The following is a 57671-nucleotide window of genomic DNA, read 5'->3' as shown; positions in this document are numbered from 1 at the left end:
GCGAGACCAGGTCGACCACGCAGTGTCCCGGCGAGTGGCCGCCGGTGCGGCGCGCGGTCACGCCCGGCGCGATCTCGCATTTGTCGTCGAACAGTTGCAGATGGTCGCGGTACTCGTTCATGAAGTGCGTCGCGGTCGAGCGCAGCACGTCCGGCACCGCCGTCGGCATCGAGGTGTGGCTGAAGTCGGGCGACGCCCAGAACCTGACCTCTTCGGCGCACAGGTGGATGCGCAGATCGGGACGCAGCTGTTCCTTGATGCCCTCGACCAGCAGGCCGCCGACGTGGTCCATATGCAGGTGGGTGATCACCACGTCGGTCACCGACGCCAGGTCGATGCCGGCGGCCTGCAGCCGCATCGGGAAGCGGCCGGCGCGCGGGAAGCCGGGGAACTCGCCGCCGAGGCCGGCGTCCACCAGGATGGTCCGGTCGCCGCTGCGGGCCACCATCACGTTCAGCGACCAGTCGAAGGCCTCGGGCGGCATGCCCATATGCTCCAGCCAGGTCGCCAGCTCGGCCGGATCGGCGTTGGTGGCCAGCGTTCTCGTCGGCAGCGGCAACACGCCGTCGCTGACCAGCAGCACATCGATATCGCCGACCTGCAGCGCGTAACGCGACGGCACCAGTTCCTCATGCGGCACGCCGGATGCGTGCATGCTTTGTTGTGCGGAAAACATAATACGATCTCCCAAAAAGACGGCCCGCTGTTCCGGGCTTAACCAGTCGGGCGACTGGCAGCAAGTCGCCGATGGCGACTAAAGCTCGCATGTCTTCATAGTAGATGCTAAGCGCGCGCGGCGATAGCTCCGCAAGAGGCCGCTCAGGAGATTCCGTACTCCTGCAACCTCGGCCGGATGTATTCGACGAAGGCTTTCGCCGAGGGCTTGGCGGCGCGGCCGGCGGAGAAGACGGCGTTGACTTCGATCGCGCCCATGTCCCAGTCCGGCAGCAGACGCAGCAGCGTGCCGTCGCGCAGTTCTTGTAGGCAGCCCGACAGGCTCAGCGACGCGATCCCCAGGCCGGCGACCACGGCGGCGGTCGAAACTTCGTTGACACTGGTGATCAGTTGTTCGCCGATCTTCACTTGCACCGTTTCACCGTCCTTGCTGAAGGTCCACGAACTGCCCGGTCCGATGCGGGTGCTGATCATGCGGTATTTATGCAAGTCCTTCGGCGTGACCGGCGCGCCCATCCGCGCCACGTACGACGGCGCCGCCACCAGCAGCCGCTGCGTGGCGCCGAGCCGGCGCGCCATCGCGGTCGAATCGCTCAGCGGGCCGTAGCGCACCGCGACGTCGACGCCGTCGGCGATCAGGTTCTGGCGCTGGTCGTTCATCAGCAGCTCCACGTGCAGCGCCGGATGCAGCTCGGCGAACCCGGGCAGCAGCGGCACGACGACGCGCAGCGCGAAGCTGGTGGTCACGCCCAGCCGCAGCACGCCGCGCAATTCGCCGGTGCCGCGCGCCGCCTGCTCCGCTTCCTCCAGCGCGCCGAGGATGCCTTCGACCCGCGCCAGGAAATCCGCCCCGGCCTCGGTCAGCGCCACCGCGCGCGTGGTGCGGGTCAGCAGTTGCGTGCCGACTTCCTGCTCCAGGCTGGAGATCATGCGCGACACCGATGGCTGCGTCAGGTTCAGCTCGCGCCCGGCCGCCGAAAAATTGCCGGTGCGGGCGACGCGGACAAACAGCTTCAGGGCGAACAGGTAATCGTGCATGGCAACTCCGGCGGGACGGGAACGGCGATTGTAACCGCAACCTCCCAGCCATGGCCGCCGGGCCGGGGCTGTGCGCTGTTATGCGCTGTAGCCGGCGTCGGCGCTGAGCACGGCGCCGTTGACGAAGCTGGCGGCCGGGCTGACCAGGAAGGCCGCCAATGCCGCGATCTCATCGGCGCGGGCGAAGCGGCCCAGCGCGTTGGCGCCTTTCTGCCACGCCGAGAACGGGCCGTCCTCCGGATTCATGTCGGTGTTGACCGAGCCGACGCGGATCACGTTGACGGTGATGCCGCGCGGACCCAGTTCGCGCGCGGCGCCCTTGGTGTAGCCTTCGACCGCGCTCTTGGTGGCGATGTAGTCGGCCATGCCGGGACCACCGGCCAGTGCCGCCAGGCCGGACGACATCGACACGATGCGGCCGCCCTCGCCCATGATGCGCGACGCGGCGCGGATGCCGGCCACCACGCCGCCGTAGTTGATCGCGATCTGGCGGTCGAAACGGCTGGTGTCGACGCTGTCGATGATGGAGCCGGTCTCGAACACGCCGGCGTTGTTGACCAGGATGTCGAGCTTGCCGAACTTCGCGGCGACGCCGTCGATCAGTTTGGCCACCTGCGCCTCGTCCGCCTGATCGGCCTGGAACGCGGCGGCTTTTCCGCCCGCCGCCACGATGGCGTCGACAACTTGCTGTGCCTTGTCGGCGCTGGCGGTATAGCTGATCGCCACGGTCGCGCCCAGTTCCGCCAGTTGCCTGGCGACCGCCGCGCCGATGCCGCGCGAGGCGCCTGTGACCAATGCGATTTTGCCTTCGAGTGAAAAGATATGCTGTGCCATGTTGATGCTCCCTTTGAGGTTGATGGTGCGTCGGATGACGCCTGGGAGACACTGTAGCGGCCAGCCAGCCGCGGATAAATGGGCTGAACCCGCATGCTTTGTCCAAGCGTATGCACAATCGATCAAAGCGCGATGGCGACCTCGTCGAGGCCGGCGAAGACTTCGCTGAGCCAGTCGATCACCACCCGGACCCGCTGGTTGCGGTAACGGTTCGGCGGATAGACGATGTAGAAGGGGTAGACGCCCGCCTGCCAGTCCGCCAGGATGGGAACCAGGCGGCCATCGTCGACGTAAGGGCGCAACTTCCATTCAAAGCTGTTGAGCACGCCCATGCCGGCCAGCCCGGCCGCGAGGTGGGCGTTGCTCTCGTTGACGCTGACCTGCCAGGCGCCGGCGATCTCGATGTCCCGGTCAGGCGCGTGAAAGCGGAACGGCATCGGCCGCCCGCTGCTGGCGAACTGGTAGCTGATCAGGTAGTGGCCCTGTTCCAGCTGCTGCGGGTCGGCGGGCGTGCCGTGCAAAGCCAGGTAGGACGGCGCCGCAGCCGTCACCAAGCGCGACTGCCCGATCAACCGGCCCACCATGGCGGTGTCGGCCAGCGCGCCGCCGCGCACCGCGCAATCGGAGTTGGCGCGCAGCAGATGCGTCGGTTGGTCGCTGATATTGAGTTCGATCTTGATACCGGGATGGCGCGCGTGAAACGCCGGCAGGCGCGGAATCACCACCGCGCTGGCGACCCAGCCACTGAGGTCGACCTGCACCCGGCCGCGCAGGTTGACATGGTCGGCCTCGAAGGCGCTGTCGATGTCGTCCAGCTCGCGCAGCCAGCGCGAGGTCTGGGCGTAATACGCCGCGCCTTCGGCGGTCGCCACCACGCTGCGGGTGGTGCGGCTGAGCAGCTTGGCGCGCAGCGTACCCTCCAGGTCGGCGATCATCTTGCTGACGGTGGTCTTGGGCATGTCCAGTGAATCGGCCGCCTTGGTGAAGCTTTTCAGCTCCACCACGCGGCAAAACACCCTGATCGCTGTGAACCGGTCCATGCAGCCGATGCCTCCGGTGACGGGTTGAAGTGCCTAGCGCACCTGTGCGAAACCTTTGCGCAATTCCTGCGCGAACAAGGCCGGCTGTTCCCAGGCGGCGAAGTGACCGCCCTTGTCCAGCTCGTTGAAGTATATCAGCTTGGTGTACTTGGCCTGCACCCAGTTCCTGGGCGCGCGGAAGATCTCGTGCGGGAAGATGCTGACCGCGACCGGGATGTGGATCTGTCCCTGGCCCACCGATTCGCCCTGGTTCTCGCGGTAGAAGCGCGCCGACGACGCGCCGCTGTCGGTGAACCAGTACAGCGAGATATCGTCCAGCATGGCGGTGCGGCCGAGCGCATCCTCCGGCTTGCCGTGGTTGTCGGTCCAGGTGTGGAACTTCTCGTAGATGAACATCGCCTGCGCCATCGGCGAATCGGACACCAGGTAGCCGACCGTCTGCGGTCGCGTAACCTGCATCTGGAAGTAGCCGAAGCCGTCGCCGGTGAAACGGGTGGCGCCGTCCACCGCGCGCTGTTCCTCCGCGCTGAGCTTTTCCGGCAGCTTGTCGGGGAATACGAATTGCCAGTTCAAATGGACGGCGGCCAGGCCGGGCGGTTGCTGGATGCCCAGGCGGGTGGTGACGGTGGCGCCCCAGTCGCCGCCCTGCGCCACCCATTTGCCGTAGTTCAGCCGCTGCATCAACACGGCCCAGGCGCGCGCGGTGCGCTCGGCGGTCCAGCCGGCGCCGCTGGGCTTGCCGGAGAAGCCGAAGCCCGGCAAGGAAGGAATCACCACGTGGAAGGCGTCCTCGGCGCGGCCGCCGTGGGCGGTCGGATCGGTCAGCGGGCCGATCAACTCCAGGAACTCGGCGAAGGAGCCGGGCCAGCCGTGCGTCAGCAACAGCGGCAGCGCCTCCGGGTGTTTGGACTTGACGTGGATGAAGTGGAAGTCCAGCCCGTCGATCCTGGTGAGGAATTGCGGGTGCTGATTGACGCGGCGCTCGAAAACGCGCCAATCGTAGCTGTCGCGCCATTCGGCGATCAGCGACTGCGCCGCCGCCAGCGGTACGCCTTGCACCCAGCCGGCCTGGGTCGCCTGTTCCGGCCAGCGCGTACGGCGCAGGCGCAGCTTCAGGTCGTCGATCGCCGCCTGCGGCACCCGGATCTTGAACGGCACGATGGCGTCGCCTTCCGGTTTGACCTGCGCCGCGCTGCTGGCGGCGCCGGCCAGTGTCGGCGCCGCGAGCAAGGCTGAAGCGAGCGCGCCCAGTTGCAGCAGATGGCGGCGCGAGGTGGAGGCGATGTCTTGAGGTTTTGTGGAGTCCATGAATTTTCCTGCTGTGTGATGAGGGAGGGAGCGATGCTAGGCCACATCGGCGCCCGGATAAACCGGCTGCGGCGGGATGCTTTGTGCATGGCGATGCACAATCGCGCAGGCTGGCGCGGCACTCATGTCCAGCAGACATAATTGAAATGTGCCCGCCGCGTCTAGTGGCGCAGGCCGCGCGGCGCTATCTTGGCTCCTGTAACCCAACCAACACTCACAGGAGCCTCACATGCGCGCAGTCCATCTCCCAGCCTTCGGCGATCCCAGCGTGGTCCCCGCCTACGTCGAGATACCCGAACCGGCGGCGCCGGCCGTCGGCCAGGTGTTGATCGAGGTGCTGTACGCGCCGGTCAACCACAACGACCTGCTGGTCATGGGCGGCAAGTTCCCCTATCACCCGGAACTGCCGGCGGTGCTGGGCAACGAGGCGGTCGGCCGCGTCATCGCGCTCGGCGCCGGCGTCCATCACGTCAAGCTCGGCGACCTGGTCACGCCGCCGCTGTACAGCGGCACCTGGCGCGAACGCATGCTGCTGGAGGCCGAAGGATTGTTCGCGCTGCCGCCGGACGCCGATCCGCAGCAGTTGTCGATGATCCGCATTAATCCGCTGACCGCCGGCCTGATGCTGAGCGAATACGTCGACCTGCAAGCGGGCGACTGGATCGTGCAGAACGCCGCGAACTCCGGCGTCGGCCGCGCCGCGATCGCGCTGGCCAAGGCGCGCGGCCTGCGCTCGATCAACCTGGTGCGGCGCGCGGAACTGGTGCAGGAATTGCAGGCGGCCGGTGGCGACATCGTGCTGGTCGATGAACCCGGCGCCGCCGCCAAGGCCGCCGCGCTGGTCGGCGACGGCAAGGTGCGCCTGGCTCTGGACGGCGTCTCCGGCGCGGCCACCGCGCGGCTGCTGGAATTCCTCTCGCCCGGCGCCGCCATCGTCGGCTACGCCAACATGGGCGGCCACAAGACCGCGCCCGGCGACCTGATGCAGCTGATGTACAAATCGGTCAGCAGCTATTTCTTCTATCAGAACCGTCCCCAGTTCCGCGCCAGGGTCCCGGCGCTGCTGCGCGAAGCGGCGCGGATGGTGGCGGCCGGCCGGCTGCACACCCCGGTGGCGCGCACCTATCGCCTGTCCGAAGTGGCCGAAGCCATCGCCCATACGCTGGCCGGCGGCAAGGTGCTGCTCGACGTGGCGGAGCGGCGCGGCTACTGAGCTGCGCCGATGCCATAGCGCGTCTTCGCCAACTGTTCTTCGACAAAGGCGATGAAGGCGCGCGCCTTCGGCCCGGCGTGCCGTCCGCCGGGCAGCACCGCCCACAGGTCGAGGCGCGGCAGTTCCCAATCGGTCAGCGCTTCGACCACCCGCCCGTCATCGAGTTCCTCGGTGAAGATCCATTCGCTGGCCACCGCCACGCCGAGCCCGGCCAACACGGCCGACCGCACGCCCTCCAATGCGCTGATGCGCAACCTCGGCTTGAGCCCGATCTCGCGCGCGACGCCGTCCTTGATGAACGCCATCTGCTCGCCGCCCTCGCCGCGCGACAGCACGATGGCGGCATGGTCGCCCAGGTCTTCAGGTTGTCGCGGCGTGCCGTGCCGCGCGAAATAGTCGGGCTTCGCGACCACCACGCGGCGGCACTGGCCGATGCGGCGCGCCACCAGATTCGAGCTGGGCAGCTTGCCCATCCGCAGCGCGACTTCGGCGCCCTCCTCGATCAGCCCGACGTTGCCGTCGTCGAGCAGCAGGTCGATATCCAGCCCCGGATGCTTGTCAAGAAAGCCCGGCAAGCGCGGAATAATATGCCGGCGCACGAAGGTGATGGTGCCGCTGACGCGCAGCCTGCCGGTCAACGAGGCGGGCTCGCCGCGCACCGCCTTCAGCGCCAGCTCGGCCTCGTCCAGCGTCCGCACCGCATGCTCATAAAAGGTGCGCGCGGCGTCGGTCGGCGTCAAGCCGCGCGTCGAGCGAAGGAACAGCTTGGTCGCCAGCTTCTCCTCCAGCTGGGCGATGGACTTGGACACCGCAGGTTGCCCCAGCGCCAAATGGGTCGCGGCCACGCTGAACGAACCGCTCTCGTAGACGCGGACAAACGATCTCATGGCGCTGATCAGATCCACATATATTCCCATCACGAATAAAAGATATGCCAGTCCCGATCATACCCTTTCATCCGGGAATAAACCATACTGCCCTTCTTCACATTGAAAGGAATAAAGTAATGAAACTCTATGGTGATCCTGGCTCCGGCAGCACCCGTCGCGTATTCGCGGCGCTGTACCACATTGGCGTCGAATTCGACTTCGAACTGATCGACCTGTTCAAGGGCGACAACCGCACGCCGGCCTTCCTCGCGCTGAACCCGAACGGCATGATTCCGGTGCTGGTAGACGGCGACGTGGTGCTGTGGGAAGCGTCGGCGATCAATCTGCACCTGGCCGAGAAATTCGGTTCCGACCTGCTGCCGCCCGGCGCCGAACGCGCGCTGACGCTGCAGTGGATGTTCTGGGCCGCCGAGCATTGGCGCCAGGGCCCGCCGGCTTTGTTCGGCGAGCGCATCGCCAAGGTGGTGATGGGCGTGGCGCAGGACCCGCGCGTCATCGCCGACGCCGAGGCGTCGATCCGCAAGTTCGCCGCGATCCTGGATGCGCACCTGGAAGACCGTCGCTACGTGATCGGCAACAAGGTCTCGCTGGCCGATTTCGACCTGGCCGCCACCTTCACCCACTTGACACGCACCCATCCGCCCTACGCCGAATTCCCCAACGTGATGGCCTGGCACCAGCGTTTGCTGGATGAAGTGCCGGCCTGGGCGCGCACCCGCGACGAGGTCGAGGTGCGCATGGCGGCCTTGCTGGCGCCGCCCGGCGGCGCGCAATGAGCGCGGCGCACAAGCCGTTAAGCGGCAAGGTCGCACTGGTGACCGGCGGCGCGCGTGGCCTCGGCGCCGCCACCGCGCTGGCGCTGGCCGAACAGGGCGCTGATGTGGCGTTCACCTTTGTCTCCTCCGACTCGATCCCGAAGGCGGCCGCCGTGGTGGCGCGGATTGAACAGCTTGGGGTGCGCGGCCTGTCGGTTCAGGCCGATCAGGCTGATGCCGGCAAGGCGCCGCAGTTGATCGAATCCATCATCGGGCGCTTCGGACGGCTGGACATCGTGGTCAACAGCGCCTCCATTGATCGCTTCGGCACGGCCGACGATGCGCAGCGCGACGAGGCGGTGTTCGAGCATTATTGGGCGGTGGCGAACGGCGGCTTCCGCGCCATCGTGCGCGCGGCGTCGAAGGTGATGGGCGATGGCGGACGCTTCGTGTTCGTCGGATCCAATCTGGGCGTGCGGCCGGGCGCGCCGGGCATGTCGGACATGGCGTCGATCAAGGCCGCCATCGACGGCTATGCGCGCGGCGCGGCGCGCGACCTGGCCGACCGGGGCATCACCGTCAACGTGGTGCACGCCGGCTTCATGGAGACCGACATCAACGCCCACATGCGCGACGCCATCGCGCCGATGCTGCAGAATCTGTGCATCAAGCGCTTCGCCCGCCTGGAGGAAGTGATCGCCCCGATCCTGTTCCTGGCCAGCCCCGCCGCGTCCTACATCACCGGCACCATCATCGACGCCGACGGCGGCTACAACGTGTAGGCGACCACCCCGGCACCCACGTGCCGGGGTCTCTTTTTTTTCGGGTTTTTCTAAAACCTGCGATCCGATTCTGCCTTGCGATAACCGCCGATATTTCATCAGAGTGGCCACTATTTGGGGAACTAAACGGCGATAATTTGCTGGTGGAATTCGGGAAATTCACCGGCCTTCATTGGAATGATACGTTCAGCATGGCGCCCTTCGTCTGCGAAGCGCTCCGCAACTACATGAATCCCGCGCCGGCCGCGCAGGAGCAAGCGGTGGCGCCGTCCGAATCCGGCTATCAATGGAAGGAAGTGTTTCTGCCCGAAGGGACAAGGCTGCGCGCGAGCTTCGACCGCAAGCAGTACTTCGCCGTGGTGGCGGGTACGGAAATCAAATACGGCGAGCACGCGATCTCGCCATCGTGCTTTGCCAATTTGTTCGGCTGCGGCAACCGCAATGCATGGAAAGCGGTGTGGCTGCGCCTCCCAGGAAGCACCGAATGGCTGCTGGCCGATGTCTGCCGCTCGGCGCGGAAGGCCGCGATAGCGCGCCTGATGACAGGCGCGGCCGACAAGGACGGCCAGCCATCGCCAGCCGCGCAACCGGCGCCATCCTCACCGACCACGCCGCAGGACAAGCGCAAACAGCCGGCCGAGCAGCCGCCGTCACGGCTCACAAGCGCAGCTCCCCGGCCGGCGGAGCGCCAACCGGCGCCGCGCGCGGCGCACGGCAATGAGGTAGCGCGAAAAAAAAGCGCGGGACGAAATGCCCGTCGCAAGCGCCGCGCGGCGAGGCTAGCCGCGACGGGCTAGCCTGCGGCAACAATTACAGGTGGAACGGCACCCACATCATCTTCACTTCAACGTTCAGCATGCCGGACTTCACGGTCGGATCGTCCGAGCCGATCTTGATCGCCTCGGCCAGATCGGCCGCCTTGAAGATCGTCATGCCGCCGTCGGCCAGCACGCCGTTCAAGCCGCCGGCCTTCTTCATGAACGGGCCGCTGAGCACGGTCAGACCCTGCTCCTGCATTTTCAGCATGTAGCCGACATGGTCCATGAACTCCGGCTGCTCGTTGTATTGCACGCCTTGCACCCATTTAGGGCCAGGGGTTTGAAACGCTACGAAATAGTGTGGGCCGTTTTCGTCAATCATGTTAACTCTCCAGTAGATATGCTATTTACGATATGAATTCAGTCGCCTCGAAGATTTGTTTCCGTTGCCGACCGTCTGAAATCAAGTATAGGCGCCCGCTTGCGAGAGAGTGAGAGGCGGCACGGCATTTGACTTATACGTCTGAGGAATGAATGCGCAGCCATTCCGCGCAATTCATCCCGGATTGGTGAATTTCGCAATTGCGAAGTGATGGTGTTCATTGCACAATGTTGAAATGAGACAATCACCACTCCTGCTGCTGGCCTGTATGCTCGCCGCCGCGCGCGCGGCGGGTGCGGCCGACGGCGCGCAGCCCCAGTCGTACAGTCCGGACTACTTCACGCAATTCCAGGCCGCGACAGCGATGGACATGGTGAGCCGGCTGCCCGGCTTCGTCTTCGACGGCGGCAACGCCTCGCGCGGCGTGGCCGGTAACGTGCTCATGAACGGCAAGCGCCCCACCTCCAAGACCGACTCGCTCGGCGACGTGCTGGGCCGCATCCCGGCGGCGGCGATCGAGCGCATCGATGTGATCAACGGCGGCGCCGGCGGCATCGACATGCAAGGCTATCCCACCGTGGCGAACGTGCTGATCAAGGAGATGGACCTGGTCTCCGCCAGCGCCACCGCCTCCAGTTCCATCATGCCGGACGGCGGCATGCAGCCTTCGCTGACCGGCAACTACAGCCTGAAGCGCCAGGACAAGAACATCAACCTGACACTGGGCTGGACCCGGTCGCCGGACACGTCGCAGGGACAAGGCCACCGGACCACCGTGTACGCCAGCGCCACGCCCGCCGCCGAAACGGCGATCGAAGGCTCCGGCATCAACGAGAACAAGACGGTCAAGCTGAACTACGGGCAGGATGTGCTGGACGGCCAGCTGACCTGGAACGGCGCCTACAACCCGTGGACCTACCAGTCGCAGGCGCGCTTCGACAGCGATACCCGCTCGCTGAACAGCAACGACAACGCCGGACGCACCATGGAACAAGGCCTCGCCTACACCCGCGACCTGGCGCCAGGGGCCAGCATCGACCTGCGGGCGCTGTATCGCAGCGCCGACGTGGCCGCCGAATCGACCTCGGCTTCAGGCGGCAACACCTCGCATTCGCTGGCGAACACCACCGCCAGCGAGCACATTCTCGCCGGCCAGCTGACCTGGCAAGCGCTGGAAGGCGTGGTGATACGCGGCGGTTTCGAGCGCGCGGTCAACACCAACGACAACAGCAATACCTATCAAGCCAACGCCGGCGCCGCCGCGTCGCCGTTGGGCAGCGCCTGGGTGCAGGAAGAGCGCGTCGAAGGCCAGCTGTCGTCGGCCTGGCAGGTCGACAGCGCGCTCAGCGCCGAAGCCGGCCTGAAGATCGAACATTCCAGCCTGAGCATCGGCGCCGACCAGCCGCAGGCCAGGGCCTACGTCTATCCCAAGCCCAGGCTGCGGCTGGCGTTGTCGCCGACGCCGGCGCTGCAACTGCGCCTGCGCATGGAGCGCGAAGTCAGCCAGCTGAACTTCGGCGAAGCCGCCGCGTACTTCGGCGGCGCCGACAAATCGCTGCGCGCCGGCTACGCCGACCTCGTCCCGGCCAAGACCTGGCTATGCGAAGGCGCGCTCGAATACCGCTTCTGGGAACGGGGCGCGGCGGTGTTGAGCTACACGCAGTCGCACATCAGCGACGTCATCGACCGCATGCCGATCCGCGCCGCGAACGCCACCTACGACGCCGCCGGCAATATCGGCGACGCCAGCGCCGACAGCGTCACCGGCATGCTGAACTTGCCCACCGACGGTTGGTCGCTGCCGCAGGGACTGCTCAAGCTGTCGACCACCTGGCGCTCCTCGTCGGTGACCGATCCCACCACGCAGGAGACGCGCCGGCTGTCCGGCGAAAACCCGCTGGCGTGGCGCATCGAGTTCTCGCAGGATTTGCCGCGCCAGCGCACGGCCTGGGGTTTTTCGGTCGACAACGGCTGGAGCAACGACAGCTGGCAGGTGGCCGAGCGCGACACCAGCAGCGGCTCCGGCTGGGCGCGCGCCTTCGTCAACTACCGCCCGGCGAGCAATATGATGGTGACGCTGGAGCTGAACAACCTGGCCGGACGCGTCATCAGCTACGACCGCACGCATTACGCCGGCGACCGGCTGGCCGGCGGCGTCGACTTCGTCGAGCACAACGTCACCCGCACGCAGCCGTTCGCGATGCTGCGCGTGCGCCGCGATTGGTAGCTGTTAATTCCAGGCCCGCGCCGCCGAACGGTAGGCGGTCCAGGTGAAGCCGGCGCCGACCGACAGCCCGCTGTTTCGCCGCATCAACGGACTATCGCTGTTGGCCGCATGGCTGTAGTTGTCGTAGCGCGCGAAACCGAACACCCGCCAATCCGGCGACACGCGCCGCGACAGGCTCGCACCGAGCCGCGTCATCATCAAACCGCCGCCGGCCTGGTAAGCCGGCCGCGCCGCCGTCGCGTATTGCGGCGCAACTTCGTAGAAATAGCTGTTCAGGCGCGCATTGCCGAACACCGCGCCGAGGTTGGCGTCGGCCTGCCACTTGCCGCCCTGGTCGGCGGTCTCGAACACCAGGCGCGGCTCGAACACCAGGCCCTGCCGCTTGAAACCATTCCTCAGTTCCAGCGGCGCCCGCAGCGGCAACTCCAGCCGCACGCGGCTGGTGGCGCTCGGCTCGGCCAACAACACCTTCAGGCGCGGCCCGAATTCCAGCAGCGAATTCAAGTCCGGCATGCCGGCGCGCGCCGCCACATCGTCCGAACGCGCCGGCAGCGACAAGGCGAACCCGAGATCGAGCTCGACCCGTTCGGTGTTGATCAAGCGCGCGCCGATGCCGGAGCGGTCGGCGCGCAGCACCTTGCCGCGATAAACCACCAGCGGCAGCACCAGCCCGCGCGTGGAGCGGTCGTCGGCGCCGGGATAGGCCGGCGTCGAAGCGGCGCCGCCGAACAGGCCGAGCTCCCACAACGGCAAATCCGGCGTCGGCGTCGGCGCCTGTTGCTGCGCGTCGGCGCGCGCCATCGATACCAGCATGGCCAGCGCCACCACGGTGGCCGGAACGGCCGATGATCTCTGCATGAATAATCCTTCTCGTTTTCGCAAGATTGCAGTCTAGAGCATATACAAATAGCACCATTGAATCCAAAAAACATCGGATTTTGCGCACTTTGTAAGACCCGTCCTACAAGCCTACAAATTAATGGGAATTAAGTTTGCCACATGGAAATTATGACTATATAGTTGCCTCCACTACAAGCGACCCCTGCGGTCAGGCCAACGAGCGAACCAGAAAGCATTCATGAAAAACACCCGCTTCGGCCTGACCGTGCTGATCTCGGCACTCATCGTCATTTCCCTCGTCATGCTGATGCTGGTCAAGCGCCAACACACCCAGCACGAAAGCCAGCTGCGGATACAGGGCCTCGGCGTGGTGCACGCCATGAGCGCCCTGCCGATGAGCGTGCTGGTCCCGGCCAGCGGCCGCTCGACCGTGCTGAGTTCCCTGTTCCTCTCGCATGAAACACCGGATTTCGCCTACGCCGCCGTATCCGCGCTGGACGGCGCGATCGTCGCCGAGACCACCGCACCGGGCGTGCTGGTCGGCGCACTGGCGCTGCCCAGCGGCGGCGCCTCGCTGTTCGGCGAGCGCGACGTGCCGGCCCGCGCGCAGGCGCGCGCCGTGCGCGAGTTCTACGGACCGGTGCTGGAGCAGGACGTGCTGAAGGGCTACGTGCGGGTCGCCTTCTTCGAACCGCGCCACGCGCTCGCGCTCGGCGACCTGCCGTTCTACGCCTCGCTGACGCTGGCGCTGTTCCTGCTGGTGCCGCTGGTGATCTTCCTGGTGCGGCGCGAAATGGCGCCGCTGCGCAAGATCAACGAGCAGCTGCAGCGCATGGCCCTCGGCGGCGGCGCCGCGCTCCCCGCCCATGGCGATGTCGGCGAGTTCGCCGCTGGCTTGCAGCAGCACCTCGACACCACCGCCGGCCGCATCGCGGCGCTGGAACAGGACAAGGCCAAAGCCACGGCCAACGGCCGGCTGGTCGAGTACAACAACAGCAAGATGAGCGCCGTGTTGCAATGCATGCCGGACGGCCTGATGATCCTCGACATGTCCGGCGAGGTCACCTTCGCCAGCAGCAAGATCGAACCGCTGCTGGGCGTGCGCATGGATCAGGTGTTGTCCGAGCCGGTCGCGGCATGGTGCCAGGACGCCGAGTTGTCCGCCCTGCTGAACGGCTATCGCGGCGACGGCGGCGAGCGCGCGCGCCAGAGCACGGTCGAATTCGCGCCCGCGCGCCTGCCCGGCAAACGGCTGCGCGCCACCGCCCAGCCGCTGACGGGCGGCCTCGGCCTGATGGCCTTCGGCACCCTGATCGTGGTGCGCGACGCCACCCGCGAACACCTGACGCGCCAGGCCGGCAGCGATTTCGTCGCCCACGTCTCGCACGAACTGAAGTCGCCGCTGAACGTCATCGCCATGTACACCGAAGTGCTGCAGGACACCGGTCCCGACGCCAGGGAACTGCGGGTCGAAGCGCTGAACGTGATCCAGGACGAAGTCGAGCGCATGAACTCGCTGGTCAACAACCTGCTCAACGTCAGCAAGCTTGAAACCGGCAGCATGAACCCGGAACGCAACCGGGTGCGCCTCGACGACCTGCTGCGCGACGCCTACGACCAGGCGCTGCCGCGCGCGCAGATGAAAGCGATCGACATGCAGCTCAACCTGCCGCGCGAACTGGCGGCGGTGGCGATCGACAAGGACATGTTCCGCGTCGCGCTCAACAACCTGCTGACCAACGCGGTCAAGTACAACATCGAAGGCGGCACCGTGGTGCTCAGCGCGCAGGAAGGCGAGCACGAAGTCGTCATCACCGTGCGCGACAGCGGCATCGGCATCGCGCCGGCCGACCAGGCCCAGGTCTTCGAGAAGTTCTACCGCGCCAAGGACGACGACGCCAGCGGACGCGGCGGCCACGGCCTCGGACTGTACCTGGCCGGACAAATCATCGAACTGCACCACGGCCGCATCACGCTGGAAAGCTCGCCCGGCCGGGGCAGCGCATTCTCGATCCACCTGAAAAAAATGCCGGCGATGCTGGAAGGAATGACCAATTTATGAAGCAACGCAATGTGATGATCGTCGACGACGAACCGCATGTGATCCGCATCCTGCGCCTGATGCTGGAACGCGAAGGCTATCTGGTCACCACCGCCAACGACGGCCACGAAGCGTTGCGCCTGATGGAGGCGCGCGTGCCCGACGTGATGGTGACCGACATCCAGATGGCCGGCATGGACGGCCGCGCCCTGTGCCACGAGGCGCGCGCGCGCTATCCGCAGCACCGCTTCCCGATCCTGGTCATGACCTCGATGACGGCGCTGTCGGAGCGCGCCTGGGCGCGCGAACTGGCCGACACCGAATTCCTGGAAAAGCCGCTCAGCCCGCGCCAGCTGGTGGCGCGCCTGGCGCGCCATTTCGCCACGCTGTCCAACTCCGAGGCCACCAATGTCGCATAATCCACTGCAGGAAATCGACTGCGCCAAATACCGGCGCTGGGTCCAGCGCACCACCAGCCTGGGCGACGACATGGCGGTGTGCGACGCCGCCGGCGCGCCATGCTGGAGCAGCGCCCCCGCCGGTCCGCTGGCGACGCTGCTGGCCGCGCTGCAAGCGGAAGCGTACGCCTGGCCCTGCAGCGGCGACGGCATGCAGCGCCTCGACCGCGACGGCGCCACCCTGCTCTACCAGCCGCTGCACGGCAAGACCGGCCCGCTCGGCTACGTCGCCGTGCTGGCCGCCGACACCGGCGGCGACGCGGCCTCGGCGCCGTTCGGCTGGGACGCGCTGGCCGAAACGCTGGAGGACGTGGCCGCCGCCATCGCCGACGAATGCAAGCTGCTGAGCGAACTCAACACCATGGCCGGCGAACTGTCCGAGCGCTACGAGGAACTGCACCTGGTCTACGCCATCGACCGCCAGGTGCGCGACATGCCGGACGGCGCCGACATCTTCGCCGGCCTGCTGCAGAACTGGGCCGAGCACATGGACGCCGACGTCGCCGCCTTCGTCCGCCCGGACGACGGCCTGTGCGTGTCGGCCACCAATTTGAGCGCGCCGATCCACAACCTGGACCTGGTGCTGGTCGAGATGCGCGGCGACCTGTACCGCTTCGCCCATTCGTCGCGCCAGCCGATCATCATGAACGAGGCGTCCGATCCGCGCCGCGCCTACATCTTCACCGACATGCCGTTCAAGATCCTGTGCTGCCCGGTGTTCCAGGGCAAATCGGTGGTGGCGGTGCTGGTGCTGCTGAATCACGCCACCAAGCCGGACTTCAGCAACAGCGACCGCAAGCTGGGCGAAGTGCTGGCCAACCACCTGTCGAGCATGTCGCGCATGCATTCGATGCTGACCGAAACCAGCAAGTTCAACGCGCAGATGGCGGCCGCGCTGATCGAAGCGGTCGAGGCCAAGGATCCGTACACGCGCGGCCACTCGGAGCGGGTGCACCACATCGCGATGGAGATCGGCCGCGCCATGCACCTGCCGCCGCGCGAGCTGGACAACCTGTTCTGGGGCTCGCTGCTGCACGACGTCGGCAAGATCGGCATCCCCGACGCGGTGCTGTGCAAGCCGGGCCGCCTGACGCGCGACGAATTCACCTTCATCATGGTGCATCCGGAACGCAGCTACGAAATCCTGCGCCATATCGACCGCCTGCAAGGCGCCGTGCCGGGCGCGCGCCACCACCAGGAAAAGTTCGACGGCAGCGGCTATCCGCACGGCCTGGCCGGCCACGACATCCCGCACAACGCGCGCATCATCGCGGTGGCCGACACCTACGACTCGATCACCAGCTCGCGCGCCTACCGCGCCGGCCGCAGCCACGAGGTGGCGCTGGCCGAGATCGCCCGCTGCGCCGGCAGCCAGCTCGACCCGGCCATCATCGCCGTGTTCGAGCGGGTCTGCCTGGCCGAGCCGGAATGGATCGCCCGCTTCCACATCCAGCGCGACGCCACCCGTCCGGAAGCACTGCCCGCATGAGTTCGCAGGAGGTGATGCGCAGCCGCATCGGCGCCATGACGTATCTGGCGCCGACGATGGCGCTGGTGGCGGCCGAAGCCGTCGCCGCGCTGGAGGAGGCGATCGCGTCCAGCATCGCCGCGCACCAGATCGCGCTGGTGCTGGACCTGTCCAAGGTGCCGCTGCTGTCCGGCCGCGCGTTGGAGCTGATGGCGCTGAGCGCGACCCGGCTGGCGGCGCTGGGCGGCTGGCTGCGCCTCGCCTATCCTAACCCGCTGCTGCTGGAGATCCTGGCGGTGACCGGCCTGGCCAACGAGATCGCGCTGTATGACGCGCCGGCCAAGCCGGCCAGGCCGGAGTCCGTCGTCGGCGGCAAGCTGGGCGACATCCTGGTGGCGCGCGGCGCCGCCACGGCGGCCCACGTGGCCGAGGCGGCCGCGCTGCAGGAGCAGACCGGCAAGCGCATGGGCCTGATCATGGTGGAAAAGAAGTGGGTGGCCGAAGGCGCGCTGTACCAATGCCTGGCCGAGCAGCTGGGCCTGCATTATGTCGCGCTGCGCGCCGGCCTGTACGACCCGGCCGCCGCCGCGCTGCTGGAACGCGACGTCGCGCGCCGGCTCAACGTGCTGCCGCTGTTCCTGGTGCAGAACACGCTGACCCTGGTCACCGGCGAACCGCAGGCCATCCACAGCATCGATGAAATCAAGGCCCGCACCGGCTGCAAGATCCGCGTGGTGCTGGCCCTGCCGGGCGAGATCCGCCGCCTGCGCGACGACGTCTACGGCGGCGCCATGCCGGACTTCGTGCACAGCGAGGCCAACGACCTGGAACTGCTGGACGACCAGATCCCCGACGACTACACCCAGATCGACGAGATGGCCGGCGCCAGCCCGATCATCAACATGGTCAACGCGGTGATCCAGCGCGCCATCCACGACAGCGCCAGCGACATCCACATCGAGATCTCGCGCAACCGCGCCCGGATCCGCCTGCGCATCGACGGCATCCTGTACGAGATCATGGCACCCAAGGTGGACCAGCATCCGGCCATCGTCTCGCGGCTGAAGGTGATGGCCAACCTCGACATCGCCGAACGCCGCCTGCCGCAGGACGGCCGGATCCAGGTCGCCACCCAGGGCCGCACGGTCGACCTGCGTTTCAGCTCCCTGCCCGGCATCTACGGCGAGAAGGTGGTGCTGCGGGTGTTGGACAAGAACCAGTCCATCCTCGACGTCGACAAACTGGGCCTGAACGCCGGCGCGGTGGCCGGCTTCAAGCGCCTGCTGGGCCGCAGCCACGGCCTGATCCTGGTCACCGGTCCCACCGGCAGCGGCAAGACCACCAGCCTGTACGCCGCCATCAGCCACCTGAAGAGCATCGAAAAGAACATCGTCACGATCGAGGACCCGGTCGAATACCAGCTCGACATCATCAACCAGAACCAGGTCAACGACGCCATCGGCCTGACCTTCCCAAAAATTCTCAAGCACGTGCTGCGGCAGGACCCGGACATCATCATGGTCGGCGAGATCCGCGACCGCCAGACCGCCGAGATCGCGGTGCAGGCGGCGCTGACCGGCCACCTGGTGCTGACCACGCTGCACACCAACGACACGCTGGGCGCGGTATCGCGGCTGGTGGAGATGGGCGTCGAGCCCTACCTGCTGTCGTCGGCGCTGGTGGGCGTGATGGCGCAGCGCCTGGTGCGCCGCGTCTGCCAGGCGTGCAAGACCAGCTACCTGGCCGAACCCGGGGCGGCCGCCGCCTACCGCTGGACCGGCAGCGGCGACTTGCGCCTGACGCGCGGTCGCGGCTGCGCCGCCTGCTACGACTCCGGCTACAAGGGACGCATGGGCATCTATGAACTGCTGGAGGTGGGCCCCGACCTGCAACGCATGATCGTCGCCGGCGCCAGCAAGGAGGACATGACCGCCCACGTGGCGCGCAGCGGCCACCACGACCTGTACAGCGACGGCATGGCGCGCGCCTTCAACGGCGACACCACGCCGGAGGAAATCGCGCGCGTGGTGCATTCGCTATGACCACGACACTGTTGACCACCCGGAGCCGCCATGGCGCTTGAATTCGACCCCGAGCGCGATGCGCCGGCCGGCCTTGCCGCCGCACAGGGCACACAGGGCGCACAGGCGCCGACCGCCATGCGCACCATCGGCGGCCTACAGGTGCGCGCCGGCGTGCGCGCCGCCGACCGCATCTCGTTCACCGAGCGCCTGGCGCTGCTGCTGGAGACCGGCGTGCCGCTGCACGCGGCGCTGCGCTCCCTGCAGGAGCAGACCGAGCACCCGCAGTTGCGCGCGATGATCGCGCGCATGGCCGACGACATCGTCGGCGGTTGCCGCTTCTCCGAGGCGCTGGCGCCGCACCCGGCATTGTTCCCGCCGACCTTCGTCAACCTGGTCGCCGCCAGCGAGGCCGGCGGCTTCCTGCCGGAAGTGCTGAACCAGCTGGTGGACATGGACGAGAAACAGGAAAAGCTGCGCGCGACGCTGGTTTCGGCGCTGTCGTATCCGGCGTTCCTGATCGTGTTCTCGCTGCTGGTGGTGGTGTTTATCCTGATGTTCGTATTTCCCAAGTTCGCGGTGATGTTCACCTCGATCTACGACGAACTGCCGGCGACCACCAAGGTGCTGATCGCCGTCAGCGCCGCGCTGACCGAGCACACGGCGCTGATCGGCGGCGCGTTGCTGGCGCTGATCGCGGCGCTGACGCTGGCGCTGCGGCGCCCGGCCGCGCAGGCGTGGCTGGACCGGCTCAAGCTGCGCCTGCCGCTGGTGCGCGACATCTACATCAAGATCTACCTGGGCCGGTTGATGCGGGTGATGGGCATTTCGCTGCAACGCGGCGTCACCATCGTCGCCACGCTGCAGGCCTGCCGCGAGGTGGTGCCGAACCGCGAGTTCCAGCATTTCATCGCCGAACTCGAGGTGCAGGTCAACGAGGGCCGCGGCATCGCCGCCGGCTTCCAGGGCAGCGCGCTGATTCCGGTCAGCGTGCGGCAGATGATCGCCACCGGCGAGCAGTCCGGCGCGCTGGGCCACGTCATGGGCCGCATCGCCGATTTCTACGACCGCGAGTTGAGCAAGCAGCTCAATACGCTGTCGAAGCTGGCCGAGCCGGTGATGCTGATGGTGATGGGTGTGCTGGTCGGCACCATCGTCAGTTCGCTGATTTTGCCGATCTTCAAACTGTCGCGGGCGGCTCACTAAGTGCGGTAGCGCACTGTTTGTTATACACCACACCACGACTATTATCCGTAATTTAACTGCTCTGAGGCAATAATCATGCTAACCTCGCGGCTCTTCAGCAGTCACTAACCAAAAGAGAGAAAAATATGTCTACATCCTTCAAGCGCGCCGTATCCAAAGGCTTTACGCTGATCGAGCTGCTGATCGTTGTCATCATCCTGGCCATCCTCGCGGCCATCGTCATTCCACAATTTTCCAATTCGACCTCGGACGCCAAGGAAGCCACGCTGGACGCCAACCTGGCCGCGATGCGCTCGGCGATCGAGCAGTACAAGATCCAGCATGGCGTCTATCCCGGCGCCGTGACCGCCGTCGGTACCTGTCCAACCGGCGCGACCCCGGGCACCGGCGCCATCAACACCAGCCAGGCGGTGATCGACCAGCTGACCATGGCGACCAACGCCGCCGGCGTGGCATGCTCGGTGGCCGACGCCACCTTCCGCTTCGGTCCCTATGTGCGCCAGGCGATTCCGAACGAGCCTATCAACAACATCGGCTCGCTGCCGGCCGGTATCGTCGTCTCCACCGCTGGTACGCCGCTGGCACCAAGCGTCACCACTGGCGGCTGGGCCTACGACACCAAGTCCGGTCAGATCGTCATGAATAGCAGTGCGACCGACTCCAGCAAGAACTCCCGCGTCTACTCGACCCACTAATCCGGCTTTCGCGCAGGCGTAGCCATGCCCGGGGTGGCCCGTACCGAGGGTCGGCGCGAGCGCGGCGCCTCGCTGGCGGAGATGCTGCTGGCGGTGTCGGTGCTGGCGGTGATCGGCGGCCTGGCGCTGCCGCGCGCCGACGTCACGGCGGAATTCACCCGCAACGCCGCCGTCGGCGAAGTGGTGCAAGCGCTCCGCTATGCCCAGTCGGAAGCGCAGCGCACCGGCCAGTACCGCGTCTTCAGCTGCGACACCGCCAAGCAGCAGTTGCGCATCTTTGCCCTGCTGGCGGGATCCAGCAATGAGAACACGGCCGCGCCGGTGTTCAACGCGATCGATAAAGCACCCTACGTGGTCAACCTGGGAAACAACAACGCCATGCCCAACGCCACACTCGGTCCATGCAGCTTCGCCTTCGCCAAAGGCAGCGGCGCGAGCCAGCTGATGTTCGGCGCCGACGGCGCACCGGTGAACCTGACCGATCCCAAGGGCGTCGACCCGATCGCGCTCACCAGCGGCAGCGTCAGCGTCTCCGTGATGGGCCGCACCACCACCATCAGCGTCGACCCGCTGACCGGCCGCATCACGCGGACGCCATGACCCGCGCCACCTCCACACCGCCGCACCGCCCCGGCCGGCCCAGCCATCCCGCCGCGACGCCCGCATCGCCGCCCCGCCGCGCCGACCGGCCGAGCCACGCCGCCGCGACACCCGCATCGCCGACCAGCCGCGCCGACCGGCCGAGCCGCGCCGACGCGACGACGCCACCGCCGCGCCGCCGCACGCGCGCCGTGCGCCATGCGCGCAACGCCGGCCTGGCCTACGTCGAAGTGGTGATGGCGACCCTTTTGATGATGCTATGCCTGATCCCGGCGGTGAACGCGATGCGCGCCAGCATCGGCGCGCCGGCGGTGGCGGCGCTGTCGGCCAACGGCCTGCAATGCGTCAAAAGCCAGATGGAAACCGTGCTGGCCGAACCCTACCTGAAGCTGCTGGCAGCCGCCGGCAACGTCGGCACGCCGTCCGCCACCTACTCGCTGCCGGCCGACGCCAGCTGCCCCGCGCGCAACGTCTACATCGCCCGCTACAACGGCGACAACCCAGCCACCTACAGCAGCAGCAACACCAACCTGCTGTACATCAGCGTCCGCCTGGCCGACCCGACCCTGGCGCCGATGCCGCTCACCACGCTGGTGGCGCGATGAGCCACACCCCGCGCCAAACCGGCCTGAGCCTGGTCGAGCTGCTGATCGCCGTGGCGCTCACCGCCATGCTGCTGGCGCCGCTGACGGCGATACTGCGCGGCGGCGCCGCCGCCAGCGCATCGGTCGGCGAGCAGACCGAACTACAAAGCCAAGCCCAATTCGCGATGCAGCGCATGATTGCGCGGGTGCAGGCCACGCCACCCGCGCTGCTGCCCGCCAAGGCCGACGACACCAGCTCGGGCACCTGGCTCGCCCCCGCGCTGTACGACCTGCGCGCCAACGCCGACGGCACGCTGGCGCTGAACGAAACCATCGGCGGCGTCAGCCGCGTGATCGCCGAGCCGGCGACCAGCCTGAGCATCACCTCGCCGTCGGTCAGCACCGGCCGCACGCTGGTGGTCATCGCGCTGACACTGGGCGGCAACAACGGCAGCGTCTCGCTGCGCGAAACCGCCCGCCTCGGCGGCTACCAATGACGCGCCGGCACCAGTCCGGCGCCGCGCTGCTGGCGATCTCGATCCTGCTGACGATCATGGCCGCGCTGGCGTTCGCGCTGAACCGGCAAACCGGCATGACCACACTATCGGTGGAAGCGCAGTACGACCTCGCATCCGCGCGCTACCTGGCCGAAGCCGGCGCCAACATGGCGCGCTGGGCCAACCAGAACCAAGGCTGCAAGACATCGTCGACCACGGTCCCCGGGGTACTGAGCGGCGTCGGCACCTATTCGATCGTCGTCACCAAGTCGCCGCCGAAGAACATCAACGTGGTCTCGACCGGCGCGACGGCCGGCAGCGCCACCATCCCCGGCGCGACGGCCGTACTGACCCGTACCGCCCTGCCGCTGTACCAATTGCAGGACGCGCCCGAGAGCAAGACGCTGGGCGGCCCCACCTCCGACACCTACATCAATACGCCGTTCACGGCGGGCGTGTTCAACAACACCGGCAAGATCCTGTATCTGGCGCAGGGCCAGTCGCAGGCGCTGCTGCAATTCGCGCTGACCGACATCCCGCCCAACTCGCTGATCGACAGCGCCACGCTGTCCATGGTGCAGACCGCCGGATCGTCGGTGCAGCGCGCGGTCAACTTGTACCGCGTCACCGCCCAATGGGACGCGCCCGCCGCGAACTGGACCAACGCCCGCCCGGCGTCCCTGTGGACCGCGCCGGGCGGCGACTACGCCACCGATTACGTCGCCCAGGCCAGCGCCGGCCTCGGCCTGACCGTCTCCTGGGATATCACCACGCTGGTCGACGCCTGGCTCAGCGGCAAGGCGGCCAACTACGGCATCCTGCTCAAGATGGCCAACACCGGGCAGGCCGCCAATTTCTACAGCTTTGAAGCGAGCGGCACGCTTGCACCCGTGATCAGCGTGAAGTTCTACAAAGCATGCTGACCACCTTACCTCACCCGATCGCGCCACAGAGATGAAAACACTCCTACCTGACCGCATCGCGCTGCGCGCAGCCATGGCCAACTGGTGGTCCGCCACCCGCTTCGCCAGCCGCGAACTGTCGGACTACGCCACGCCGCACCTGGTGCAGGAGACGCGTCGCGGCGTAGCGCTGATGAGCATGGTGACCCTGGTGTTCCTGCTGATGTCGGCGTTGTTCTCGACGGTGCTCAAGCTCGGCGGCGGCTACGCCCACACCTATCTGCTGCTGGCCGCGCTGGCCTTGCACGTGCACCTGTCCAGCTACCGCATCTCGCAGGTGCCGGCACTCAACCTGCTGGGCATGGTGCTGCTGATCGTCTGCGGATCCTCGCTGGTGCTGCTGGCACGCGACATCGGCCAGCTGCACGAACTGTTGTTGCTCAACGTCGCGGTGCTGTTGATGCTGGTGCCGCTGGTGCCATGGGGCTTGCGCGAGGCCGCCACCACCGCCGGCGCCATCTACCTGATGTTCACCTCGCTGAGCTTTTTCTCGCGCAGCAGTTTCGCGCCGCTGCAGCTATGGGTGCTGCAATTCATGATGGTGGCGACCGGGCTGGTGACGATGATCCTGGTGATCCGCGCGCTGGCGTTGCGCAAGCACGACCTGAACATGCGCTTCAACCTGGAGCGGGCGCACCGCGACATGGCCACGCTGGCGCACCGCGATCCGCTGACCGGCGCCTGGAACCGGCGTCACCTCGAACAAGACTACGCCCGCGCCGCCGGCGCCCACCAGCGCGCCGGCCGCGCCAGCCATTTCGGCCTATTCGACATCGACGCCTTCAAACTGCTCAACGACAGCCAGGGCCACGCCGGCGGCGACGCGGTGCTGCGCGCGATCGCGCGCGCCTTCGACGCCCTGACCGGCGACGACGACTACCTGGTCCGCCTAGGCGGCGACGAATTCGCCTTCCTGATCAGCGGCGACGCGGTGCCGGCACGGCTGACGGCGATGCTGCGCGTCATGGCCAACCAGCTCGCCGACGACGCCACGCTGGCGCTGCCGGCCGCACCCACCGTCAGCATCGGCCTGATCGCGCTGCCGCCCGGCGTCACGCTGACGCTGGCGCAGGCCTACAGCCAGGCCGACGCCCTGCTCTATCAGGCCAAGCGCGCCGGCGGCGACTTGATCAAGGCCGGCGTCGCCAGCAGCGAAGCGGCGCGCGGCCACGCCAGGACGGGCGGACGATGAACTGGACCACCGCACTCCGCCGCCGCCTGGCACGCACGCCGCAGGCCGGCCCGATCGGCATCGACTTCGCCGCCGAGCGCTTGAACCTGGCGCAGGTCGAAGGCCCGCCCGGCGCGCGCCGGCTGCGCGCGGCCGCTTCGGTCGCCTATCCCGGCGGACGCGAACAACTGCTGGCCGATCCGCCGGCGTTGCGCCGCTTCGTCAAGGAGGTACTGGGCGGCGCGCCGTTCGACGGCCGCCGGGTGGTGGCCGCGATGCCGGCGCCGGACCTGCGCATCCTGCCGATGACGGTGGTGGTGGGCCCCGGCGCGCGCGAGGAACAAGTGGTGGCCAAGGCAGCCCGCGAACAACTGGGTGACGCGTTCGACGGCGCGGTCATCGACTACTACCAGGTGCGCAGCGCCGACGGCGCCGCCGCCGAGCGCCAGGTGCTGGTGGCGGTGGCGCAGAAGCCGGCGGTATTAAATTTCCTGACGATGCTGGAGTCGGCGCGGCTACGGCCGGTCGCGCTCGACATCGGGCCGGCGGCGATCGCGCGCCTGCTGGCCGCGCTGCATCAGGACGACTACGCGCAATCGGTCATGCTGATCAACTTCGGTGTGGTCAAGAGCTTCCTCACCGTGATCTGGGGCCGCCGTCTGATGCTGGATCGCGAGATCGATTTCGGCGAGGAGCAGCTGGCCGGCAAGCTGGCCACAGCGCTGAACCTGGCGCCGGACGCCGCGCTGGCTATGCTGCGCGAGTACGGCATCGGCACCCGCGTCAACGGCGCCACGCCGGTGCAGGCGGACGTCGCGCGCGCGATCCGCGAAATCGTGTATCCGGAATGCGTGCTGCTGGCGGAGGAACTGGCGCGCACCCAGGTCTACGTCGCCTCGCGCACGCGCGGCAGCACCGTCAGCTGCGTCTATCTCAACGGCAGCCTGGCGCGCTATCCGAACATCCAGCAACGCATCGGCGAACTGGTGGCGCTGCCGGTGCGGGTGCTGAACCCGTTGGAGGTGTTCGGCGCCGCCACCGATCCGTGCCTGGAGTTGCAGCCGTCGATCGCGCTGGCCACCGGCCTGGCGTTGCGCGGAGGTCGCGATGTCTGACATCGACATGATCCCGCGCAGCTATCGCGAACAGGCGCGGGTGCGGCGGCAACTGGCGCGTTACGGCGTCGCGCTGGCGGTGCTGGTGGCGCTGGCCGCCGGCGGCGCCGGCCTGCTGCGCTGGCGCCTCGCCACACTCGACGCCGACCTGCTGCGGCTGCGCGGCGAGACCGCGCACGCCCAGGCGGCGGCGGTGCTGGCCGATGCCGCCGCCGTTCGCGCCACGCTGCTGGAGCAGAGCGCGACGGCGCTGGCGGCCTTGCGCGGCGCCGGCGACCTGGAGCGCATCGCCGACGCCTTCGACGCGGCCATGCCGCGCGAGGTGTGGCTGCGACAACTGCGCCTGACGCGCGACGCGCAACCGCTGGCGGCGCCGTTCACGGCGTTGCCGGACGATCTGCAGGCGCCTGCCACCGCCGCCATGCCGGCGCAACCCTGGCGCGCCGCCGCCACGCTGCAGCTGCACGGCCAGGCCACCGACTACGCCGCCCTCGCCGCCTTCCTGCGCGCGCTGGCGCTGCAGCCGGCCTTCAGCCAGGTCAACCTGACCGGCAGCACCGCCACGGCGGGCGCCGACACCATCGATTTCGACGCCGTCGCCACCGTGCGCCGCGCGGGAGGCAAGACACCATGACATCCCCACTCATCGCTAGACTGGGCGCGTTGCCGCCACGGCAGTTCCATCTGCTGGGCGCCGCGATCATGTTGGCGGTCGCCGCCCTGCTGTGGAGCGCGCTGTTGCGGGCGCCTATGGCGCAGTGGCGCCAGGCCCAGACCGAGCGCGCCAGGCTGGCCGCGCTGCCCAACGACGCGCGGCCTCTGGACCGGCGCTACGTGGAGCTCAACGCCCACGTACGTGCGCTGGAGGCCGGACTTGGGATGTCGGCCGACGCCGGCAGCGCCGACCGGCGGCAGCTGGAACTGATCGGCATGGTCAACCGCAGCGCGCAGGCGCATGGTGTGAGGGTGCTGGGCGCCGCGCCAACGCCGGCGCGCGTGGTGGCTTCGTTCAACGAAATGGCGTTCGAGGTCAGCGCGGCGGGCAGCTACCAGCAGGTCGCCGACTGGCTGGCGGACCTGGAGCGGGCGGCGCCCAACCTTGCCGTGGCCCAGCTGGAGCTGTCGCACAATCCGGTGTCGGAGACGCGCGACATCAAGCTGCGCATCGCCGCCTACTTCCCGCAAGAGGCCACGCGATGACGCCGCGCGCGCCGGTCGGCACACCAGTCCGCACACCAGTCCGTACACCGCTCCGCAAATCGCTCCGCGCGGCGGCCGTGCTGGCGATCGCGCTCGGCTGCGGCGGCACGGCGCTTGGCGCGTCGCCGCATGCGCGCGACCCGTTTCAGGCGCCACCCGCCGCGTCGTCCCGCGCGTCGAACGGCGTCGCGGCGGCGCTGGGCGTGCCGGGCATGCCGGGCGCGAGCGGTTTGCCCGCCACGCCCGGCGCAAGCGGCGCCGCCTCAGGCGCCCTCACCGGCGTAGGCGGCCCCGCAACAGGCGCCGGCCTCGGAGGCCCCGCTAGCGGCGGCAGCGTCCCCGCTATCGGCGGCGGAGGCTCTATCGGCGGCGGCGGCCCCGCTGCCGGCAGCGGCGGCCCCGCAAGCAGCGGCGGCCGCATCGGCGGCAATGGCGGCGGCGGCAATGGCGGCAACGGCAATGGCGGCGCCAGCGGCAATGGCATTGGCGGCAGCGGCGATGGCATTGGCGGCAGCGGCGGCAACGGCTCAGGCAACGGCTCCCCTGCCACATCTGAACTACAGCTGCTCGCCGTGATCTACGACGGCGCCCATTCGCTGGCCAACATCGGCGGCCGCATCGTCGCCGTGGGCGACGCGGTGGACGACTACCAGGTCGCCGCCATTGGCGCCCGCAGCGTACTGCTGCGCCAGGGCGCACGCCGCGTGACACTCACCATGAACCAGAAAGCACCCCGATGACACCCAGCAAACGACTCCTGGCGTTAGCGGCACTGGCGCTCGCCCTGCCCGCCTGCGCGCACGCGCAAACGGCAGTCCCCGCGCCAACCGGTCCGTCGCCGCGCGCCGAGATACAGCGGGTCGGCGAACACGTCTCGCTGGTCTTCCGCGACACCCCGATCGCCCAGCTGTTCGAAATGATCTCGCGCAAGGAACGCATCAACATCGTGCTGGGCCGGGGCGTCAGCGGCAACGTCAGCATCGACCTGTACGACCTGCCGCTGCGCCGCGCCATCTACGCCATCGCCGAAGCCGGCGGCTACCTGGTCTCCGAGCGCGAAGGCGGCTACTACATCTCCGACCCGAAGGCCGCCTCCACCGCCGGCATGGCGCTGGCCCCGATGCAGGTCAAGACCATGAAAGTGGTGTACTCCGACCCGAAGATCGCCGGCGACATCCTGTCCAAGTATGTATCGGTCGGCGGCACCATCACCGTGCTCGAATCGCGCCGCACGCTGGTGGTCGAGGACACCGCGCAAGGCCTGCTGCGCATCGCCGCGCTGCTGCGCGACATCGACACCCAGCCGCAGCAGATCCTGATCGAAGCGAAGATCCTGCAGATCACGCTGGACCGCACCGAAGCCTTCGGCATCGACTGGACCCGCGTCTTCAACGCCTCGACCGGCAGCACCGGCGGCACCACCGGCCTCGCCACCAAGGGCAGCGCCGGCCTGTTCCTGAATGTGGTCAACCGCAACGTCGAAGTGTATCTGAGCGCGCTCAGTAACAAAGGCCGGGTCCATACGCTGGCCACGCCCAAGCTGCTGGCGTTGGAAAACCAGGAAGCCACCACCACCATCGGCGATGAACTGGGCTACCGCCTGACCACCACCATCAACAACGTCACGGCCGAATCGATCAAGTTCCTGGAGACCGGCGTGATCCTGCGCGTCACGCCCTCGGTCGACAACAACGGCCACATCCTGATGAAGATCCGTCCCGAGGTCAGCACCGGCACCGTGTCGGCCGGTATCCCGTCGAAAAGCACCACGCAGGTTGACACCCAGCTGGTGGCCGAGGACGGCCAGGCGGTGCTGATCGGTGGCCTGATCAAGAGCGGCAACGGCTACCGCCGGCTTGGCGTGCCTGGCCTGGCCGACCTGCCGCTGGTGGGCCGGCTGTTCTCAAGCGTCGAGGACACCACCACCGCCACCGAAACCATCGTAGTTATAACGCCGCGCATCGTGCCGCTGAACCAGGACGCGGCGGCGCGCGCCATGGTCGACAAGGTACGCGAAGCGGAGGACTTCCTCTCCGGCAGGGCAAAGAGCGTCGAGCAGAAAATCGACACCCAGTCGCCCGGCGTGGCGGAAAAGCCCTGAGTCCGGCGTCGCTCACATATCCGACGCGACGCCACCGGCTCGATCGACACTGAGCACGTGATCGCGGAACAGTTCCGGCAGCATCTCCAGCACCAGCTCGCGCCCGAGCATATCGGTCTCGCGCAAAACCCGCGCCAGCAGATCGACGCCATGCCGACGATACGCCGCCAGCGCCGCCTCGCCGGAGGCGATATGGCTCAGGTGCCACGGCTCCGGATACATGCCACCATAGTAAACCCGGTACGGGCGGAAAAACCCGAAGCGCTCGATGTGTTCATCGAGCCAGGCATGCAGACGCTCGAACACGCCGCCCGGTGCCACCTCTTCCGGCAACAGCTTGGTGTGATAGCCGGGCGGCATGGCGGCGCGGTCGAAGACATCGATATCGGTGCCCCAGTGGCGGCGCGTCGCCCCCGGCAGTCCCGACCAGCCGAGCACCGCGCGCACCAGATCCGGCGGCGACAGGCTGGCGTAATCGCGCGGCTTGCCCTCCTGGTCGAACAGCGTCTTCTCCCCGGAGAACTTGCGGTTCCAGATGCCCAACTGATTTTCCAACGGCCGGAAGGACGCGATCGGCAGCAGGTCGATGCCGTCCCGCGCCGCCGCCTCGCGCAGCAGCAGGAACGCGGCCGCGACTTCGGGCCGCGCCGCGAAGCGCGGCTGCGCATACTGCGTCACATGCGTGCGCGTGCGGCCGGTCAACTCCCACTCGTCGAACGTCTCCATCGCTCCTCCCGGCAAAGCAAGGAAAACCCCTGCATCGCCGTCACTTTATACCAAGCCGCGCCGGCGCTCAGAAATCCCAGATCACCGGCACATAACGGAAGGCGTCGCCCTCGGCCGCGACCCGGCCGACCGACGGGAACGGCAAATGGGTGGCCACCAGCAGCGCGCCGTTCTGCGCCACTTCGCGGAACAGGGCGAGGCGGACGCGCGCCGCTTCATCCGGATCGTGCTCGAAGCCGTTGTGCCAGTCCGGGTGGTCGAAGCCGACCGGGAACACCGCGTCGCCGGCGAACGTCAAGCGCTCGCCGCCCGATGACAGATCGACCACGCAGTGACCGGGCGTATGTCCGCCGGTCAGGCGCGCCACCACGCCCGGCGCCACCTCGCAGGTGTCGTCGAAGGGGCGCAATTGTTCGCGGTACTCCTCCATGAAGCGGGTGGCGGTCGCCCGCAGCACCGGCGGCACCGGGGTCGGCATCGAAGTGTGGGTGAAGTCCGGCGCTTGCCAGAACGCGACTTCGGCGGCGGTGACGTGGATGCGCACGTCCGGGCGCAGCCGCTGCTTGATGCCGTCGACCAGCAAGCCGCCGACATGGTCCATGTGCATGTGGGTGATCACGATGTCGGTGACATCGGCCAGGTCGATGCCCGCCGCTTCGAGGCGCATCGGGAATTGCCCGGCGCGCGGGAAGTCCGGGAACTGGCCACCCAGACCGGTATCGACCAGGATGGTGCGGCCGCCGCTGCGCGCCACCAGCACATTCAGCGGCCAATCGAAGGCGTCCGGCGGCATGAACATGTGTTGCAGCCAGGTGGCCAGGTCGGCCGGGGTGGCGTTGGTGGCCATGGTCTGCGTCGGCAGCGGCAGCACGCCGTCGCTGACCACCAGCACTTCGATCTCGCCGACCTTCAGCGCGTAACGGGAAGGGACCAATTCGTCATGCGCTGGGCTGGCTGGACGCACGGGGGTATCTATGGCTGACATGATGACATCTCCTGAAAGATGGCCCGGCGGGCGGGCCTCGCCAGTCGGGCGACTGGCAGCGATTCGTACCAGCCCATGTTAGATACGAACCGCCCGCGCCGGTAGATACACAAAGGTGCTCACCATGGTGCCCGATACGCACCAAACGCCGCCATCACACAGTCACGGTACAGCTTAGGCGTCGGCCAGGGCGATCAGCGCGAACAGCCGGGCGTTGCGCGTCCACGCCAGGGCCAGCGCGGCCAGCTGGATGATGAGGAAGCCCAGTACCACGCTGACCACGCCCAGCGGCGGGCAGTTGGCGCGGACCACGCCCAGCACCGCCGCCACCAGGCATCCCGGCAACGCGACCGCCAGCCACACGCCCAGCACCGCCAACGGCCGCCTGGCCAGCAGCACCACTCCGGACCACCAGGCCTTGACCGCCGAGGTCCGCTCCGGCGCCAGCGCCAGCACCGCGCGGCCGGCGTCCAGCGTGGCGTGGGCGAGGACGAACAGCAACAGCGCCACGCCGATACCGAGCCACGAGACCAGTGCCGCGTCGGCCTCGGTGATCGCGGACTCGTTGTGGCGCGCCACCTGGTTCATGACCACGCCGCCCAACGCCAGCGCGGCGCCCAGCGGCACCACGCTCCACACCAGCATGCGCAGCATGCGTCCGTACTGCGCCAGCGCGCCGCGCGTCAATTGGCGGAATCCGGCGCGGGCGCTGTCGCCGGCGCGGGCGACCCGGGCGGCGGTGATCGCCATGCCCGACAACAGCGGCGACAACAACAAAGTGATCAGCAGCGCCAGCACGCCCGCCGTACCGACGGTGCCCACATTTTGCGCGAACACATCACGCAGGTCGAACGCGGCCAGCGCGTCGAGCTGACGGGCCAGCACCGAAGCATGCACCGAATAGTCCAGCGCACCGCTGAGCAAGCCCCACACCGGCAGCGACAGCACCGCCGTCGGCAGCAACAGGCAACCGGTCCACAAGATCAGCAAGCGCCATTGCAGCGCGGCGGCGGCGGCGCGCGCAACCGCGCCCAGGCCGGGGCGACGGGAATTCTGTTTCATACGATGCTCGCAATCAGGGTGAGGAACATTTGCCACAAGGCGCCCAGCTCCAGGCTCCAGCGTATCGACGCCGCGCGGTCGGGCACGATGGTCTTGCTGTCGTCCAGCTTGCTGATATCCATCAGGTGAGCGCGCTCCGGGTCCATTTCCGCCGACACCGCCCTGACCGGCTTGACCCAGCTGTAGCGCACCCACTGGCGCTCGTCGTCCCAAACCACCTCTTCCCGCGTGCCGTCGGCGAACTTGACCACCAGCGTTTGCCGCACCGGCGCGCCACGCCGGCGCAGCAGCACCGTGGTCTCGAACGGGAACGGGCCGCTGCCCTCCGCCGCCGCCGGATGGTCGTGCTTCCACATCGCGCGCTTGGCGGAGATGGCGGTCTCCACCTCCCCCTTGAGCCGTTCCATCCGCACGCCGTCCACCTGCGCGGTGCCGGTCAGCGGCAGCACTTCCTCGCTGTCGAATTCCTCGATGCGGTCGTCGATCCGCGCCACCTTGTAGATCTGCTGCGCAAACACCTGTTCGACGATGGCGCGCTGACCGCTGGCCTCGGCCAGCGTTTCGCGCAGGTCCGCCACGCTCGGGTGGCGGAATTTCCAGCGCCGGTAGTATTCCTTGAAGGCGCGCTCGGTGGCCTCCTTGCCGATGCGCGCCTCCAGGTCGCGCATGGTGCCCGAGGTGCGGGTGTAGATCGGCGTCATTCCCTGCAGGCGGTCGTAGGCGTTCTGTCCCGGCGCGTCGGCCGGCGCCGCGCGCGGCGCTTGCGAGCGCTCCGAGGCGAATCCCTCCCACGCCACGCCCAGGCCGAGCCGGCGCAGGAACGATGTGGTCAGGTGGATGGGACGGTCGCGCAGCATGCGGAAGTTCCAATAATTGTTCAAGCCTTCGTCGAGCATCGGCTCTTCGAATTCGTTCGACGCCAGGATGCCGTAAAAATAGCCGTGGCCGAACTCGTGGATGGTGGTGAAATCGGTCAGGTAGGCGTCCAGCGTGTTGGCGCTGACATCGGCGTGGCTTTCGGTGGTGACGAAGGTCGGGTATTCCATGCCGCCCGCCTCGTCGGCGTTATGCGGCGGCACCACCACTGTGATGGTGCGGTACGGATACGGCCCCAGCGTGTTGGAGAAATAGTTCAGGGCCTGTTTGGTCGCCCGTAGCGCCGGCTCCGCGTTCGACGCCAGCTCTTTCGGATACAGCACCGTGATCGTCACCGGCGCGCCGCCGGGCACCGTCCAGGTATCGCTCAGCGGTGTACCGGTACGGTTGTCGGCGGTCCAGGCGAAATCATGCACGTCGTCCTGCATGAAATGATGCGTCAGCATGCCGCCCTGTTCCAGCGGCGGTCCCTGCCGCTCGCCGGTGGCGCCGACCGTGTAGCCCTTGGGTACGGTCAAGCGCACGTCGTAGCTGCCGAAGTCGGCGTAAAACTCCGATTCCAGGTGCATCTCGTGCGCGTTCCAGCGCGGTGCGGTGGCGCCGCGCTCGCCGGGCAATTCCAGCACGGCGATCTTGGGAAACCACTGGCCGACCAGGTGGAAGCTGCCGAAGTAACCGGTGCGCGCCACAACGCGCGGCAACTGGTCGAAAAAGCTGATGTCCAGATTGGTCGACGCGCCGGCCGCGACCGGGATCGGCAAATCGAGGCGCACCACGGTATGGTCGGTGTCCGGCCCGCCGTCCGGATGGACGAAGCGCCACGGCACACGGGCGCCGCCCTGCGTCACGCCGCGCAGTTCGATATAGCCCCACTCGCCGTCGCCGGTGGCGACCCCGGTGCGGAAGCCGCCCTTGCGCGCCCGCCGTTCGGTGGCGAAGGTACTGTTCTCGCCTTCGAAGGCGTTCAGATACAAGTGCAGGTAGACGCTGCCGGCGCTCTGCGCGCTGCGGTTGCGCCAGGTCAGCGTCTGCTTGCCGGTGACTGTGTGCTTGACCGGATCGAGCGTGGCGGCGATGCGGTAGGACACCACCCGGTCGGACAGCGTCGCCTCGGTGCCGCTACGGATGCCGCCCCAGGCGTCGGGCGCGCTGGGCGTGGTCACCGCGGCGGCATGGGCTGGCGCCAACGGGATCTCGGGCACTGCGGGCTGGGCCGCCGCGCCGGGCTGCGCCGCCAGCGCCGCCAGCAGCAGGAAGGTCTGGAGCAGCCCCATGCCCATGGCAGCGCCGACGCGATGTCGGCGCATGGCCGGCGCGCGTGATAGTCCTTGTTGTGCGTGCACACTCATTGCGTCCCGTCCAGCTAAATTGATCAGCAGAAAGTCTAGCGCAGGCGGGATGCGGGGCGTTATCACCAAAGTGAACCGCGACTTGCACCGGCGCGCCGAATTACGCCTTCACGCCGCTGACGTATTCCGACGGCGAGACGCCGTAGCGCTGCTTGAAGCAGCGGCTGAAATGGCTGGCGCTATTGAATCCCGCGCGATAGCCGGCCTGGGCCACGCCCTGCTCCGCGTACAGCGGCCGCAGCAAGTCCTCGCGCGCGCGTTGCAGACGCTGTTCCAGCAGATATGCGCCGTAGCGCTGGCCATGTTCCTCGAACAGGCGATGCACGCGCCGGGTCGACACCCCCACCGCCTCCGCCAGGCGCCCCACATTCAGTTCCGGATCCGCCAGCATGGTGTCCACCGCCAGCACCACCATGTCCCAGCGCGATTGCAATTCGCCGGCCGCGCTGGTCGCGTGCCGCGCTTCGGTGTAGCCCGCCGCCAGCAGCGAGACGAAGGCCTGCTCCGCATGGGCGACCGTGGCCAGGGAACTGTCGGCCAGCGCCGGCAGCACCTGGCGCACGTAATGCAGCACCGCCTGCCGTAATCCCGATTCCGGCAGCGCCAACGAGGCCCGGAAATCGCTGAAGTTGCCGCGTTGCCCGCCGTTGAGTCGGCTGAAGGAAAGCCGCAGGATCACCATCCGGCAGGCCATGTCGATGCTGGTGGTGGCCGGCGCACGCGCGGGCAGATAGAGCAGGTCGCCGGCGCCGATCTGGAACCGGGCGCCGGTCACCTCGACGCTGCCGCCGCCTTCCAGGACGATCGCGACATTGATGTCGTCATGCGCCAGATCCGCCAGGTGGTGCTCCTGGTGCCGCACCACCGTCCCGGCGGCCAGGGCGGCGGCGACCATGATGCCGCCGCCCATTAAGCGGCATCCGAACACCGCGCCCGGTCCGGGATCGCCGGCGACGATCACACCGGGCGCGACCAGATTATCCAGCGCGAGTTCCAGATGGTGCGAGGTGAACACCTCGGCGCCGGGCGGTGCCGACGAGGCCGGAATTGCAGGGATGTCGGACATGGCGGCGCCTGATTTAAGGAAACAACATTGTAGCAGCCAATAATGCGCCACCGACGCCGCCGCCGACGCCGCCAATAGCGCTATCAGCACAGCTTATCCAATAAATGATTCTCCGCCGACCCTAACATTTTGCCGATTGCTGCCGATACCCAAGGAAGGCGCGTAAAACAACTATCGGCAGCGCCGGCCGCAAGGGAATCCACGCAATGAACATCCAACCGACCGCCGCACCCGCCCCGCTGCCCGGCTCCGCCGAGCCCAAGGCGCTGACACGCCCCGCCGCAACGGGCGTCAAGACGACGTCCGTCGCCGACACGGCGGCCGACCAGGCCAAGGCCGACGCGGCGGTTCATCCGGGCGATTTGAAAAACTCGGTCGACGCGATCAATCGTTTTCTGAAACCAAATAGCGAAGTGCACTTCAGCATCGACGACAGCAGCGGCCGCTCCGTTATCACCGTGATCGACACCGAATCCAAGAAAGTGCTGCGCCAGTTCCCCACGCAACAAGCGCTGGAGATCGGCAAGGACTTGCGGGGCTTGAAGGGACTGTTGGTCGATAATAAAATCTAAGCTGGCCATACGCGCGGTTCGCGCGCGCCAGCGGCAAGCAAGCGTATGCCTTACAATAGTTTATTTGTGAAGGAAACCTATGCCCGCCAACGACCAGCCTCATTACAGCGCCGAAGAGAAGCGCAAGCGCATTTTCGCCATCGTCAGCGCGTCTTCCGGCAATCTTGTCGAGTGGTTCGACTTCTACGTCTACTCCTTCGCCTCGATTTACTTCGCCAGCCAGTTCTTCCCTAGCGGCAACTCCACAGCGGAATTCCTGAAGTCGGCGGCGGTGTTCGCGGTCGGTTTCCTGATGCGCCCGATCGGCGGCTGGATGTTCGGCCGCATCGCCGACCGCGTCGGCCGCAAGAAATCGATGGTGGTCTCGGTGCTGATGATGTGCGCCGGCTCGCTGGCGATCGCGGTCCTGCCGACCTACGCCACCATCGGCGTCGCCGCGCCCATCCTGCTGCTGGTCATCCGCATGTTCCAGGGCCTGTCGGTGGGCGGCGAATACGGCACCACCGCCACCTACATGAGCGAAGTCGCACTGCGCGGCCAGCGCGGCTTCTTCTCCTCGTTCCAGTACGTGACGCTGATCGGCGGCCAATTGCTGGCCGTGCTGACGGTGGTGATCCTGGAGCAGTTCCTGACCGAGGCCGACCTGAAGGCCTGGGGCTGGCGCATTCCGTTCGTGGTCGGCGCCATCGCCGCGCTGGTGTCGCTGGTGCTGCGCCGCACGCTGCACGAAACCATCAAGGCCGAGGACACCAACAAGAAGGAAGCCGGCACGCTGGCCGGCATCTTCAAGCACCACCGCGCCGCCTTCCTCACCGTACTGGGCTACACCGCCGGCGGCTCGCTGATCTTCTACACCTTCACCACCTACATGCAGAAATACCTGGTCAATACCGCCGGCATGCCGGCCAAGACCGCCAGCGTGGTGATGACCGGCGCGCTGTTCCTCTACATGTGCATGCAGCCGCTGTTCGGCATGCTGGCCGACCGCATCGGCCGCCGCACCTCGATGATGCTGTTCGGCGCGCTCGGCGCGCTGGCGACCTACCCGATCCTGGAAATCCTGCGCGGTAATCACAGCAGCTATATCGCCTTCGCGCTGATCACCGTGGCCCTGGCCATCGTCAGCCTGTACACCTCGATCAGCGGCCTGGTGAAGGCGGAAATGTTCCCGCCCGAAGTGCGCGCGCTGGGCGTCGGGCTGTCGTATGCGATCGCGAACGCGATCTTCGGCGGCTCGGCGGAATTCGTCGGCCTGTCGCTGAAGAATATCGGGCATGAGAACTGGTTCTTCATCTACGTGACCATCATGATGGCGATCGCCTTCCTGGTCAGCCTGCGCCTGCCGAAGACGCCGTCGTATCTGCATACGGACCACTGACGCCTGAATAATTGCCCGCCGCCGGCCGCCGCCGGCGGGCGCAATCTTCAGAAACGCTTCAGGCGCGGCATTGACCGCGCTCCCGACTTGCTTGACTATCCTCCCCGCCTTTTCACCGAAGCAGGGAGCCGAATGCAAGCGCAAGCCAATAAACACCGCTGGATGTCCACCGCAGGCTGCGTCGCGTTCGGCACCGTCGTCAGCACCGCCAATGTGTGGGCCGATGAAACGCTGGCCACCGCTTCCTCCCCTGGAAAAATCCTCGACGTCGCGCTGCAGGTGGCCGACGATGGCCGCCTGACCTACCAGGTCGGCCGCCACGGCAAAGCGGTGATCGCGCCGTCGCGCCTGGGCTTCTTGCTGGCCAACGGCGACCCGCTCGACGCCGGCTTCACGATCGCGCGCCAGCAAGTCACCATCCACGACGACACCCGCGAACAGCCAGGCGGCGAGCGCCGCTTCGTGCGCGACCATTACACACAGCTGCGCGTCGATGTGCGGCAGAAGGACGCCGCCGGCCGCCGCCTGTCGATCGTGTTCCGCGTGTACGACGACGGCGTCGCTTTCCGCTATGAGTTCGTCAGGCAGGCGCGGATGAAGGCGCTGCATCTCAGTGAGGAGCTGACCCAGTTCGTGGTGGCCGAGCCGGCCGTGGCGTGGTGGCAGCCGGCCGGCGAGGTGCCGGCGCTGGAATACCCGGTGCGGAAAACCGCGCTCGGCGAAGTCGGCATGGCCAACACGCCCTTGACCGTGCGCACCGACCATGGCACCCACATCGCTTTTCACGACGCCGCGCAGGCCGACTATCCGTCGCTGTGGCTGCGCCGCGTCGAGGGGCAGAAGCTGCGCGCACACCTGGCGCCGCCGGCCAGCGGACCGGCGGTGGTGCGCAAAGGCGCATTCAACACGCCCTGGCGCGCCATACAGATCGCCGACGACGCGCCGGGCCTGTATCTGTCCGACCTGGTGCTGAACCTCGGCGAAGCCAGCCAGCCGGCCGCGCGCGGCATGGAGTTCCAGCCGTGCGGCGAACCGCAGGGCGCCGACGGCCACCGCTTCGATCCGACGCCGGCCAGGCGATTGGCCAACGCGGTGGTCGTCTACGCACCGGCGCCGATGCCGGCTGACCCGCATCCGCATGCGTTCAGCAAAGCTATGCCGACCGATTGGGCCGAAACCCGCATGCCGCATGGCGCCATCGGCGCCTACGCCACCGTCGCGCGCAAAGACCGCGCCTCGCAGGACTGGTACGTGGGCGCGATCACCGACGGCTTTGCCCGCGTGCTGCCGCTGCCGCTCGGCTTCCTCGACGCCGGCAAGACCTACCTGGCCGAGATCCATCGCGACGGCGAGCCGGCCGACACTGGCGGCGACGCCCGTTTCGGGCTGGTGACCGAGCGGCGCAAAGTCTCGGCGGCCGATCAACTCACGCTGAAGTTGGCGCCCGGCGGCGGCCAGGCGATCCGCTTCACGCCGGCATGACGGCGCCGCCGCAGAAGCTTTCTTCAGACTTTCTTCATGCAATTTAAAGATTTTCTTCAGGCGCGCCGGATTCATGGCGACGCTGTTGTTTTTAGCGCTAACGGCTCCCGCCGCCGCTCTAGTATTGTCCCGTACCGCCCCGGCCCACAAGGAATTTCAATGCCCGTTACACCCGCACGCAAGCCATCGACGCAGACGAAACGCCTGCTGGCCGCCGCTATCGCCGCCGCCGTGTTGTCGGTCGATGCGTCGGCGGCTTGCAGCGACAGCGCGCCCGGCGCGGCGCCGCTGTTCGTACGCGGCAGCATGAACAACTGGGGCGTGGCGGACGCCTACAAGCTGGCTTGGCGCTGCGACGCCTATTATCTCAACGTCGACCTGGCCGGCACATACGAATTCAAGATCGGCGACGCGGCGTGGTCGGAAAACGCCACCTATGGCGCGTTCACCGAAAAATTCTCCGGCGCGCAAACCATCAAGGTGACGTTTGAAAACGGCAAGCCGCACATCGCGCTCGGCCCGCGCAGCTACGACGATCCCGACACCGCCGCGCCCACCGACCCGGTCGCCCTGAGCCTGGCGCACGACTCGCGCCGGCTGGCCGACAAGGCGCCGTTCGGCGCACTGAAAGCGGGGGGCGGCGTCACCCTGCACTTGAACGCCCTGCCCGGCGTCAGCAAGGTCACGCTGGTGGTCGAGCGCCGCACGCTCGAAGGCAATCAGGAAGTGCTCAGCTATGCGCCGCTAGCGCGCATCGCCATGCAACGGCAGCACGGGCAGAACCTGGATCGCTGGAGCGCACAGTACCGTTTCACCGACATCGGCGTGTACGGCTACTACTTCGAAGTGGAGATCAAAGGCAAGCGCTATCTGTACCAGAACAACGTGCAGCCGCTGTACTGGACCCGCGAACGCGGCGTCAATGGCATCGGCGCGGTGCAGGCGGCGATGCCCGGCCAGACCATCCGTCCATTCCGCCAGACCGTGTATGCGCCCGACTTCAAGGTGCCGGCATGGGCCAGCGACGCGGTGTACTACTACATCTTCCCCGAACGCTTCCGCAACGGCGATCGCGGCAACGATCCGCAGCCCGGCGTGACCCGCTATCACAACCAGGGCATCGAATTGCACGGCAACTGGCTGGACCGCCCATCCCGCCCGCGCAGCGGCGACGGCTCCGACAAGCTGGACAACAACGACTTCTTCGGCGGCGACCTGCAAGGCGTGATCGACAAGCTCGATTACATCCGCGAGCTGGGCGCCAACACCATCTACATGACGCCGTTATTCCAGGCCGCCAGCAACCACAAGTACGACACCGCCGATTTCCGCAACATCGACCCGCACTTCGGCAGCAACGCCGACTACACCCGCCTGACCGAGGAAGCCGGCAAGCGCGGCATCCGCGTGATCGCCGACGCGTCGTTCAACCACACCGGCAGCGACTCGCTGTACTTCGACCGCTACGCCAACTACAACGGCCAGGGCGCCTTCCGCGGCGAGCGCATCGACCCGGCCTCGCCCTACGCCGACTGGTATGTGTTCGACGCCAAACAGAGCGATCCGAACCGCCGCTACAAAGGCTGGGGCGGCACGGTCGACCTGCCGGAATTGAACAAGGCCTCGCCGTCCTACCGCCAGTTCGCCTACGGCGCGCCGGATTCGATCACGCGCCTGTGGCTGCGGCGCGGCGCGTCCGGCTGGCGCATGGACGTGGCGCCATGGGTGCCGGACGACTTCTGGCGCGCGTGGCGCAAGGTGGTCAAGGCGGAACGCGGCGACGCGCTGACGATCGCCGAAACCTGGTTCGACTCCTCCAAGTTCCTGCTCGGCGACACCTTCGACTCGACCATGAACTACATCTTCCGCAACGCGGTGCTGGACTACGCCGGCGGCGCCAAGGCCGGCGCGGCTTACGCCAGCATCGAGATGATGCGCGAAGCCTATCCGCCGCAAGCCTTCTACGCGCTGATGAACCTGTTGTCCACGCACGACCAGGCGCGCTCGCTGCACGTGCTGGGAGACCTTGGCGACGGCGCCGATCCGGCCGCCGCCGCGCTGGCGCGCCAGCGGCTGCGGCTGGCGCTGTTCTTCCAGATGACCTTCCCCGGCGCACCGGCGGTGTACTACGGCGACGAAGTGGGCGTGAACGGCGGCGACGATCCGCTCAACCGCGCCACCTACCCGTGGGCCGATCTGGGCGGCAAGCCGGACCTGGCCTTGCTGGCCGACGTCAAGGCGCTGATCGCGATGCGCGCCGCGCATCCGGTGCTGCGCCACGGCGGCATCGACGCCCCGCTGCTGCTGGACGACCACGTGATCGTGCTGGCACGCCGCGACGGCGCCACGCTGGCCATCACCGCCACCAACAACGCTGCCACCGCCGCCACCGTGACGGTACAGCTGCCTGCCGGCGCCCCCGCAGGCCCGTACACCAGCCCGCTCGACGGCAGCACAGTCGTCGCACAGGCGGGCCGCTTGACCCTGCACATACCGGCGTTGTTCGGCACGGTGCTGATCGGCGGCGCCCGGTAAGGCGCCCCCACCCGTGCCGGTACAGCACCGGCACGCTTTACATAACGATGACTCAGGAGACCGCAAGATGAACACCCCGAACCACGCCCGTCCAACCACCCGCCTGCACCCGATCGCCGCCGCCTGCGCCTTGCTGGCCTCGACCTTGTCCGCCGGCGCCTGGGCCCAGGAAGCGGCGCCGGCCAGTCCCGAAGCCGGCGCGCCCGCCATGACCAGCGTGGTGGTGGCCGGCATCCGGCGCGGCATCGAGGATGCGATCTCGGTCAAGAAAAACAACGATTCCATCGTCGAGGCGATTTCCGCCGAAGACATCGGCAAGCTGCCCGACGCCAGCATCGCCGAATCGATCGCCCGCCTGCCCGGCGTGACCGCGCAGCGCACCGCCGGCCGCGCCCAGGCGATCAGCATTCGCGGCATGTCGCCCGATTTCTCCACGGCGCTGCTGAACGGCCGCGAACAGGTGTCGACCGGCGACAGCCGGGGCGTCGAGTTCGACCAATATCCGGCCGAGCTGCTGAGCGGCGTGACCATCTATAAAACCCCCGACGGCGCCCTGGTCGGCCAGGGCCTGGCCGGCACGGCCGACATGCTGACCGTACGCCCGCTGGACTTCGGCAAGCGCACCATCGCCCTCAACGGGCGCAAGACCAGGAGCGGCGTCGGCCTGGAAAAAGAAGGCGACGGCACCCGCTCCAGCGCCTCGTATATCGACCAATTCGCCAACCGCACCATCGGTATCGCGCTCGGCGCGGCGCGCCTCAAGGACAACGGCGCGGCCACCACGCGTTTCTCCTCGTGGGGCTCCGGCACCACCCAATACAACGGCGCCACCGTCAATGTGCCGTACAACGGCGTCGAAGGCTGGACCGCGCAGCAGAACGACAAGCGCGACGGCGCCATGGCGGTGCTGCAGTTCCGCCCGAACCGCGATTTCAACAGCACGCTCGACCTGTTCTATTCGAAGTATGAACACGACGGCCGCCGCCACGGCTGGCAGGCCGGCCTGAACGACTCGTGGATCGCCGCCGACAACCAGCACGAAGCGGCGGGTGTATTGAGCAACGCGGTGCTGAACGGCAGCGATGTCGTCAGCGGCACCTTCAACAACGTCCACGCCATCGTCGCCAACGTCGGCGACAAGGCGACCGAGACCAGCAAGTCGCTGGGCTGGAAAACCACCGCGCGCCTGAGCAACGACTGGACCGGCACCGTCGACCTGAGCTACAACAAGGCGACCCGGGTCGAGAACATCGTCGAATCGTACGCCGGCACCGCCGGCAACGGCGTGGTGGGCGCCTTCGACTCGGTCAACTTCGTGGCCGGCAGCCAGCAGTTCACCACCGGCTTCAACTACGCCGATCCAAAGATCATCCGCCTGACCGACGTCGCCGGCTGGGGCGGCAACGATATCCAGGCCGGCTACATCAAGGATTCGCACGTCGCCGACCAGATCAAGGCGGTGCGCATGTCGGGCAAGCGCGACCTGCCGGACGGCGTGTTCTTCTCCAACATCGACGCCGGCGTCAACCTGTCGGACCGTTCCAAGGAACGCGACTTCCGCGAATACCTCGGCACCATCAAGGGCGGCGGCAGCGACCGTTTCGCGTCGGTCGCGATCCCGAACGCCAGCGTCGGCATGGCCGGCGACACCGGCGTATCGATGCTGGTGTTCGATCCGGTGGCGGCGGCCGCCTCGGTCTACGACTTCAACGAGAAGCGCAATCCGGCCATCTACAACAAGGACTGGGTGGTCAAGGAAAAGGTCGCCACCGCGTACACCAAGCTGAATATCGATAACACTTTGGGCGGCATACCGGTACGCGGCAACGTCGGCCTGCAGTACGTGCGCACCGACCAGAGCTCCGGCGCCGTGTCGGTCGACAGCGACGGCGGCACCAGCGACGCCAACCGCCCGGTCACCAGCATCAGCTCGGGCAAGGTGTATCACGATGTGCTGCCGAGCGCGAACATCGGCTTCGAGTTCGAGCACCAGCAGAACCTGCGCCTGGCGGTATCGAAAGTGATGGCGCGCCCGACCCTGAACGATCTGCGCGCCAGCAACGGCTTCGGCGTCGACACCACCAAGAACGTCTACTCCGGCGGCGGCGGCAACCCGAAGCTGGACCCGTTCCGCGCCAAGGCATTCGACGTCTCGTATGAAAAGTATTTCGACAAGAAGGGCTACCTGGCGGCGGCGGCGTTCTATAAAAAGATCGACAGCTACATCGTCAACCTGACCAACACCAATTTCGACTTCACGCCGTACCTGGGCCAGACCAACATCCCGCTGCCGACCCCGATCGGCGATTTCACCCAGCCGACCAACGGCAGCGGCGGCTACATCAAGGGCGTGGAATTGTCGGCGTCGATTCCGTTGAACCTGGCGGCGAAGTGGTTGGACGGCTTCGGCGTCTACGCCAACTACGCCTACACCACCAGCTCGCTCAACGTGCCGGACACCACCGACGGCGGTTCGGGCAATATGCCGCTGCCGGGCCTGTCGAAGGTGACCGCCGGCCTGACCGTCTACTACGAAGCGCACGGCTTCTCGGCGCGGGTGGCGCAGCGCTACCGCTCCGCGTTCGTCGGCGACATCCAGACCAGCGAAGGCGACCGCCAGGCCACCTACATCAAGGGCGAGAAGATCCTCGACCTGCAACTGGGCTATGAGTTCGGCAGCGGTTGGCTGAAAGGCGCGTCGCTGCTGCTGCAGATGAACAACCTGACCAACGCCGAATTCGTCCGCTACCGCAAGGTGGAGAGCAACATCGTCGAACAGACCAAGTACGGCCGCACCGTGCTGCTGGGTCTGAACTACCGGATGTAAGCGCGCTCGCTACATCAACACATCCGCGTTGAGTAACGATAAAGTCTGCTGCTGCGTCTCCCGCATGGCGTCGCGCCACCAGGTCGCGAACAAACGTGTCCATGGACGCACGTCGCCGGACTGGGCCGAGGAAATCCAATAGGTCTCGCCGGGACTGGGCTGGGCCGCAAGCGCGGACACCAGCTCGCCCCGGCTCAGCATGCGATGCACGATCACCGCCCGCCCCATCGCCACCCCCTGGTTGGAGGCGGCGGCCTGATACGCCAGCTGGGCCAGATTGAAGTGACGCGATCTGGCCTGCTGCGGCGGCCAATCCAGCCCGCTGGACAAGCGCCAGGCTTCCCATTCCGTCGGCGATGCGCCGCTCATCCCCCATGGCATGTCATCGTGCAGCAGCACCGGAGCGCTGGCGGCCTCGGTCTCCAGCGAAGCGCGGTAACTCCGGGAACACACCGGAAACGCCCATTCCTGAACCGACGCCAGCTCCTGCAGTTCGGCCGGCGGCGACGGCTGGTAGGTGATCACCAGGTCGATGCCCTCCGCCTGCATCCGCTTGCTGGTGGCCGACAGCATCTCCGATCGGACGAACACTTCGATGCCCGGATGCAGACGATAAAACTCCTCCAGCTTGGGCACCAGCCATTCGATCGCCAGCGACGGTTTGCAACTGATGACGATGGTTCTGTGTTCGGGCCGCCGGATGTCGTCGAGCGCATCGGTGAGCAGAAACGATACCTGGTTCAGCGCGTTCGACAGCGCCGCGCCGGCCTCGGTCAGCACCAGGCCGTTTTTTTCGCGGACCAGTAACTGCGTGCTGAGTCGGGACTCCAGACGCAACACCCGCTGGCTGACCGCGCTTTGCGTGACGTTCAACTGCTCCGCCGCGCCGGTGATGGATTCCGCGCTGGCCACTTCGCGAAACACCCAAAGGTCCGACAGCATTTGCGTATCGATTTTCTGGGGGGCGCTGTCATCTTCAGGCCGCTGCGCCATGTGCTTGCTCCATTGTTAAAAAGATTGGCAAGACCACAACCGCCTCGCTACCGGAAGAGTGTACAACAGTTGATGAGGTCTGAACGCTGTTCACGGCCGCTCGTTCAACAGCCGCCAAAGGCGTGCGCCGTCGATCGACATCCGCGACGCATCGCCTTCGGCGGCGTGCACCAGCGCCGTGATGCGCGCACTGGCCGGCGCCTCGCGGCCCAGCGACGCGGCAAGCGTCACCACTTCGCCGCAGAGGAAGTCGATCTCGGTGGGCTTGCCAGCCTGGAGATCGTCCCACATCGACGAGCGCGCCGCCGGATCGATGCGCAACATCTGCCCCGCCACCGCGCGAAACGCCCAATCCGGAAGATTCAACAGCGCCGGCAGCCATGCCGGTTTGACCTTGCCGATCCGCGCCGGCTGGATGCCGGCGGCGCGCAACACCTGCAACGCTTCGCCGATCAACAGCGCCAGGCAGCGGCGGTAGTCGCGCTGCCCCAACTCGCTCGCCAGCGGCACGCCGGAGAGCGCGTTGATCGGATTATTCAGATTGAGCAGCAGCTTGCCCCACTGTACCTGCGCGAAGTCCGCCCGTTCGCGCAGCGGCAAACCGGCGGCGGCAAACAGCGGCAGCCACGGCGCCAACAGCGGCGACGCCTGCACCATGATTTCCCCTTCCGTGGCGCGGTGCAGTCGGCCGCCGGGCAGATGGGCGACGTTGAACGGCACCATGCCGCCCAGCACCGTCATCAAAGGGTTCACTTCTGCGATCGTGCGGGCGTTGCCAATGCCGTTTTGCAGACTGACCACCAGCGCCGAAGGCCGGGCAAATGCCCTCACCGCTTCGGTCGCCTGCCGGGTCGCGCCGCTCTTGACGCAAACCAGGACCAGATCCGCGTCCGACATGGCGGCCGGCTCAACACGGAACGCGAGCGCCGCCGGCTCAAGCCGCAGCCGGCGCTGGTGCATGTCCGACAGCGTCAACCCCTCCGCCGCCACCCGTTGCCGCATGCGCTCGCTGCCGATGAACACCACCTCGGCGCCGGCCTGCCGCAGCCAGGCGCCGACATAGCAACCGATCGCGCCGCTGCCGAAGATCGCGATGCGCTGTTTCATTCGATCGCCTTGCGGATACTGGTCAGGAACATTAGGAAGCGCGAGATGCCGATCATGTCGTCGGCGCGGTAGCGGATGGTATATGCGTCGAGCCGCTCGATGCCGTTGACCAGGGCCAGCCACTCCGCCATCAAACGGGTACGCAGGCGGATCTCCAGCGTCACCGGTCCGCTCATCGCGTACGGCGCCACCTGGCCGATGCGTCCGATGGCGTCGCGCACGCCGGCGCGCAGGCGCCGTTCCGCCTCTTGCGGCGGCGGCACCATCGCCGACAGCCAGCCGGTGCTGGTCTTCAGCGTCGCGCTGGCGATGTCGCCCAGCAGCGCGGTCGCCTCGGCCACCGCCACGTCGTCGCCCGCCAGCATCAGCACCGGCACGCCGAAATGGCCGGCGATCGCGGCGCTGATGCCCGCCTCCGGCACCACCACGCCGTTGAGGCGGACTTCGTGGAAGAATTCACCGCTCATCGTGTGCGACAAGGTGCCGGCCGGATTGCTGCCGCCGGCGTGGTAGCCGATCAGCAGCGCACCATCGTAGCGCCCCACCTCGATACCCTGCATCATGCCGAGCGGCCGAGGCCAGGAGCGCACCAGCTCCACATAATCGGGCATCAGCTCGGCGCGGATATTCTGGCCGGTGCCGTGCGAGTCGCTGACCACGATCGCCTCGGCGCCCAGCTCGCGCGCCGTGTCGCAGGCGGCCAGCACCGCCGCCGTCATCCAGTCGCGCGCGCTCTCGAATTCGAATTTTCCCGGCGCCAGTTGATCGCGCGAGACCACGGCGGCGATGCCTTCAATATCGGCTGAAATATACAGACGCATCTCACGCCCTCCTTGGCTGCGCGGCGAACCAGGGCTGCAGGCGGCCGATCGCGTCGATGATCTCCGCGGTCGACACGGCAAAGCTGAAGCGCACGAAACGGCCGCCGTCGACCGGATCGAAATCGATGCCGGGCGCGGTGGCGACGCCAGTGTCGTTCAACAAGCGCTGGCAAAAGGCCAGGCTGTCGTCGGTCAGGTGGCCGACATTGGCGTAGATGTAGAACGCCCCATCGGGCGGCGCGATGGCGTCCAGCCCAAGGCCCGGCAGCGCGGCTAGCAGCAGGCGGCGGTTCTCGCGGTAGACCTCCAGATGGCCGGCCAGTTCATCCGGCGCGTCGAAGGCCGCCAGGGCGGCGTGCTGGCTGAGCGACGGCGCCGTCAGGAACAGGTTGCCGCAATAGGCCCAGGCCCGTTCGACATGATCCGCCGGCGCCAGCAGCCAGCCCAGGCGCCAGCCCGCCATGCTGAAATACTTCGAGAAGCTGCTGACCACCAAAGCGTCGGGCGCGTAGGCGAGCATGGTTTGCGCCGGTTCGATATAGCTCAGGCCATGGTAGATTTCGTCGGAGATGATACGGATGTCGCGCGCGCGGCAAACATCGGCGATCGCCGCCAGTTCGCCGGCGGCGATGATGGTGCCGGTCGGATTAGCTGGACTGGCGATGATCACCCCGGCCGGCGCCGGCTCCAGCACCGCCAGCGCGGCGGCCGTCAGCTGGTAGCCGGTGTCCGGGCCGCAGGCGATTTCCACCGGTTCCAGATGCAGCGCCTTGAGCGTATTACGATAGGCCACATAACCCGGCCTGGCCAGCGCCACCCGCTGGCCGGGAGAGAACATCGAACTCAATGCCAGCACCAGCGCCGGCGAGGCGCCGCAAGTGAGGATGAAGCGCGCCGGATCGATCGCGATCTCGTAACGCTCCTGATAATGCTGCGCCAGGCGCGCTTTGAGCGGCGTGCTGTCCCAGTAGCCCATCGGGTCGGCGTCCAGCACCTGATGCGCGCGGGCGATGGCGGTGCTCGGCGCGCCGGTGGACGGTTGGCCGAATTCCATGTGGATGATGGAACGCCCCTGCGCCTTCAGCGCGTGGGCCTGGCGGCTGACGGCGATGGCATGGAAGGGTTCGAGTTGTGCTGGTTTCATGCAGGTTCCTCTAAGTGTGATTCTGTTGCGGATCGACCGCGCCGCCCGGCGCCAGCTTGGCGCCGAACCAGGCCACGGTCGCTTCAAAGAAGTGCAGCCACGATGCGTGCCGAAGCAGGTCGTGCGATTCGCCGGACAACAGGATTGTCTCGCATTCGGCGCCTCCGGTGGCGCGCAGCGTACGTTCCAGCGCCAAGGTCTGTTCAACCGGGACCACGAGATCGGCGTCGGCGTGCACCAGCAACACCGGCGAGCGCCATTGTTCGATGGCGGCCAACGGCGATGACGCCGCCGCCGTCCGCCGCAGCGACTCCGGCACGCCGGCGCCGCTGAACGCGGGGCTCCAGTCGAACACGCCGGCGCAATCGACGCCGGCCGCGAACAGCGCCGAGTCGCGCGCCAGCGCCAGCGCGGTGAGCAAGCCGCCATAGCTCATGCCGTAGATCCCGATGCGCGCGGGGTCGATGTCGCCGCGCCTGCGCAGGAACTGCACCGCCGCCTCGACGTCCTGGTATTCGCTGGCGCCGCCGGCGCCGAACGCCGGCGGTTCGCGGAACGCCAGGCCGTAGCCGGTGCCGCCGCGGTAATTCACCGACAGCACCAGGTAGCCGCGACTGGCCAGATATTGGTTCAGCGCGTACTGCTTGCTATAGACTTCGGTCGGATGCCAGGCCGGCAGCATCTGCCGCGCCGGGCCGCCGTGGCAATGGATGATCGCCGGGTGACGCGAGCCGTCGGCCAACGGCGGCGGCAGGAAAATCTGTGCGTGGATGGCCAGGCCGTCCAGCGACGCGAAGGCCACCGATTGCGGCTCGACCAGCCGCGCCGCCGGGAAGCGCGCAGGCAAACCGGCATCGTCAAGATCGCGGCCGCTGCCGATCACCACGGGCCGCAGCGGCGTGCGTCCGTCCGATTGTAACGCGACGATCACGCCGTTCGCCAGCGACGGCAAGTCGGTCATGGCGTCGCCGGGGCTGAGCGCCGACAAGCGGCCGCCGGGCAGCTCGCAGCGCCACAGACGGCGACCGTCGCGCCGGTCGCGGTTGGCGACGCAGACCACGCCGCCGGCCAGCGCATCTTCCTGCATCGCGAACACTTCGCCGGGGCCGGGGGTCAGGTCGATGGCGGCGGCATCGGTGCTGGGTTCGGCGGTGACCGCGTACAAATGCAGCCAGCCGTCGCCTTCCCAGGGAAAGACCAGACGTCCGCAACGGGTCCACAACAGTTGCGGACCGCTGGCCAGCGGCGCGAACACACTGCCGTCGCCGTCGGCCGCGCGCCAGGCGCAGCGCACCGCGCCGCTGGCCACGTCGGCGGTCCAGATCGACCAGGGTTTGCCGCTGGGGCGGGCCGTATAGGTCGGTGCGGGGTCATCGGCCAATCGGATGAAGGCGAGCGCGTGGCTGTCGGGCGACCACACCGGCGCCATGTCGTGTTGCGCCCCGGGCGCCAGCCAGCGCACCGCCATGCTGGCGATATCCAGGATGCCCACCATCGCATGGTCGCCGCGCGCGCTGACAAAGGCCAGCCGCGCACCATCGGGCGACCAGGTCAGCGAAGTGCAGTGGCCCGGCTGCCGCACCCAGCACGAAGCAGAGCCCTGATCCGCCAGCCGCAGCCCCCAGACCTGGCCGTCGCGCACATAGGCCAGCAGATCGCCGCGCGGCGACGGCGCCGGCGAATGCCCCGCCGCCAGCAGCGCCGGCGCCACCGCGCCCCCAGCCTCCATCGACGACGATGCCACCCGCCCGAACGCCAGCGGCGACGGCAACGGCAACGGCGCCAGCGGATGTCCCACGGCTGAAGACGATGGCATCCGCCCGAACGCCAGCGGCAACGGCAACGGCGCCAGCGGATGCTCCATGGCCGGCGGCGGTGGCACCTGCCCGAACGCCAACGGCGACGGCAACGGCGCCAGCGGATGCCCCGTGACCGGCGGCGGTGGCAGCCGCCCGAACGCCAGCGGCGACGGCAACGGCGTCAGCGGATGCTCCATGGCCGGCGGCGGTGGCACCTGCCCGAACGCCAACGGCGACGGCAACGGCGCCAGCGGATGCCCCGTGACCGGCGGCGGTGGCAGCCGCCCGAACGCCAGCGGCGACGGCAGCGGATGCCCCTTTGCCGGTGGTGGTGGCGCCGCTTGCGCCATGCTGGCCAGCCAGATGCGCGGTGCCGCCTGCGCGCCGGCCAGGCCGTCCGGGTCCGGCGGGATGCTGTCGTCGAGGCAGGCGCCGCGCGTGTAGATCACCGCATCGCCCCCCGCGCTCCAGCACAGCTGGCCTATGGTGACGCCGTCATCTCCGGTGTAAGCCGTCAGCGCGCGCGCCGGCCCCGCCGCAATGGTCGGCGCCACCCAGACGTTGCGGCAACCGCCGTCGTTCCACACCCAAGCCGCATACTCGCCGTTCGGAGCGACCAGCAACTCAGAAGGAAACGGCGCCGCCAACACCTCTGCGAGCGAAAAACCGGCCGTCATCGCGCCCCTCCCGCCACAACGGCAACAGGCATCAACAACAAATCGTGGTAATCGAAACTGAAATCGGCCAGCGGCGACAAGGCCCGCAACGTGACGTGACTGACCGCGCCCTCGGCGAGATGAAACTGCACCACCGCATCCTCCGCCGCACCGCGCGCGAAGCGGGTGCGGAAGCAATCCGTGCCAAACGATTCAAGCCGGCCCCGCAGCGCCGACGTTCGGCTGAACGCAATACTGAGACCACCCTCATCACAGCCGACCTCCACCTCGCCATACCAGGCATCGCGATAGCGGCCGGCATAGCTTGAAAGCGGCAAGCCGGGACCGCCCACCGGCGCGACAAAGTCGCCCTGCCCCACCAACGCGAACACCTGCGCCTGCGCCGATGCGATCGCGTTGCGGCTGGCGTCAAGCCAATCATGGCACGGCACATTCAACAGATAGTCCAACAAAGCATAACGCAAGCCGGACAGCGGCTCGGCATCGCCGCTATTGCTCAGCAAAGCGAAGCCGATGCCCTGCTCCGGCAGCAAGGTGACGCGGCTGGTCTGCCCGGCCAGCGCGCCGCCATGCGTGATCATGCGGCGACCGCGATAATCGCTGACGCCCCATCCCAGCGCATATGCCTGCAACACCGAACGCTGCGGCTGCCCGGCTGTCGGACCCGGACCGCAGGAGATCAGCGTGCGCGGCGCCCACATTTGGTCGGCCTGAGCCTCGCTCCACAAACGCCGGCCGTCGGCCAGCGCACCGCGTCCCAGCTGCACCTGAAGCCACGACAACAGCGCGGCGGCGCCGCAGTTGATGCCGCCGGCCGGCCCGATCAGCGCCGACTCGTCCGGCGTCACCAACTCCAGCGCCCCCATGCCGATGATCGGCGGCCCCAGTCGCGCATGCCGGCCAGCCCGATTGGCGCCGGTGACCAGCGTCGGATTGGCCACCGCGCCCGCCATGCCCAGCGGCGCGAACACGCGTTGCGCAACGAAGTCGTCCCAACTCAGTCCCGCCACGCGCTCCAGCAGCATGCCCGCCACCAGATACAGGCAATTGTCGTAGGCATAGCCGCTGCGGAAGCGCGCCCCCAGCGGAAAGTGGCGCAAGGCCGCCAGGATCTCCTCCAGCCGATGGTCGCTGCGCGGAAACTGCATCAGATCGGCCGCCCCCAGCGGCAGCCCGCTGTTGTGGAGCAACAGATCTCGCACCGTCATCATCTCGCTGGCGGCAGGATCGTGCAATTCGAATTCCGGCAAATGGCGCCGCACCGGATCCTCCCAGGCCAGCTTGCCGTCGTCGACCAGCATCGCCAGGCAGGCCGCCAGAAAGGCTTTGCTGGTCGAGGCGATCGCGAACGAGGTTTCCACATCGACCAGCGCCGGCCGGCCCAACTCGCGCACACCGTAGCCACGCACGTAGGCCCGCCCGTTCGGCCCCGCCACCGCCAGCGCCACGCCGGGCAACTCAAACGCCTGCATGAAGCGCCCGACGATCGCATCGAACCCGCTGCTGTCGAAGGGTGGCGGGTCCGGCTGATGGCCTGCTGTCATGGATGCTCTCCTGTTCAAGTTCAAGCCATCGCCAGGCAGGCGTCGACCACCGCGGCAAATTCGACCGGATGGCGCAACGGATCGGCGCACGGAATGCCCAGCTCCTCGCGCACGGCATGAATCGCGGCCAGCGCCTCCGCATCCGAGAGCTGCGAAGTATTCAGGCTGACGGCCGCCACCCTGACCGCCGGATTGACGCGGCGCGCCAGCGCCAGGTGCAGCTCGATGGCTTCCTTCAAAGATGGCACCGGATAATCCGGCAGGCCCAGCATGTGGGTGCGCCCCGCCTCATGGCACAGCACCAGTACATCCGGCTGGCTGCCGTGCAGCAGGCCAAGCGATACGCCGGCGAACGAAGGATGGAACAGCGAACCCTGTCCTTCAATGATATCCCAATGCGCGCCGTCGGCGGCCGGGCTGAGTAGCTCGGCGGCGCCGGCCACGAAGTCCGACACCACCGCGTCGATCGGGATGCCCGCGCCGGCGATCATGATCCCGGTCTGGCCGGTGGCGCGGAAGCTGACCGCGACGTCACGCGCCTGCAAGGCGGTGGTCAGCGCCAGCGCGGTATATTTTTTCCCCAGCGCGCAGTCCGTGCCCACCGTCAGCAGACGGCGGCCGCTCCGTTTGTTGCCTTTGCCGATGGGCAGATTCTTCGGTGGCGTCCGCACATCGTACAGCCGCCGGCCGCAGCGCGCCGCCGCCTCGACCAGAACCGGTGTGTCGGCCATGCGGGTATGCATGCCGCTGATCAGATCCAGTCCGGCTTCAAGCGCCTCGACCAGGGCCGGCAGCCAGTGCGGCATGATCGCGCCGCCGACGGCCGCCACGCCGATCAACAAGGCGCGCGCCCCTTCGGCGTAGGCCTGTCGCGGCGCCAGCTCGGGCAGGCCGGTGAAGACGCTGCCACCCGGCAGGTGCCATTCGCCGACGCAGCGCTCGGGCGCCCAGTCCTTCAGACCCAGCGCGGTCTTGGCGAAACCGGCCTCGGTGGCGTCACCCATGAACAACAAATAAGGTTGCGGGAGTTCGTAAGCATTCATATAGTCATAGATCCATTGATTGAGGATGGTGTGCTGCGTGATGCGATCAATTGCCAGCGTCGCCCCAGACTTGTTCCGGGCAGACGATATGGCCATCTTCGTAGTGGATCGCCGGCTGGCGGTCGCGCGCCAGAAACATCGGGCCGTCCAGATCGACGAAATCGCACAACTGGCCAAGCACATAGCCCGGCGCGGCCGACAGCGAAGTACCGACCATATTGCCCACCATGACCTTCATGCCGGCTTCCTTGATCAGCGCGACCATGGCCAGCGCTTCCGTCAGGCCGCCACACTTGTCCAGTTTGATGTTGATGACGTCCACCCGGCCGCGCATGGCCTCGATGTCGTGGCGGTCCTGCACGCTCTCGTCGGCGGCCAGCAGGATGGGCGACCCGAGGCCATCGAGATCGGCTTGGCGCCCGACCGCGAACGGCTGTTCGACCAGCGCCACCTTGGCCTTGACCAGATCCGGCAGCAGCGCGTGATAGCTGTCGGGGGTGAAGCCCTGGTTGGCGTCCACGCCCAGCCAGACGTCGGGACGGGCCTGGCGCACAGCGCGCACCCGTTCGTCGTCGCCGCCGTCGCCCAGCAGCTTGAGCTTGAGCGCGCGGGCCGACACGAACGCGCGCGCCCGCGCCGCCATCGTGGCCGGATCGTCGGCGCCGATGGTGTATGTTGTCAGCAACGGCCGCACCGCGCGCAGCCCGGCCAGTTGCCACACTTGCCGGCCGCTTTGCTTGGCCTCCAGGTCCCACCAGGCGCAATCGAGCGCATTGCGCGCGCCCCCCGACCCGAGCAACGACAAGAGATCCTGTCGGCTGGCGCCTTGCGCGGCCTCGGCGACGGCGGCGATTTGCTCCGTCATCAACGCCATGCTCTCCTGGCGATAATAGACGCCGGCCGCTTCGCCGCGCCCCTGATGCGCGCCCTGGCGCGCGGTGACGACCAGCGCGTCGGAGCCGTCGAAGGTATGGCCGGTGATGTGGAACGGACGGATGAACGGCCAGTGTTCGACCCGGGTGTTGATGCTGATGCTCATGATTGCTCGGTTCCGGTGATGGCCGCTTCGGCGGCCGTGGTCAGGTATGGCGGCAGATACGCCGCGCGGTTGGCGAGGATGACGCGCCACTCCGCCTCGCTCAGCGTCATTTGTTCGGCCTGCATGGCGTTGTGATCGCGCGGCGAACAGATCGTCGGCCAGTCGGACCCCATGACGAAGCGCTGCGGGCCGATGCGCCGCACCAGGGCCACCAGTCGCTTCACCAGCTCGGCGCTGGCGGCGTCGGTGATGTCGTGGACCAGCACCACCGACAGATCGATCACCAGCCGCTCCGTGCCCGGCGCGCCGCGTTCCAACGCCAGCGCGTACAGCGCCAGCGCGGCCAGGGTTTCATCGTCGATGCCGCCGCCGCCGCCGGCGTGGGCGATCTGTACCGGCGCCATACCGGCGTGCGGCAAAATCTGTTCGATGAACTGTGCAGTCTCCGACAAGGGAAACGCGGCGCCGCTGCGGACATGGATGACGATCGCCAGACCGAGATCGCCGGCGGCGGCGAAGACCGCAGCCAGCCGCGTCACGTGCAGCGGCAGCTCGGGCTGGAAGCCGCTGTTGCCGAGATGGAGTTTGACGCCGCGTACGCCATCCTGTCCGGCCCAGTAACGCAATTCATCGAGCGCGCCGTCGGCCACCGGATTAATGCCGATGAAAGCGTGCAGCCGGCCGCCGGACGCCTGCGCGGCCATCACGTTGTACAGGTTTTCCGCCCGCGTCAAGCGCGCCACCGCCGCCGCATCGTCGCGCATGGTGGCGCGCGGCGAGGCGAAGGTGTAGGCCATCGACAGCAGCACGCCCTCTTGTATGCCGGCCTGGTCCAGTTCCGCCAACGCATCGGCGCCGCTGCGCGTGTCGAACAGCGCCGGTGAGAAGATGGCGAAGTCCTCCGGCGCCAGCGCGGCGCGGTGCTTCAGTTCCGCCGAGACCTCGGGGCCCTGGATATGCAGGTGGTGATCCACCGCCGCCGCCGGCAGCGGGCTGTCCGCCGGGCGTTGCCGCTGGTGCTCACCCGGACGGCAATCGGGACCGCAATCTATGCACATGATGATTCCTTCAAAAAGTATGCCGGCATCAGAACTGCGTATCGAATTCGATGCCGATGGTGCGCGGCTGCAGCATCGAGGACTGCAAGGTGCTGGTGACGCCGGTGGCGCCGTTGCCGAGATAGCCGATATTCAGCTGCGGCTTGGCGTTATTAAGGTTCTTGGCGTACACCCGCATGGTCCAGATGCCGCGCGACACATCCGCGTTCAGGTTGAACACCTGGTAGCTGTCCTGGCGATAGCTGTCCGGATTGTTTTCAAAGCTGGAGCGCCGCTTGTCGATCCAGCGGTAGTCCGCGCCCACGTGGCCGCTCCACTCGTCAGACAGATTGAAGTAATAGTCGGCCGAGGTGGACCAGTTCCAGCGCGCGATACCCGGCAACGTATCGCCATCCTTGCCTTTCAGCGTGGGCGCATCCTCGGTCAGCCGCGCCTGGGTATAGGACGAGTTCAGCGCCAGCCGCAGCGTGTTGACCGGCGTGTAGCTGAGGCTGGCCTCGCCGCCACGGCTGGTGGCGGTGCCGGCATTGGCCAGGTAGGCCACACCTTGCGGCGTGCTGTTGTTGATCTGGATATCCTTCCAGCGGATTTCGTACAGCGCGAGGTTGAGATTGAGCTTACGTTCCAGCATTGAGGTCTTCCAGCCCGCCTCGTAGTTGGTCAGACGGTCCGAATCGACCACCGCCGGCACACCCGGCAAGGCCAGGTTCGGGCTGCCGGGCCGGTAGCCGGTGGCGACACGCAAATAGACCATATTGTTTTTATCGATACGATAGCGTGGGCTGACCATCCAGGTCGTCACGTTCTCGGCCGAGGTTCCGCCGCTGCTTTTCAGCCCGGTCAACGCGGCGCCGATGCCGCTGACGGCGTAGCTGTGATCTTGTTCGTTGCGCGCGTAGCGCACGCCGCCGGTGACGTCGAACTGGTCGCTGAGCTTATACGTCAGATCGCCGAACAGCGCGCCTTCGCGGTAGGTGCTCGGCAAGCCCACCACCAGCAGCGGGTCGAGCCCCGGCAAGGCCGCGCCGCTTGCGCTCTTGGCCGTCAACAGCTGCGCGTTCTTGCTGGACTCGTGCGTGTAGAACAGGCCGGTCAGCCATTCGACCTTGCCGCCGGCCTTGGACGCCAGACGGAATTCCTGGGTGGCCTTTTTCAGGTTCAGGTCCAGATACAATCCCGACCGACCGTTGGCGTAGCCGTATGCGGCGAACACCGGGCCGTAGACCACGGTGTCGTCCTTGGTGGTCTGACTGGCGCTGGCGGAATAACCGGTGGCGGAGGTGAAGTCGGCCCAGTGCAAGTCCCAGTTGACGGTGGCCGCATAAAAATTGAGGCGGTTGCGGAACGGCTCCGCGATCACGGTGCCGGTGCCGCGTTCCCCGTACAGCGGCTGCTGGGTGCGGGGATCGAGCAGGATCACGCCCAGATCGTCGGCGTCGACGTTCTGGTGCAGCGCCGACAATTTGAGCTGCACATCCGCGTTCGGCTTCCACGACAGCGCCACGCGGCCGCTTTGCTGCGTGACGTCGTTGATGCCGTTTTTACCGGTGACCAGATTATCGATGTAACCTGGAGTACGGTTTTGCGATAGCGAGGCGGTCATCGCCAGCTCATCCTTGATCAGCGGTATGTTGACGCTGGCGCGGCCGGTCCAACCGGTGCCGGAGGCGCCGTCGATATGCGCGAAGCCGCCGCCAACGCGTCCGGAGAAGGTATTCATGTCCGGCTCGCGCATTACATATTTGAGCAAGCCACCCATCGAACCGGCGCCGTACAGGGTGCCTTGCGGCCCGCGCAACACTTCGATGCGTTCCAGGTCGTAGGGCAGCAGGTCGAGCTGATAGCGGCTGGCGGCGGCGAAACTGGAGCTCGATCCGAGCGGCGTGTCGTCGATGTAGGTGCCGATCACCGAGCCGACATCCAGCGAGGAAATGCCGCGCATCGAGATCGCGGTGCGTCCCGGCGCCCCACCGTTCTCGATCTGCACGCCCGGCAGCGAACCGGCCAGGTCGGCCAGCGAGTTGACATGCTGATTCTCCAGCTGCTGGCTACCCACCACGCTGAGCGAGGCCGAGACATCACGCGCATTTTCAGTGCGCTTCTGTGCCGTGACCGTCACCACCTCGATGGTGGTGGCGTCCTGCTTCTTTACCGAGCCGGCTGGGCCGCTGGCCTCGTCGGCGATGGCGCCGTGCGACCAGAGCGCAAGCGCCGCCGTGGTGGCGGTGGCCAGCAAGGGACGGCGAAAAATGGTGCGAGCTGTACTCATCGTGTTATTCCCCGGTAGTGTTGGAAGCGGCCGGCATGGCCTTCCTGGTTATCAATCTGCTTGGATCGCTAATCAGACTATCGGGAAACAAGCATGATCTCAAATCACCATTTCTAATGCCGCCATAAGTGTTGCAACTTATGGCGGCATTAGATATGGCAATTCGCTTTCGCCCGACCCCCATGTTAATTTTCCGTAACGGAATCGCCGTTGGGATTGTTACGGGAGTGGCACGCAATGAACAAAATAAAGATCGTCGGCTGGCGGCGCGTCGGCTATGCGCTATGCAACGTCGGCATGGGAATCGGCGCGGTGCCGACCAATGTGCTGCTGCTGTACTACCTGACCGAAGTGGTCGGGCTGCATGCCGGTCTGGCCGGCCTGGTGGTCGCGCTGCCCAAGCTGTGGGACGCGCTGGTCGATCCGATGTTCGGCGGCTGGGTCGATCAGCTGGCCAT

At 67.3% G+C, this 57671-nt stretch carries 50 protein-coding genes (2 of these 50 cut by a window edge); 27 read left to right on the top strand and 23 right to left on the bottom strand.

The features are described 5' to 3' along the window. The 5 genes from GW587_RS13545 to GW587_RS13525 all read right to left on the bottom strand — a co-directional run. A protein-coding gene (locus tag GW587_RS13545) for an MBL fold metallo-hydrolase (protein ID WP_166103601.1) crosses the window boundary here: on the bottom strand, positions 1 to 676 show its 5' portion. 242 nt of this gene lie to the left of the window's left edge; only the first 676 of its 918 coding nucleotides appear in the window; its start codon is at positions 674 to 676; its stop codon lies beyond the left edge, outside the window. Between the two features lie 143 nt (positions 677 to 819). Continuing rightward, complete coding sequence (locus tag GW587_RS13540) at positions 820 to 1713, bottom strand: LysR family transcriptional regulator (protein ID WP_166103598.1); 894 nt, start codon at positions 1711 to 1713, stop codon at positions 820 to 822. A 78-nt stretch (positions 1714 to 1791) separates the two neighbouring features. After that, entirely contained in the window at positions 1792 to 2547 is a 756-nt protein-coding gene (locus tag GW587_RS13535; RefSeq protein WP_166103595.1) for an SDR family NAD(P)-dependent oxidoreductase, read from the bottom strand. A gap of 122 nt (positions 2548 to 2669) precedes the next feature. Continuing rightward, positions 2670 to 3587 carry a LysR family transcriptional regulator gene (locus tag GW587_RS13530; RefSeq protein WP_166103593.1) on the bottom strand — a complete coding sequence of 306 codons (918 nt, stop codon included), beginning with the start codon at positions 3585 to 3587 and terminating at the stop codon, positions 2670 to 2672. 33 nt (positions 3588 to 3620) lie between these two features. Continuing rightward, positions 3621 to 4895, bottom strand: a complete 1275-nt coding sequence (locus GW587_RS13525) for an epoxide hydrolase family protein (RefSeq protein ID WP_166103589.1) — start codon at positions 4893 to 4895, stop codon at positions 3621 to 3623. A gap of 229 nt (positions 4896 to 5124) precedes the next feature. Here GW587_RS13525 and GW587_RS13520 point away from each other — a divergent pair, with 229 nt between their 5' ends. Next, positions 5125 to 6108, top strand: coding sequence for a zinc-dependent alcohol dehydrogenase family protein (locus tag GW587_RS13520; RefSeq protein WP_166103586.1), 984 nt, complete (start codon positions 5125 to 5127; stop codon positions 6106 to 6108). Here the strand turns inward: GW587_RS13520 and GW587_RS13515 are convergent. After that, entirely contained in the window at positions 6102 to 6995 is an 894-nt protein-coding gene (locus GW587_RS13515; protein WP_229259433.1) for a LysR family transcriptional regulator, read from the bottom strand. The two genes, GW587_RS13520 and GW587_RS13515, sit on opposite strands and share 7 nt — an antisense overlap. Positions 6996 to 7114: 119 nt before the next feature. Between GW587_RS13515 and GW587_RS13510 the strand changes: the two genes are divergently transcribed. The 3 genes from GW587_RS13510 to GW587_RS13500 all read left to right on the top strand — a co-directional run bounded on the left by GW587_RS13510 (position 7115) and on the right by GW587_RS13500 (position 9332). Next, positions 7115 to 7774 (top strand): glutathione S-transferase family protein, encoded by a 660-nt coding sequence (locus GW587_RS13510; protein WP_166103581.1) that lies wholly within the window; start codon positions 7115 to 7117, stop codon positions 7772 to 7774. Continuing rightward, complete coding sequence (locus GW587_RS13505; RefSeq protein WP_166103578.1) at positions 7771 to 8535, top strand: SDR family NAD(P)-dependent oxidoreductase; 765 nt, start codon at positions 7771 to 7773, stop codon at positions 8533 to 8535. Before GW587_RS13510 ends, GW587_RS13505 begins: the two co-directional genes overlap by 4 nt. 143 nt (positions 8536 to 8678) lie before the next feature. Further along, positions 8679 to 9332 (top strand): hypothetical protein, encoded by a 654-nt coding sequence (locus GW587_RS13500; RefSeq protein ID WP_371875591.1) that lies wholly within the window; start codon positions 8679 to 8681, stop codon positions 9330 to 9332. A gap of 13 nt (positions 9333 to 9345) precedes the next feature. Here the strand turns inward: GW587_RS13500 and GW587_RS13495 are convergent, their stop codons facing one another. Then, positions 9346 to 9675: a YciI family protein gene (locus GW587_RS13495; protein WP_166103575.1), complete on the bottom strand. Its 330-nt coding sequence runs from the start codon at positions 9673 to 9675 to the stop codon at positions 9346 to 9348. 235 nt (positions 9676 to 9910) lie between these two features. Between GW587_RS13495 and GW587_RS13490 the strand changes: the two genes are divergently transcribed. Next, a complete protein-coding gene (locus GW587_RS13490) occupies positions 9911 to 11902 on the top strand; it encodes a TonB-dependent receptor plug domain-containing protein (protein WP_166103572.1) in 1992 nt (663 codons plus the stop codon). A gap of 3 nt (positions 11903 to 11905) precedes the next feature. Here the strand turns inward: GW587_RS13490 and GW587_RS13485 are convergent, their stop codons facing one another. Further along, positions 11906 to 12760, bottom strand: coding sequence for a MipA/OmpV family protein (locus GW587_RS13485; protein ID WP_166103569.1), 855 nt, complete (start codon positions 12758 to 12760; stop codon positions 11906 to 11908). Between the two features lie 220 nt (positions 12761 to 12980). Here GW587_RS13485 and GW587_RS13480 point away from each other — a divergent pair, with 220 nt between their 5' ends. From GW587_RS13480 to GW587_RS13405, 16 genes are all read left to right on the top strand, one after another. Further along, positions 12981 to 14804 carry a sensor histidine kinase gene (locus GW587_RS13480; RefSeq protein ID WP_166103566.1) on the top strand — a complete coding sequence of 608 codons (1824 nt, stop codon included), beginning with the start codon at positions 12981 to 12983 and terminating at the stop codon, positions 14802 to 14804. Next, positions 14801 to 15202, top strand: coding sequence for a response regulator (locus tag GW587_RS13475; protein ID WP_166103563.1), 402 nt, complete (start codon positions 14801 to 14803; stop codon positions 15200 to 15202). The genes GW587_RS13480 and GW587_RS13475 overlap by 4 nt, the downstream gene beginning before the upstream one ends. After that, positions 15192 to 16730: an HD domain-containing phosphohydrolase gene (locus tag GW587_RS13470; RefSeq protein WP_166103561.1), complete on the top strand. Its 1539-nt coding sequence runs from the start codon at positions 15192 to 15194 to the stop codon at positions 16728 to 16730. Before GW587_RS13475 ends, GW587_RS13470 begins: the two co-directional genes overlap by 11 nt. Further along, a complete protein-coding gene (locus tag GW587_RS13465) occupies positions 16727 to 18751 on the top strand; it encodes an ATPase, T2SS/T4P/T4SS family (RefSeq protein WP_166103557.1) in 2025 nt (674 codons plus the stop codon). The genes GW587_RS13470 and GW587_RS13465 overlap by 4 nt, the downstream gene beginning before the upstream one ends. Before the next feature lie 30 nt (positions 18752 to 18781). Then, the gene (locus GW587_RS13460) at positions 18782 to 19936 is read left to right on the top strand and encodes a type II secretion system F family protein (RefSeq protein WP_166103554.1); all 1155 of its coding nucleotides are present in this window, start codon (positions 18782 to 18784) and stop codon (positions 19934 to 19936) included. Positions 19937 to 20061: 125 nt separating this feature from the next. Next, on the top strand, positions 20062 to 20631 hold the full coding sequence (locus tag GW587_RS13455; RefSeq protein ID WP_166103551.1) for a type II secretion system protein: 570 nt from the start codon (positions 20062 to 20064) through the stop codon (positions 20629 to 20631). A gap of 24 nt (positions 20632 to 20655) precedes the next feature. Continuing rightward, positions 20656 to 21231, top strand: a complete 576-nt coding sequence (locus GW587_RS13450; protein WP_166103548.1) for a pilus assembly FimT family protein — start codon at positions 20656 to 20658, stop codon at positions 21229 to 21231. Further along, a complete protein-coding gene (locus tag GW587_RS13445; protein WP_166103546.1) occupies positions 21228 to 21836 on the top strand; it encodes a hypothetical protein in 609 nt (202 codons plus the stop codon). The genes GW587_RS13450 and GW587_RS13445 overlap by 4 nt, the downstream gene beginning before the upstream one ends. After that, the gene (locus GW587_RS13440) at positions 21833 to 22312 is read left to right on the top strand and encodes a prepilin-type N-terminal cleavage/methylation domain-containing protein (RefSeq protein ID WP_166103543.1); all 480 of its coding nucleotides are present in this window, start codon (positions 21833 to 21835) and stop codon (positions 22310 to 22312) included. Before GW587_RS13445 ends, GW587_RS13440 begins: the two co-directional genes overlap by 4 nt. After that, positions 22309 to 23235 (top strand): DNRLRE domain-containing protein, encoded by a 927-nt coding sequence (locus tag GW587_RS13435; RefSeq protein WP_166103540.1) that lies wholly within the window; start codon positions 22309 to 22311, stop codon positions 23233 to 23235. Before GW587_RS13440 ends, GW587_RS13435 begins: the two co-directional genes overlap by 4 nt. 31 nt (positions 23236 to 23266) lie before the next feature. Then, positions 23267 to 24466: a GGDEF domain-containing protein gene (locus GW587_RS13430; protein ID WP_166103537.1), complete on the top strand. Its 1200-nt coding sequence runs from the start codon at positions 23267 to 23269 to the stop codon at positions 24464 to 24466. Then, positions 24463 to 25560, top strand: coding sequence for a pilus assembly protein PilM (pilM, locus tag GW587_RS13425; protein ID WP_166103533.1), 1098 nt, complete (start codon positions 24463 to 24465; stop codon positions 25558 to 25560). The genes GW587_RS13430 and pilM overlap by 4 nt, the downstream gene beginning before the upstream one ends. Further along, positions 25553 to 26194, top strand: a complete 642-nt coding sequence (locus tag GW587_RS13420; protein ID WP_166103530.1) for a PilN domain-containing protein — start codon at positions 25553 to 25555, stop codon at positions 26192 to 26194. Before pilM ends, GW587_RS13420 begins: the two co-directional genes overlap by 8 nt. Then, positions 26191 to 26760, top strand: coding sequence for a GspMb/PilO family protein (locus GW587_RS13415; protein WP_166103527.1), 570 nt, complete (start codon positions 26191 to 26193; stop codon positions 26758 to 26760). Before GW587_RS13420 ends, GW587_RS13415 begins: the two co-directional genes overlap by 4 nt. Continuing rightward, positions 26757 to 27500: a hypothetical protein gene (locus tag GW587_RS13410; protein WP_166103525.1), complete on the top strand. Its 744-nt coding sequence runs from the start codon at positions 26757 to 26759 to the stop codon at positions 27498 to 27500. The genes GW587_RS13415 and GW587_RS13410 overlap by 4 nt, the downstream gene beginning before the upstream one ends. Beyond that, positions 27497 to 28861 carry a type II secretion system protein GspD gene (locus GW587_RS13405; protein ID WP_166103522.1) on the top strand — a complete coding sequence of 455 codons (1365 nt, stop codon included), beginning with the start codon at positions 27497 to 27499 and terminating at the stop codon, positions 28859 to 28861. Before GW587_RS13410 ends, GW587_RS13405 begins: the two co-directional genes overlap by 4 nt. Before the next feature lie 12 nt (positions 28862 to 28873). Here GW587_RS13405 and GW587_RS13400 read toward each other — a convergent pair whose 3' ends face one another. The 5 genes from GW587_RS13400 to GW587_RS13380 form a co-directional block, all read right to left on the bottom strand. Further along, entirely contained in the window at positions 28874 to 29587 is a 714-nt protein-coding gene (locus GW587_RS13400) for a M15 family metallopeptidase (protein ID WP_166103519.1), read from the bottom strand. Between the two features lie 67 nt (positions 29588 to 29654). After that, on the bottom strand, positions 29655 to 30572 hold the full coding sequence (locus tag GW587_RS13395) for an MBL fold metallo-hydrolase (RefSeq protein WP_166103516.1): 918 nt from the start codon (positions 30570 to 30572) through the stop codon (positions 29655 to 29657). Between the two features lie 174 nt (positions 30573 to 30746). Next, complete coding sequence (locus GW587_RS13390; RefSeq protein WP_166103513.1) at positions 30747 to 31634, bottom strand: hypothetical protein; 888 nt, start codon at positions 31632 to 31634, stop codon at positions 30747 to 30749. Then, positions 31631 to 33817: a M1 family metallopeptidase gene (locus GW587_RS13385; protein ID WP_207393473.1), complete on the bottom strand. Its 2187-nt coding sequence runs from the start codon at positions 33815 to 33817 to the stop codon at positions 31631 to 31633. Before GW587_RS13385 ends, GW587_RS13390 begins: the two co-directional genes overlap by 4 nt. 142 nt (positions 33818 to 33959) lie before the next feature. After that, a complete protein-coding gene (locus GW587_RS13380; protein ID WP_166103511.1) occupies positions 33960 to 34925 on the bottom strand; it encodes an AraC family transcriptional regulator in 966 nt (321 codons plus the stop codon). 206 nt (positions 34926 to 35131) lie between these two features. On the opposite strand from GW587_RS13380, the gene GW587_RS13375 reads away from it, so the two are divergent. The 5 genes from GW587_RS13375 (at position 35132) to GW587_RS13355 (ending at position 43719) form a co-directional block, all read left to right on the top strand. Then, entirely contained in the window at positions 35132 to 35497 is a 366-nt protein-coding gene (locus tag GW587_RS13375; protein WP_166103508.1) for a flagellar protein FlaG, read from the top strand. A gap of 79 nt (positions 35498 to 35576) precedes the next feature. Next, a complete protein-coding gene (locus GW587_RS13370) occupies positions 35577 to 36875 on the top strand; it encodes an MFS family transporter (protein WP_166103505.1) in 1299 nt (432 codons plus the stop codon). Between the two features lie 132 nt (positions 36876 to 37007). Continuing rightward, the gene (locus tag GW587_RS13365) at positions 37008 to 38357 is read left to right on the top strand and encodes a glycoside hydrolase family 97 N-terminal domain-containing protein (RefSeq protein WP_229259432.1); all 1350 of its coding nucleotides are present in this window, start codon (positions 37008 to 37010) and stop codon (positions 38355 to 38357) included. A 159-nt stretch (positions 38358 to 38516) separates the two neighbouring features. Next, entirely contained in the window at positions 38517 to 40892 is a 2376-nt protein-coding gene (locus GW587_RS13360; RefSeq protein WP_166103504.1) for a glycoside hydrolase family 13 protein, read from the top strand. Positions 40893 to 40959: 67 nt separating this feature from the next. Beyond that, a complete protein-coding gene (locus GW587_RS13355) occupies positions 40960 to 43719 on the top strand; it encodes a TonB-dependent receptor (protein ID WP_166103501.1) in 2760 nt (919 codons plus the stop codon). 9 nt (positions 43720 to 43728) lie between these two features. On the opposite strand, the gene GW587_RS13350 is transcribed toward GW587_RS13355, so the two are convergent. From GW587_RS13350 to GW587_RS13305, 10 genes are all read right to left on the bottom strand, one after another. Further along, positions 43729 to 44712 (bottom strand): LysR family transcriptional regulator, encoded by a 984-nt coding sequence (locus GW587_RS13350; protein ID WP_166103498.1) that lies wholly within the window; start codon positions 44710 to 44712, stop codon positions 43729 to 43731. Between the two features lie 90 nt (positions 44713 to 44802). Next, positions 44803 to 45819 (bottom strand): 2-dehydropantoate 2-reductase, encoded by a 1017-nt coding sequence (locus GW587_RS13345; protein ID WP_166103495.1) that lies wholly within the window; start codon positions 45817 to 45819, stop codon positions 44803 to 44805. Then, positions 45816 to 46640, bottom strand: a complete 825-nt coding sequence (locus GW587_RS13340; protein ID WP_166103492.1) for a M55 family metallopeptidase — start codon at positions 46638 to 46640, stop codon at positions 45816 to 45818. The genes GW587_RS13345 and GW587_RS13340 overlap by 4 nt, the downstream gene beginning before the upstream one ends. 1 nt (position 46641) lies before the next feature. Further along, positions 46642 to 47784, bottom strand: a complete 1143-nt coding sequence (locus tag GW587_RS13335; RefSeq protein WP_166103488.1) for an aminotransferase class I/II-fold pyridoxal phosphate-dependent enzyme — start codon at positions 47782 to 47784, stop codon at positions 46642 to 46644. 10 nt (positions 47785 to 47794) lie between these two features. Beyond that, positions 47795 to 50260 carry a S9 family peptidase gene (locus GW587_RS13330; RefSeq protein WP_166103486.1) on the bottom strand — a complete coding sequence of 822 codons (2466 nt, stop codon included), beginning with the start codon at positions 50258 to 50260 and terminating at the stop codon, positions 47795 to 47797. Continuing rightward, positions 50257 to 51804 carry a serine hydrolase gene (locus GW587_RS13325; protein ID WP_166103483.1) on the bottom strand — a complete coding sequence of 516 codons (1548 nt, stop codon included), beginning with the start codon at positions 51802 to 51804 and terminating at the stop codon, positions 50257 to 50259. Before GW587_RS13325 ends, GW587_RS13330 begins: the two co-directional genes overlap by 4 nt. A gap of 20 nt (positions 51805 to 51824) precedes the next feature. Next, positions 51825 to 52808: an N-acetyltransferase DgcN family protein gene (locus GW587_RS13320; RefSeq protein WP_229259431.1), complete on the bottom strand. Its 984-nt coding sequence runs from the start codon at positions 52806 to 52808 to the stop codon at positions 51825 to 51827. Between the two features lie 85 nt (positions 52809 to 52893). After that, positions 52894 to 53886, bottom strand: coding sequence for a dipeptide epimerase (locus tag GW587_RS13315; protein ID WP_166103477.1), 993 nt, complete (start codon positions 53884 to 53886; stop codon positions 52894 to 52896). After that, positions 53883 to 54944 carry an amidohydrolase family protein gene (locus tag GW587_RS13310; protein ID WP_166103475.1) on the bottom strand — a complete coding sequence of 354 codons (1062 nt, stop codon included), beginning with the start codon at positions 54942 to 54944 and terminating at the stop codon, positions 53883 to 53885. Before GW587_RS13310 ends, GW587_RS13315 begins: the two co-directional genes overlap by 4 nt. A 28-nt stretch (positions 54945 to 54972) precedes the next feature. Then, entirely contained in the window at positions 54973 to 57213 is a 2241-nt protein-coding gene (locus GW587_RS13305; protein ID WP_166103472.1) for a TonB-dependent receptor, read from the bottom strand. 237 nt (positions 57214 to 57450) lie between these two features. Between GW587_RS13305 and GW587_RS13300 the strand changes: the two genes are divergently transcribed. Beyond that, positions 57451 to 57671: the 5' end (the start) of an MFS transporter gene (locus tag GW587_RS13300; protein WP_166103470.1), read on the top strand. The gene runs 1129 nt beyond the window's last position; 221 of the gene's 1350 nt are visible here — the first part of the coding sequence; its start codon is at positions 57451 to 57453; its stop codon lies beyond the right edge, outside the window.

The organism is Duganella aceris, assembly GCF_011090165.1.
Classification (GTDB): Bacteria; Pseudomonadota; Gammaproteobacteria; order Burkholderiales; family Burkholderiaceae_D; genus Rugamonas; species Rugamonas aceris.
The sequence above is the reverse complement of the archived record's forward strand: the minus strand, read 5'-3'. Positions and strand labels throughout refer to the sequence as shown.

Coding starts and splice junctions, on each gene's coding strand:
- GW587_RS13540 (WP_166103598.1), bottom strand. CDS start 1,713: ATGCACGATTACCTGTTCGCCCTGAAGCTGTTTGTCCGCGTCGCCCGC.
- GW587_RS13535 (WP_166103595.1), bottom strand. CDS start 2,547: ATGGCACAGCATATCTTTTCACTCGAAGGCAAAATCGCATTGGTCACA.
- GW587_RS13530 (WP_166103593.1), bottom strand. CDS start 3,587: ATGGACCGGTTCACAGCGATCAGGGTGTTTTGCCGCGTGGTGGAGCTG.
- GW587_RS13525 (WP_166103589.1), bottom strand. CDS start 4,895: ATGGACTCCACAAAACCTCAAGACATCGCCTCCACCTCGCGCCGCCAT.
- GW587_RS13520 (WP_166103586.1), top strand. CDS start 5,125: ATGCGCGCAGTCCATCTCCCAGCCTTCGGCGATCCCAGCGTGGTCCCC.
- GW587_RS13515 (WP_229259433.1), bottom strand. CDS start 6,995: ATGAGATCGTTTGTCCGCGTCTACGAGAGCGGTTCGTTCAGCGTGGCC.
- GW587_RS13510 (WP_166103581.1), top strand. CDS start 7,115: ATGAAACTCTATGGTGATCCTGGCTCCGGCAGCACCCGTCGCGTATTC.
- GW587_RS13505 (WP_166103578.1), top strand. CDS start 7,771: ATGAGCGCGGCGCACAAGCCGTTAAGCGGCAAGGTCGCACTGGTGACC.
- GW587_RS13495 (WP_166103575.1), bottom strand. CDS start 9,675: ATGATTGACGAAAACGGCCCACACTATTTCGTAGCGTTTCAAACCCCT.
- GW587_RS13490 (WP_166103572.1), top strand. CDS start 9,911: ATGAGACAATCACCACTCCTGCTGCTGGCCTGTATGCTCGCCGCCGCG.
- GW587_RS13485 (WP_166103569.1), bottom strand. CDS start 12,760: ATGCAGAGATCATCGGCCGTTCCGGCCACCGTGGTGGCGCTGGCCATG.
- GW587_RS13480 (WP_166103566.1), top strand. CDS start 12,981: ATGAAAAACACCCGCTTCGGCCTGACCGTGCTGATCTCGGCACTCATC.
- GW587_RS13475 (WP_166103563.1), top strand. CDS start 14,801: ATGAAGCAACGCAATGTGATGATCGTCGACGACGAACCGCATGTGATC.
- GW587_RS13470 (WP_166103561.1), top strand. CDS start 15,192: ATGTCGCATAATCCACTGCAGGAAATCGACTGCGCCAAATACCGGCGC.
- GW587_RS13465 (WP_166103557.1), top strand. CDS start 16,727: ATGAGTTCGCAGGAGGTGATGCGCAGCCGCATCGGCGCCATGACGTAT.
- GW587_RS13460 (WP_166103554.1), top strand. CDS start 18,782: ATGGCGCTTGAATTCGACCCCGAGCGCGATGCGCCGGCCGGCCTTGCC.
- GW587_RS13455 (WP_166103551.1), top strand. CDS start 20,062: ATGTCTACATCCTTCAAGCGCGCCGTATCCAAAGGCTTTACGCTGATC.
- GW587_RS13450 (WP_166103548.1), top strand. CDS start 20,656: ATGCCCGGGGTGGCCCGTACCGAGGGTCGGCGCGAGCGCGGCGCCTCG.
- GW587_RS13445 (WP_166103546.1), top strand. CDS start 21,228: ATGACCCGCGCCACCTCCACACCGCCGCACCGCCCCGGCCGGCCCAGC.
- GW587_RS13440 (WP_166103543.1), top strand. CDS start 21,833: ATGAGCCACACCCCGCGCCAAACCGGCCTGAGCCTGGTCGAGCTGCTG.
- GW587_RS13435 (WP_166103540.1), top strand. CDS start 22,309: ATGACGCGCCGGCACCAGTCCGGCGCCGCGCTGCTGGCGATCTCGATC.
- GW587_RS13430 (WP_166103537.1), top strand. CDS start 23,267: ATGAAAACACTCCTACCTGACCGCATCGCGCTGCGCGCAGCCATGGCC.
- pilM (WP_166103533.1), top strand. CDS start 24,463: ATGAACTGGACCACCGCACTCCGCCGCCGCCTGGCACGCACGCCGCAG.
- GW587_RS13420 (WP_166103530.1), top strand. CDS start 25,553: ATGTCTGACATCGACATGATCCCGCGCAGCTATCGCGAACAGGCGCGG.
- GW587_RS13415 (WP_166103527.1), top strand. CDS start 26,191: ATGACATCCCCACTCATCGCTAGACTGGGCGCGTTGCCGCCACGGCAG.
- GW587_RS13410 (WP_166103525.1), top strand. CDS start 26,757: ATGACGCCGCGCGCGCCGGTCGGCACACCAGTCCGCACACCAGTCCGT.
- GW587_RS13405 (WP_166103522.1), top strand. CDS start 27,497: ATGACACCCAGCAAACGACTCCTGGCGTTAGCGGCACTGGCGCTCGCC.
- GW587_RS13400 (WP_166103519.1), bottom strand. CDS start 29,587: ATGGAGACGTTCGACGAGTGGGAGTTGACCGGCCGCACGCGCACGCAT.
- GW587_RS13395 (WP_166103516.1), bottom strand. CDS start 30,572: ATGTCAGCCATAGATACCCCCGTGCGTCCAGCCAGCCCAGCGCATGAC.
- GW587_RS13390 (WP_166103513.1), bottom strand. CDS start 31,634: ATGAAACAGAATTCCCGTCGCCCCGGCCTGGGCGCGGTTGCGCGCGCC.
- GW587_RS13385 (WP_207393473.1), bottom strand. CDS start 33,817: ATGCGCCGACATCGCGTCGGCGCTGCCATGGGCATGGGGCTGCTCCAG.
- GW587_RS13380 (WP_166103511.1), bottom strand. CDS start 34,925: ATGTCCGACATCCCTGCAATTCCGGCCTCGTCGGCACCGCCCGGCGCC.
- GW587_RS13375 (WP_166103508.1), top strand. CDS start 35,132: ATGAACATCCAACCGACCGCCGCACCCGCCCCGCTGCCCGGCTCCGCC.
- GW587_RS13370 (WP_166103505.1), top strand. CDS start 35,577: ATGCCCGCCAACGACCAGCCTCATTACAGCGCCGAAGAGAAGCGCAAG.
- GW587_RS13365 (WP_229259432.1), top strand. CDS start 37,008: ATGCAAGCGCAAGCCAATAAACACCGCTGGATGTCCACCGCAGGCTGC.
- GW587_RS13360 (WP_166103504.1), top strand. CDS start 38,517: ATGCCCGTTACACCCGCACGCAAGCCATCGACGCAGACGAAACGCCTG.
- GW587_RS13355 (WP_166103501.1), top strand. CDS start 40,960: ATGAACACCCCGAACCACGCCCGTCCAACCACCCGCCTGCACCCGATC.
- GW587_RS13350 (WP_166103498.1), bottom strand. CDS start 44,712: ATGGCGCAGCGGCCTGAAGATGACAGCGCCCCCCAGAAAATCGATACG.
- GW587_RS13345 (WP_166103495.1), bottom strand. CDS start 45,819: ATGAAACAGCGCATCGCGATCTTCGGCAGCGGCGCGATCGGTTGCTAT.
- GW587_RS13340 (WP_166103492.1), bottom strand. CDS start 46,640: ATGCGTCTGTATATTTCAGCCGATATTGAAGGCATCGCCGCCGTGGTC.
- GW587_RS13335 (WP_166103488.1), bottom strand. CDS start 47,784: ATGAAACCAGCACAACTCGAACCCTTCCATGCCATCGCCGTCAGCCGC.
- GW587_RS13330 (WP_166103486.1), bottom strand. CDS start 50,260: ATGACGGCCGGTTTTTCGCTCGCAGAGGTGTTGGCGGCGCCGTTTCCT.
- GW587_RS13325 (WP_166103483.1), bottom strand. CDS start 51,804: ATGACAGCAGGCCATCAGCCGGACCCGCCACCCTTCGACAGCAGCGGG.
- GW587_RS13320 (WP_229259431.1), bottom strand. CDS start 52,808: ATGGGTGACGCCACCGAGGCCGGTTTCGCCAAGACCGCGCTGGGTCTG.
- GW587_RS13315 (WP_166103477.1), bottom strand. CDS start 53,886: ATGAGCATCAGCATCAACACCCGGGTCGAACACTGGCCGTTCATCCGT.
- GW587_RS13310 (WP_166103475.1), bottom strand. CDS start 54,944: ATGTGCATAGATTGCGGTCCCGATTGCCGTCCGGGTGAGCACCAGCGG.
- GW587_RS13305 (WP_166103472.1), bottom strand. CDS start 57,213: ATGAGTACAGCTCGCACCATTTTTCGCCGTCCCTTGCTGGCCACCGCC.